Annotated in this window: 48 protein-coding genes and 2 tRNA genes (1 of these 50 running past the window's edge); 26 read left to right on the forward strand and 24 right to left on the reverse strand. The window is 60.8% G+C overall.

The window, feature by feature from the left end; all coding sequences use genetic code 11:
• Positions 1-85: 85 nt before the first annotated feature.
• The 9 genes from JMV54_RS04710 to dnaA form a co-directional block, all read right to left on the reverse strand.
• Positions 86-158 (reverse strand) — tRNA-Ala (locus tag JMV54_RS04710).
• A 7-nt stretch (positions 159-165) separates the two neighbouring features.
• Positions 166-242 (reverse strand) — tRNA-Ile (locus JMV54_RS04715).
• Between the two features lie 101 nt (positions 243-343).
• Entirely contained in the window at positions 344-751 is a 408-nt protein-coding gene (locus JMV54_RS04720; RefSeq protein ID WP_201517797.1) for a DUF3566 domain-containing protein, read from the reverse strand.
• 17 nt (positions 752-768) lie between these two features.
• Positions 769-3,351: a DNA gyrase subunit A gene (gene gyrA / locus JMV54_RS04725; RefSeq protein WP_201517798.1), complete on the reverse strand. Its 2,583-nt coding sequence runs from the start codon at positions 3,349-3,351 to the stop codon at positions 769-771.
• A gap of 52 nt (positions 3,352-3,403) precedes the next feature.
• Positions 3,404-5,578, reverse strand: a complete 2,175-nt coding sequence (gyrB, locus tag JMV54_RS04730) for a DNA topoisomerase (ATP-hydrolyzing) subunit B (protein WP_230972819.1) — start codon at positions 5,576-5,578, stop codon at positions 3,404-3,406.
• 146 nt (positions 5,579-5,724) lie between these two features.
• On the reverse strand, positions 5,725-6,231 hold the full coding sequence (locus tag JMV54_RS04735; RefSeq protein WP_201517799.1) for a DciA family protein: 507 nt from the start codon (positions 6,229-6,231) through the stop codon (positions 5,725-5,727).
• Positions 6,224-7,462: a DNA replication/repair protein RecF gene (gene recF, locus JMV54_RS04740; protein WP_201517800.1), complete on the reverse strand. Its 1,239-nt coding sequence runs from the start codon at positions 7,460-7,462 to the stop codon at positions 6,224-6,226. The genes JMV54_RS04735 and recF overlap by 8 nt, the downstream gene beginning before the upstream one ends.
• A gap of 3 nt (positions 7,463-7,465) precedes the next feature.
• Positions 7,466-8,608 (reverse strand): DNA polymerase III subunit beta, encoded by a 1,143-nt coding sequence (dnaN, locus tag JMV54_RS04745; protein WP_201517801.1) that lies wholly within the window; start codon positions 8,606-8,608, stop codon positions 7,466-7,468.
• A 502-nt stretch (positions 8,609-9,110) separates the two neighbouring features.
• Positions 9,111-10,613: a chromosomal replication initiator protein DnaA gene (dnaA, locus tag JMV54_RS04750; protein WP_201517802.1), complete on the reverse strand. Its 1,503-nt coding sequence runs from the start codon at positions 10,611-10,613 to the stop codon at positions 9,111-9,113.
• Between the two features lie 394 nt (positions 10,614-11,007).
• Between dnaA and rpmH the strand changes: the two genes are divergently transcribed.
• The 8 genes from rpmH (at position 11,008) to JMV54_RS04790 (ending at position 20,197) form a co-directional block, all read left to right on the forward strand.
• Positions 11,008-11,145: a 50S ribosomal protein L34 gene (gene rpmH / locus JMV54_RS04755; protein WP_201517803.1), complete on the forward strand. Its 138-nt coding sequence runs from the start codon at positions 11,008-11,010 to the stop codon at positions 11,143-11,145.
• A 23-nt stretch (positions 11,146-11,168) separates the two neighbouring features.
• Positions 11,169-11,561 carry a ribonuclease P protein component gene (gene rnpA / locus JMV54_RS04760; protein WP_201517804.1) on the forward strand — a complete coding sequence of 131 codons (393 nt, stop codon included), beginning with the start codon at positions 11,169-11,171 and terminating at the stop codon, positions 11,559-11,561.
• The gene (gene yidD, locus JMV54_RS04765) at positions 11,554-11,889 is read left to right on the forward strand and encodes a membrane protein insertion efficiency factor YidD (RefSeq protein ID WP_230972564.1); all 336 of its coding nucleotides are present in this window, start codon (positions 11,554-11,556) and stop codon (positions 11,887-11,889) included. Before rnpA ends, yidD begins: the two co-directional genes overlap by 8 nt.
• A 9-nt stretch (positions 11,890-11,898) precedes the next feature.
• The gene (yidC, locus tag JMV54_RS04770) at positions 11,899-12,870 is read left to right on the forward strand and encodes a membrane protein insertase YidC (protein WP_201517805.1); all 972 of its coding nucleotides are present in this window, start codon (positions 11,899-11,901) and stop codon (positions 12,868-12,870) included.
• A 56-nt stretch (positions 12,871-12,926) separates the two neighbouring features.
• The gene (locus tag JMV54_RS04775; RefSeq protein ID WP_414146381.1) at positions 12,927-13,505 is read left to right on the forward strand and encodes a Jag family protein; all 579 of its coding nucleotides are present in this window, start codon (positions 12,927-12,929) and stop codon (positions 13,503-13,505) included.
• A gap of 3,914 nt (positions 13,506-17,419) precedes the next feature.
• On the forward strand, positions 17,420-18,055 hold the full coding sequence (gene rsmG / locus JMV54_RS04780) for a 16S rRNA (guanine(527)-N(7))-methyltransferase RsmG (protein WP_420842079.1): 636 nt from the start codon (positions 17,420-17,422) through the stop codon (positions 18,053-18,055).
• Positions 18,056-18,080: 25 nt separating this feature from the next.
• Positions 18,081-18,971 (forward strand): ParA family protein, encoded by an 891-nt coding sequence (locus JMV54_RS04785; RefSeq protein ID WP_201517807.1) that lies wholly within the window; start codon positions 18,081-18,083, stop codon positions 18,969-18,971.
• Positions 18,971-20,197, forward strand: a complete 1,227-nt coding sequence (locus JMV54_RS04790; protein WP_201517808.1) for a ParB/RepB/Spo0J family partition protein — start codon at positions 18,971-18,973, stop codon at positions 20,195-20,197. The genes JMV54_RS04785 and JMV54_RS04790 overlap by 1 nt, the downstream gene beginning before the upstream one ends.
• A gap of 241 nt (positions 20,198-20,438) precedes the next feature.
• Here JMV54_RS04790 and JMV54_RS04795 read toward each other — a convergent pair whose 3' ends face one another.
• From JMV54_RS04795 to JMV54_RS04820, 6 genes are all read right to left on the reverse strand, one after another.
• Complete coding sequence (locus JMV54_RS04795) at positions 20,439-21,404, reverse strand: D-alanine--D-alanine ligase family protein (RefSeq protein ID WP_201517809.1); 966 nt, start codon at positions 21,402-21,404, stop codon at positions 20,439-20,441.
• A 65-nt stretch (positions 21,405-21,469) separates the two neighbouring features.
• Positions 21,470-22,789: an aminotransferase-like domain-containing protein gene (locus JMV54_RS04800; protein WP_201517810.1), complete on the reverse strand. Its 1,320-nt coding sequence runs from the start codon at positions 22,787-22,789 to the stop codon at positions 21,470-21,472.
• A gap of 95 nt (positions 22,790-22,884) precedes the next feature.
• Positions 22,885-23,214 carry a thioredoxin gene (gene trxA / locus JMV54_RS04805; protein WP_201517811.1) on the reverse strand — a complete coding sequence of 110 codons (330 nt, stop codon included), beginning with the start codon at positions 23,212-23,214 and terminating at the stop codon, positions 22,885-22,887.
• Positions 23,214-24,263, reverse strand: a complete 1,050-nt coding sequence (gene trxB / locus JMV54_RS04810; protein ID WP_201517812.1) for a thioredoxin-disulfide reductase — start codon at positions 24,261-24,263, stop codon at positions 23,214-23,216. The genes trxA and trxB overlap by 1 nt, the downstream gene beginning before the upstream one ends.
• A gap of 171 nt (positions 24,264-24,434) precedes the next feature.
• Positions 24,435-26,342 carry a murein biosynthesis integral membrane protein MurJ gene (gene murJ, locus JMV54_RS04815; RefSeq protein ID WP_201517813.1) on the reverse strand — a complete coding sequence of 636 codons (1,908 nt, stop codon included), beginning with the start codon at positions 26,340-26,342 and terminating at the stop codon, positions 24,435-24,437.
• A gap of 54 nt (positions 26,343-26,396) precedes the next feature.
• Positions 26,397-28,622: a DUF6049 family protein gene (locus JMV54_RS04820; protein WP_201517814.1), complete on the reverse strand. Its 2,226-nt coding sequence runs from the start codon at positions 28,620-28,622 to the stop codon at positions 26,397-26,399.
• A gap of 96 nt (positions 28,623-28,718) precedes the next feature.
• Between JMV54_RS04820 and JMV54_RS04825 the strand changes: the two genes are divergently transcribed.
• The 3 genes from JMV54_RS04825 to JMV54_RS04835 are packed head-to-tail and all read left to right on the forward strand — an operon-like array spanning position 28,719 to position 31,891.
• Positions 28,719-30,146 (forward strand): CCA tRNA nucleotidyltransferase, encoded by a 1,428-nt coding sequence (locus JMV54_RS04825; protein WP_201517815.1) that lies wholly within the window; start codon positions 28,719-28,721, stop codon positions 30,144-30,146.
• Complete coding sequence (locus JMV54_RS04830) at positions 30,127-31,047, forward strand: carbohydrate ABC transporter permease (protein WP_201517816.1); 921 nt, start codon at positions 30,127-30,129, stop codon at positions 31,045-31,047. The genes JMV54_RS04825 and JMV54_RS04830 overlap by 20 nt, the downstream gene beginning before the upstream one ends.
• The gene (locus JMV54_RS04835) at positions 31,037-31,891 is read left to right on the forward strand and encodes a carbohydrate ABC transporter permease (RefSeq protein ID WP_201517817.1); all 855 of its coding nucleotides are present in this window, start codon (positions 31,037-31,039) and stop codon (positions 31,889-31,891) included. The genes JMV54_RS04830 and JMV54_RS04835 overlap by 11 nt, the downstream gene beginning before the upstream one ends.
• Positions 31,892-32,010: 119 nt before the next feature.
• On the opposite strand, the gene JMV54_RS04840 is transcribed toward JMV54_RS04835, so the two are convergent.
• Both JMV54_RS04840 and JMV54_RS04845 read right to left on the reverse strand, forming a co-directional pair.
• Positions 32,011-32,214 (reverse strand): glycine zipper domain-containing protein, encoded by a 204-nt coding sequence (locus JMV54_RS04840; protein ID WP_201517818.1) that lies wholly within the window; start codon positions 32,212-32,214, stop codon positions 32,011-32,013.
• Between the two features lie 138 nt (positions 32,215-32,352).
• Positions 32,353-34,824, reverse strand: a complete 2,472-nt coding sequence (locus tag JMV54_RS04845) for an LPXTG cell wall anchor domain-containing protein (protein WP_201517819.1) — start codon at positions 34,822-34,824, stop codon at positions 32,353-32,355.
• A 422-nt stretch (positions 34,825-35,246) separates the two neighbouring features.
• Here JMV54_RS04845 and JMV54_RS04850 point away from each other — a divergent pair, with 422 nt between their 5' ends.
• The gene (locus JMV54_RS04850; RefSeq protein ID WP_230972820.1) at positions 35,247-36,692 is read left to right on the forward strand and encodes an ATP-binding protein; all 1,446 of its coding nucleotides are present in this window, start codon (positions 35,247-35,249) and stop codon (positions 36,690-36,692) included.
• 449 nt (positions 36,693-37,141) lie between these two features.
• On the opposite strand, the gene JMV54_RS04855 is transcribed toward JMV54_RS04850, so the two are convergent.
• From JMV54_RS04855 to JMV54_RS04865, 3 genes are all read right to left on the reverse strand, one after another.
• A complete protein-coding gene (locus tag JMV54_RS04855) occupies positions 37,142-38,161 on the reverse strand; it encodes a 3'-5' exonuclease (protein WP_201517820.1) in 1,020 nt (339 codons plus the stop codon).
• Positions 38,162-38,386: 225 nt separating this feature from the next.
• Positions 38,387-38,638, reverse strand: coding sequence for a type IIL restriction-modification enzyme MmeI (locus tag JMV54_RS04860; RefSeq protein ID WP_201517821.1), 252 nt, complete (start codon positions 38,636-38,638; stop codon positions 38,387-38,389).
• Between the two features lie 137 nt (positions 38,639-38,775).
• On the reverse strand, positions 38,776-39,537 hold the full coding sequence (locus JMV54_RS04865) for an SDR family NAD(P)-dependent oxidoreductase (protein WP_201517822.1): 762 nt from the start codon (positions 39,535-39,537) through the stop codon (positions 38,776-38,778).
• Positions 39,538-39,824: 287 nt separating this feature from the next.
• On the opposite strand from JMV54_RS04865, the gene JMV54_RS04870 reads away from it, so the two are divergent.
• The 10 genes from JMV54_RS04870 (at position 39,825) to JMV54_RS04915 (ending at position 49,169) form a co-directional block, all read left to right on the forward strand.
• Positions 39,825-41,141 (forward strand): ABC transporter substrate-binding protein, encoded by a 1,317-nt coding sequence (locus JMV54_RS04870; protein WP_201517823.1) that lies wholly within the window; start codon positions 39,825-39,827, stop codon positions 41,139-41,141.
• A gap of 168 nt (positions 41,142-41,309) precedes the next feature.
• Positions 41,310-41,654, forward strand: coding sequence for a 30S ribosomal protein S6 (rpsF, locus tag JMV54_RS04875; protein WP_269141177.1), 345 nt, complete (start codon positions 41,310-41,312; stop codon positions 41,652-41,654).
• A gap of 48 nt (positions 41,655-41,702) precedes the next feature.
• The gene (locus JMV54_RS04880) at positions 41,703-42,242 is read left to right on the forward strand and encodes a single-stranded DNA-binding protein (protein ID WP_201517824.1); all 540 of its coding nucleotides are present in this window, start codon (positions 41,703-41,705) and stop codon (positions 42,240-42,242) included.
• Between the two features lie 90 nt (positions 42,243-42,332).
• Positions 42,333-42,590 (forward strand): 30S ribosomal protein S18, encoded by a 258-nt coding sequence (gene rpsR / locus JMV54_RS04885; RefSeq protein WP_201517825.1) that lies wholly within the window; start codon positions 42,333-42,335, stop codon positions 42,588-42,590.
• An 18-nt stretch (positions 42,591-42,608) separates the two neighbouring features.
• Positions 42,609-43,061, forward strand: coding sequence for a 50S ribosomal protein L9 (rplI, locus tag JMV54_RS04890; RefSeq protein ID WP_201517826.1), 453 nt, complete (start codon positions 42,609-42,611; stop codon positions 43,059-43,061).
• Between the two features lie 383 nt (positions 43,062-43,444).
• Complete coding sequence (gene dnaB, locus JMV54_RS04895; RefSeq protein WP_201517827.1) at positions 43,445-44,863, forward strand: replicative DNA helicase; 1,419 nt, start codon at positions 43,445-43,447, stop codon at positions 44,861-44,863.
• A 67-nt stretch (positions 44,864-44,930) separates the two neighbouring features.
• On the forward strand, positions 44,931-46,112 hold the full coding sequence (locus JMV54_RS04900) for an AI-2E family transporter (protein ID WP_201517828.1): 1,182 nt from the start codon (positions 44,931-44,933) through the stop codon (positions 46,110-46,112).
• Positions 46,109-46,753: a hypothetical protein gene (locus JMV54_RS04905; RefSeq protein ID WP_201517829.1), complete on the forward strand. Its 645-nt coding sequence runs from the start codon at positions 46,109-46,111 to the stop codon at positions 46,751-46,753. The genes JMV54_RS04900 and JMV54_RS04905 overlap by 4 nt, the downstream gene beginning before the upstream one ends.
• 199 nt (positions 46,754-46,952) lie before the next feature.
• Positions 46,953-48,167 (forward strand): hypothetical protein, encoded by a 1,215-nt coding sequence (locus JMV54_RS04910; RefSeq protein ID WP_201517830.1) that lies wholly within the window; start codon positions 46,953-46,955, stop codon positions 48,165-48,167.
• Positions 48,168-48,335: 168 nt separating this feature from the next.
• Positions 48,336-49,169, forward strand: a complete 834-nt coding sequence (locus tag JMV54_RS04915; protein ID WP_201517831.1) for a hypothetical protein — start codon at positions 48,336-48,338, stop codon at positions 49,167-49,169.
• 63 nt (positions 49,170-49,232) lie between these two features.
• Here the strand turns inward: JMV54_RS04915 and JMV54_RS04920 are convergent, their stop codons facing one another.
• The gene (locus JMV54_RS04920; RefSeq protein WP_201517832.1) at positions 49,233-50,474 is read right to left on the reverse strand and encodes a glycosyltransferase family 4 protein; all 1,242 of its coding nucleotides are present in this window, start codon (positions 50,472-50,474) and stop codon (positions 49,233-49,235) included.
• A 6-nt stretch (positions 50,475-50,480) separates the two neighbouring features.
• A complete protein-coding gene (locus JMV54_RS04925; RefSeq protein WP_201517833.1) occupies positions 50,481-51,719 on the reverse strand; it encodes an NAD-dependent epimerase/dehydratase family protein in 1,239 nt (412 codons plus the stop codon).
• Between the two features lie 140 nt (positions 51,720-51,859).
• Here JMV54_RS04925 and JMV54_RS04930 point away from each other — a divergent pair, with 140 nt between their 5' ends.
• Both JMV54_RS04930 and JMV54_RS04935 read left to right on the forward strand, forming a co-directional pair.
• Positions 51,860-52,276, forward strand: a complete 417-nt coding sequence (locus tag JMV54_RS04930; RefSeq protein WP_201517912.1) for a pyridoxamine 5'-phosphate oxidase family protein — start codon at positions 51,860-51,862, stop codon at positions 52,274-52,276.
• A gap of 39 nt (positions 52,277-52,315) precedes the next feature.
• Entirely contained in the window at positions 52,316-53,428 is a 1,113-nt protein-coding gene (locus tag JMV54_RS04935) for a class I SAM-dependent methyltransferase (protein ID WP_201517834.1), read from the forward strand.
• Between the two features lie 16 nt (positions 53,429-53,444).
• Here the strand turns inward: JMV54_RS04935 and JMV54_RS04940 are convergent, their stop codons facing one another.
• Positions 53,445-53,969, reverse strand: coding sequence for an NUDIX domain-containing protein (locus tag JMV54_RS04940; protein ID WP_201517835.1), 525 nt, complete (start codon positions 53,967-53,969; stop codon positions 53,445-53,447).
• A gap of 88 nt (positions 53,970-54,057) precedes the next feature.
• Between JMV54_RS04940 and JMV54_RS04945 the strand changes: the two genes are divergently transcribed.
• The gene (locus tag JMV54_RS04945) at positions 54,058-55,458 is read left to right on the forward strand and encodes a maltokinase N-terminal cap-like domain-containing protein (protein ID WP_201517836.1); all 1,401 of its coding nucleotides are present in this window, start codon (positions 54,058-54,060) and stop codon (positions 55,456-55,458) included.
• Positions 55,459-55,598: 140 nt separating this feature from the next.
• Here the strand turns inward: JMV54_RS04945 and JMV54_RS04950 are convergent, their stop codons facing one another.
• Positions 55,599-56,117, reverse strand: a complete 519-nt coding sequence (locus JMV54_RS04950) for an SRPBCC domain-containing protein (protein ID WP_269144451.1) — start codon at positions 56,115-56,117, stop codon at positions 55,599-55,601.
• Positions 56,118-56,565: 448 nt separating this feature from the next.
• On the opposite strand from JMV54_RS04950, the gene JMV54_RS04955 reads away from it, so the two are divergent.
• Positions 56,566-57,671 carry the 5' portion of an ATP-dependent Clp protease ATP-binding subunit gene (locus tag JMV54_RS04955; protein WP_201517838.1) on the forward strand. 1,042 nt of this gene lie beyond the right edge of the window, so 1,106 of the gene's 2,148 nt are visible here — the first part of the coding sequence; the start codon lies at positions 56,566-56,568; its stop codon lies off the right edge, out of view.

A 57,671-nucleotide genomic window follows, 5' to 3' on the forward strand; every position in this document is an offset into this window, starting at 1 on the left:
GCACGGGCCGGCGGGCGGCGAGCACTCAGCGCCGCCCGCACGCGCGCAATAAAAAAGACCCCCGCGAGGGGGGTCTTTTTGTTTGTGGAGCCTGGGGGAATCGAACCCCCGACCTTCTGCTTGCAAAACAGACGCTCTACCAATTGAGCTAAGGCCCCTCGAGAGTGGTGGGGCTACGAGGACTTGAACCTCGGACCTCTTCGTTATCAGCGAAGCGCTCTAACCGCCTGAGCTATAGCCCCAGATCTCGATTGTTGTGCTCGAATCACTTCGGCACGATGAACGACTCTACCACAGATTTAGCAGCTGTGTCACCTTGTGTCGCTACCGCAATGCATCCCAACTACTGATTGGTGAAGCCGAACACCAAACCGCCAGTGATCTTTGCAATGAGGTTGTAAACCGCCGCACCAATGGCCGACAGGGCCGTGGTCACAATGAACTGCAACACGGCGGTGATCACCGAAAAAATCAGCACACCAGGGAAGCTCACGAATGTCTCAACCGTGACACCCTTCGAGCCGGTCACATCGTTGAGTAGATTATCAACCGACTGCATCACACCGGTCTGCTGCAGCACGAACCACAACAGAATCGCTGCAACAACCATGACCACCGCAATGCACAGGGCCAAGATCGCGGCGATCTTCACCACCGACCACACATCCACCTTCACAAGGCGAAGACGAACCTGTTTCGTGGCGGTGCGCCGTTCAGATTTACGGGCGAGTTTATCGGCGACAGAAGTCATGGCATCCGATCCTAGCGCTACTCGTTGTCAGTCTCGGCCGATTCCGCATCGGCGGCGGTCGTATTTGCTTCGTCGGCATCCTCGGCAATGGCATCCTCACCGAGGTCACGCTCGGAGTTACGTGCCAGACCCAGGACAATATCCCCTTGGTCAGGGCGGGCAAAGACCACGCCCATAGTGTCGCGACCCTTCGCGGGCACCTCGCTCACATCCGAGCGCACAACCTTGCCCGAGGTCATGATGACCAGCACTTCGTCATCCTCGTGCACCAGCAGCGCACCGGCCACCGCGCCACGGTCATCGGTGGTCTTCATCACCTTGATACCCAAGCCACCTCGACCCTGCACCCGGTAGTCGACAACCGGGGTGCGCTTGGCGAAGCCCTGCTCGGTGACCGTGAACACATACAGATCGTCTTCGGCGTCGCCCACGGCAGCCTTAATCAGGTAGTCGTCATCACGGAACGACATGCCCTTCACACCCGAAGTGTCACGGCCCATCGGCCGCAGCTGCTCGTCATCGGCGATGAAGTGCAGCGACTGACCCGCCTTCGAGAACATGAAAATATCGTCATCCTCGTTGACGCACATCGCCGAAACAAGTTCGTCACCGTCGCGCAGCTTGATGGCGATGATGCCGGCCTGGCGCGGCGAGTCGTAGAGCGACAGCGCGGTCTTTTTCACAAGTCCGCTGCGGGTGGCGAGCACCAGATAGTCGTGCGCCTCGTAGTTTTCGAGGTCGAGAATCTGCGCCACCTGCTCGTCCGGCTGCAGCGGCAGCAGGTTCGCAATGTGCTGCCCCTTCGAGTCGCGCCCAGCTTCGAGCAGTTCGTAGCACTTCGCGCGATACACGCGGCCGAAGTTCGTGAAGAACAGCAGCCAGTGGTGCGTCGTGGTCACGAAGAAGTGCTCCACCACATCGTCGGCACGCAGCTGCGCACCCTTGATGCCCTTACCGCCGCGGTGCTGCGAACGGTAGTTGTCGCTGCGGGTGCGCTTGATGTAGCCGCCGCGCGTGACGGTGACGACCATCTCTTCAACCGGGATGAGATCTTCATCCGATACCCCACCCTCATAGCCGCGGATGATTTCAGTGCGGCGATCGTCACCGTATTTGCGCACAATTTCGGTGAGTTCATCCGCAACGATTTCGCGCTGCTGTTCGGGCGAGGCAAGAATTCCCTTGTATTCGAGAATCAGCGCTTCGAGGCGGGCAGCCTCATCCATGATTTTTTGGCGTTCGAGCGCGGCCAGGCGGCGCAGCTGCAGGTTGAGGATGGCCGAGGCCTGAATTTCATCAACGCCCAGCAACTCCATCAGGCCGGCACGCGCAATTTCGACGGTCTCAGAGGCGCGGATCAGCGCAATCACTTCGTCGAGCGCATCCAGCGCCTTGAGGTAGCCGCGCAGGATGTGCACCTCTTCTTCGGCCTTGCGCAGGCGGTAGCGGGTGCGTCGAACAATCACTTCCACCTGGTGCGCGGTCCATGCCGAAATGAACCCGTCGAGGGTGAGGGTGCGCGGCGCGCCGTCAACAATGGCGAGCATATTGGCACCAAAAGTGTCCTGCAGCTGCGTGTGCTTGTACAGGTTGTTCAAGACCACCTTGGCAACCGCATCCCGTTTGAGCACGAGCACGAGTCGCTGCCCGGTGTGGCCGCTGGTTTCGTCGCGAATGTCGGCGATGCCCTGCAGCTTGCCTTCTTTTACGAGCTCGGCGATGCGGTTGGCGAGGTTGTCGGGGTTCACCTGGTAGGGCAGCTCAGTGACCACCAGGCAGGTGCGTGAACCGATTTCTTCGACATTGACGACGGCGCGCATGGTGATTGAACCGCGGCCGGTGCGATAGGCCTCGTGGATGCCCTTGGTGCCGAGAATCTGCGCACCGGTTGGGAAATCGGGTCCGGGGATGCGTTCAATAAGCGCGTCGAGCAGTTCTTCGCGGCTGGCATCGGGATGCTTGAGCGCCCACAGTGCGCCTTCTGCCACCTCGCGCAGGTTGTGCGGCGGGATTTTGGTGGCCATACCCACGGCAATACCTTCGGAGCCGTTCACCAGCAGGTTTGGGAACCGTGCCGGCAGCACGGTGGGCTCCATGGTTTGACCGTCGTAGTTCTCCATGAAGTCGACGGTTTCTTCTTCGATGTCGCGCACCATTTCCATAGCCAGCGGCGCCATCTTGGTTTCGGTGTAACGCGGGGCTGCGGCGCCGTCGTTACCTGCCGAACCGAAGTTCCCCTGGCCGAGGGCAAGCGGGTAGCGCATCGACCACGGCTGCACGAGGCGCACGAGGGTGTCGTAGATGGCCGAGTCACCGTGCGGGTGGTATTGCCCCATCACGTCACCGACCACGCGGGCACACTTCGAGAATGACTTTTCGGGGCGGTAGCCGCCGTCGTACATGCCGTAAATTACGCGGCGGTGCACGGGTTTGAGTCCGTCGCGCACCTCGGGAAGGGCGCGGCCCACGATCACGCTCATGGCGTAGTCGAGGTACGAGCGCTGCATCTCGAGCTGCAGATCGACCTGCGTTACGCGGCCGGCAACGATTCCACCTTCGGTGTCGTTGGTCTCTGGGGTTTCTTCGTGCTGGTCAGCCATTTATTGCTTCGCCTCAGTCAATTCGGTGATAAAAATCTGCGTTGGATGCGCGCTAGATGTCAAGGAAGCGCACGTCATGCGCGTTGTGCTGGATGAACGTGCGGCGGGCTTCGACGTCTTCGCCCATGAGGGTGGCGAACACTTCGTCGGCAGCTTCGGCGTCGGCCATCTGCACCTGGCGGAGGGTGCGAGTTTCGGGGTTCATGGTGGTGTCCCACAGCTCGTTGTAGTTCATTTCGCCCAGACCCTTGTAGCGCTGGATACCGTTGTCTTTCGGGATGCGCTTGCCGGCGGTTTGGCCGGCGGTGAGCAGCGCGTCACGTTCGGCGTCGCTGTAGGCATATTCGTGGTCGGCGTTTGACCATTTGAGTCGGTACAGCGGCGGTTGTGCGAGGTAGACGTAGCCGGCTTCGATCAGCGGTCGCATGAATCGGAACAGCACCGTCAGCAGCAGTGTGGTGATGTGCTGGCCGTCGATATCGGCGTCGGCCATCAGGATCACCTTGTGGTAGCGGGCCTTGTCGACGTCGAATTCGTCGCCGATACCGGTGCCAAAAGCGGTGATCATCGATTGAATTTCGTTGTTCTGCAGCGCCCGGTCGAGGCGCGCTTTTTCAACGTTGAGCACCTTGCCGCGCAGCGGCAGGATGGCCTGGGTGCGCGGGTTGCGTCCCTGCACGGCCGAGCCACCTGCCGAGTCACCCTCCACCATGAAAATTTCGGATTCGGACGGGTTGCGTGAGGTGCAGTCGCGCAGCTTGCCGGGCATCCCGCTTGATTCGAGCAGCCCCTTACGGCGGGTCTGTTCGCGGGCGCGGCGAGCGGCAAGTCGCGCCGCCGATGCCTGCGTTGCCTTGCGAATGATTTCGCGCGCCAGCTGCGGGTTGCGGTCGAGCCAGTCGTTGAGGCCGTTGGTGACCACCCGCTGCACATAGGTTTTTGCCTCGGTGTTACCGAGCTTGGTTTTGGTCTGACCCTCGAACTGGGGTTCGCCGAGCTTCACTGAAATCACTGCCGCGAGGCCCTCACGCACGTCATCACCGGTGAGGTTTTCGTCTTTTTCTTTGAGCAGGTTTTTTTCGCGCGCGTAGCGGTTCATCACCGAGGTGAGTGCGGTGCGGAAACCCTCGAGGTGGGTACCGCCCTCTTTGGTGTTGATGGTGTTGGCGAACGAGTGCACCGACTCGGAGTACGAGGTGGTCCACTGCATTGCGAGCTCGACCGAGACGGTCTGTTCGGTGTCTTCTTCAACGAACTCGATGATTTCATCGTGCAGCGGCTCAACCTTGCGACGTTTCACCAGGTGCTGCACGTAGTCGACCAGTCCGCGTTCGTAGTAGAACGACACTTTGCGGGGGCCGGTTTGTACCGCATCGGATTCGACGGTGTCGGCGGTTACCGGTTCGTCAACATCGGTTTCGGATGCGGGGGCGTCGTCGGTTGCGAGCACCTCGCTGACCGTGGTGAGCGACTGTTCTTGCTCGTGCAGGGGGCGCTCATCAATCAGGTTGATGCGCAAGCCACGGTTCAAAAACGCCATCTGCTGGAAGCGCAGACGCAGCGTCTCAAAGTCGTAGTGCGTGGTTTCGAAGATGTCGCCGTTGGCGTAGAAGGTGATTTTGGTGCCGGTTTCTTCGGTGGCTTCGCCGCGCTCAATCGGTGCCAGCGGCACACCGTCGCGGAACTCCATCCGCCACACGTAGCCGTCACGCTTCACTTCGGCGATAAAGCGGTGCGAGAGCGCGTTGACCACCGATGAACCGACACCGTGCAGACCACCCGACACCGCGTATCCGCCGCCGCCGAATTTACCGCCGGCGTGCAGTTTGGTGAGCACCACTTCGAGAGTCGAGATGCCCTCAACCGGGTGGGTTGAGACGGGAATACCGCGACCGTTGTCGATCACGGTGACGCCACCGTCGTCTTGCAGGGTGATGGTGATGTTGTCGCAGTAGCCGGCGAGCGATTCATCCACCGAGTTGTCGACGATTTCGTAGACCAGGTGGTGCAGACCCTCGGGACCGGTAGAACCGATGTACATACCGGGGCGCTTGCGCACCGCTTCGAGGCCCTCGAGCACCTGAATTTGGTTGGCGCCGTAGTCGTGTTCGACGCGGTGACGTTCGTGCGCCGATTGCGATGAGGCTTCCGGGTGCTCGCTTGCCTCGGCAGCCGCGTCGCGGTTCGACGTCGACTCGGGCTCGTGAGACATGGGGGTATCGCTCATCGGATTGCGCTCCTTGAATAAACACACACGAAAATTGACACACGTGTTTCGTGCAACGATTCATTTTAGCAAGCACTTGACGTGTCCGGCCTGAAACTGGCCGCTGCGACGATTTACCCCCGTTTGCGTGGATCCCTACGTGCGAACTATCCGTAAGTGTCTCGCGGCCCGCGACCTGGTGTGGACCATTTTCCGTGCCGCCACGAGGGTGCGCCCGGGTTGAGGAGTTTCAAATCGGTCACGTCTGCGGCCGGTATTTCCTCGGCAAGTTTTGCAACCAGGGTCGATCGCAATGAGCGCAGCTGTGTGGCCCAGGCGGTCGAATCGCACTGCACCACCAGCACCTGCTTGTCGATATACAGCGCGCGGGCGTGCTTTGCCACTCGCTCGCCAACGATTTCGGGCCAGCGTTCGAGCACCTCGGCTTGGGCGAGGGATGCATCCCAGCCATTGTTGCGAAACAGGGATGCGAGTACGTCACCACTTGAAAGCGGGTCACGTCCCGGCCCGAACGGAAGTTCTTCGGCGGTGACGGGCTTATTTGCGGCAGCAGCGAGCTCGCGGCGGCGCCGGAAGCTTGTGGTTTGGCCACCAAACACTTCTTTGTAGCGCAGCCACACAAGGGCTGATTCTGAAAGCGGCTGGTCAGTCATCGCTGCGCTCTGCCTGTTGTTCAGATGCGGCAAGTTCGGATGCTGCCAGTTCGGCCGGCGCGGATGCATCCTCGCGATCAATGATCTTGCCGGCACGAATGTGAATCGTGTGTTTACGAAGCGGTTCGGGGATGTCGGTGAGCACCGCGCAGGTGATGAGCACCTGCTCGAATCCGGCAATCGCTGCGGCAAGTCGCTGGCGACGCGCGGCATCGAGCTCGGCAAACACATCATCAAGAATCAACACCGGATCTCCGGTGCGCGACTCGCTGCGCACCAATTGCGCAGCCGCCAACTTCAACGACAGCGCGAACGACCACGATTCACCATGACTTGCGGTGATGCGAGCCGGCAACTGGTTGAGCCAGAACGTCACATCATCCCGGTGCGGACCAACGAGCGTCACGCCCCGTTCGAGTTCTTTATCACGGGCAGCACGCAGGCGCTCAGCAAAGCGCGACTCGATTTCGGCGAGCGTGACCGTGCCGCGCTGCTCACCGGTTTGGTCGTCATCCATCAATCGTCCACCGTCGGCAAGCGCGGTCACCCGCATGCTGAGCCCGGGATGGTGATTGTCGTCTACCAGCGACTCATACGCATCCTGCAGGTGCGGTACAAGCCGTTCAACAAGCGCGAGCCGCTCGGCAATAATGACCGACCCATGGGCGATGAGCTGTTCATCCCAAATTTCGAGGGTGGTGAGGGCACTCGCATCCAGGCGCTGCGATTTGGCGCTGCGCAGCAGCGAATTTCGCTGCCGCAGCACGCGGTCATATTGCTGCAGCACATCACCCAGGCGGGATGAGTGGGTCACCAGCAGGCTGTCGAAAAAGTCGCGTCGCTGCTGCGGTTCGCCGCGAACCAGTGCGAGATCTTCGGGAGCGAACAGCACGGTTGTGAAATATCGCGAAAGTTCGCGCGCCCGCACGGGTTGACCGCCAACCCGCGCCCGATTGGCTCCGGATTTTTGCAATTCCACATCGATGGCCAGAGTGCGGTTCCGGTGCGCGAGCTCGGCGCGCACAATGGCTGATTTTTCGCCGAACCGCACCAGTGCCGCATCCGATGACACCCGGTGTGACGAGAGTGTGGCGAGATAACCGATGGCTTCAACCAGGTTGGTTTTTCCCTGCCCGTTCGCCCCCTCAAACACCTGAACGCCGACGTCGAGACTCAGCTCGGCATCGGCGTAATTGCGGAAATTCCGCAGGGTCAGGTGACGGACGTACACCGATCACCGCATGAGCAGGTTCGGCTGCAGCAGGTAGCGATAGGTGTCGTTTTGCGCAGCTTCGTCGAGCGAAGTCTGACCGGTGAGCAGCACCGGACCGGGTTTGTTGGGGTTATCGGTGGGCGTAAACGCGATGCGCACGAACGCCGAGTGAATTTGGCTGAGTGCATCGAGCAAAAACGACGGCTTCAGCGAAACCACAATGTCGTCACCGGTGAGCTGTACCCCGAGTTCTTCCGAACCGGCCGCGTGTTCGGCGCCAACCGCATCCAGGGTGAGTCCGTCCTGCGTGAACGAGAAGCGCAACGCCTGTTCACGCTCGAGCACAAGCTGCATACGACGGACGGCATCCATCACATCGCTTTTTTGAATCACCGCGAAGTGCGGAGTCTCAGCGGGGAACAGTCGACCCACGGCGGGGAACTTGCCCTTGAGCAGGGTTGAGGTGACGGTGCGGCCACCGGCACTGAACGCGATGAGCTTGCGGTCGCCCTCGCTGATGAGGGTGGTAACCACCTGGTCGGCCTGCGCAAACGACTTGGCAATATCGCTGAGGGTGCGAGCCACAACCAGGGCATCTTCGCCATCGGTAAAATTTGACTGCCAGTTCAGCTCGCGCACCGCGACACGGTAGCGGTCGGTTGCAACCAGGCTGAGGTTGTCGGGGCCGAAGGTCAGGTGCACACCGGTGATCATCGGTGCCACATCGTCGCGCGAGGCTGCCACCGAAACCTGTGCCACTGCATCCGCGAAGTCGCTACCGGCAACAACACCCTGTACGCCCTCGACGCTTGGCAGCGACGGGAACTCTTCGGTGGGCATTGTTGGCAGCGAGAAGGATGACCGGCCACAGGTCACCTTGATGGTGCGGTCATCGGATTCAATCGTCACCGGTGCGTCGGGAAGTCGGCTGGCAATTTCTGAGAGCAGACGACCCTGCACCAGTACCGCTCCCTCAGCGTCAACGGCGGCTTCGATGGCGGTGCGACTCGACACGTCGTAGTCGAATGACGAAAGTGCCAGCTCGCCATCGCGGGCCTCAAGTAGAACACCCGTGAGGATCGGCTGTGTGGGATGCGGTGATAGCAGCTTCACAACAAACGACACAGCGTCGCTGAAGACATCGCGGTTGACCTCGAACTTCACGGTGAGTCCTCTCGTATCGGTGGACCTCCCATGCTAGCCGGGCGAAATGATGTCACTGAACCGCTTCTTTTAAGTTTTTGTCTTTAACAGCAGTCATAAGGGCTGTGGAAACTGTGGATAACTCTGTAGAAAGCGATGATCCGTAGGGAACTACATCGTTGGAAGTTGTGATTCGGTCGTGAGGGGAAAGTGATCGGTCGACCCGGAAAATGTGAGCGAATTACGTGATTTCACAGTGGCTGGGCGGTTATGCACATTTCATGCGCCGAGATGCTGCGGTTTTGCACAAGTTATCCACAGATGAGCCCCGATTCGAACAATCACATCCTGTCCTCATGTTGTCCCCCGACCACTCACAGGGTCATCCACAGGCGTTGTGGATAACTTGCAGAGTGCCGCTGGAAAATGGATCGAAAAAACCCGCCTCACACGGTTGCGAGGCGGGAAGAAACACATCGGGTGCCGAGGCGTTTTTGCGAGCGGTTTTGCCGAAAGGATGTGCCTAGCGAGTCTGGCGGATGCGTGAGGTGAGCTCGGTCACCTGGTTGTACAACTGCCGGTCGTCGCTGATGCGCTTGCTGATCTTGCGGTGCGCATACATGACCGTGGTGTGGTCACGGCCACCGAATAGCTGCCCGATCTTTGGTAGCGACAGACTCGTCATTTCACGGCAGAGGTACATCGCCACCTGGCGAACATTCGCGATCGCGTGTGAGCGACTCGAACCAAAAATTTCGTCGGTTGAGACTCGGAAGTAATCGGCAGTGATGTTGATGATGTCGTCCGGCGTGACGATCTGCGGCTCGACGTCAATAATCAGGTCTTTAAGTACCGTCGTGACCAGGCTGAGGTCGATGGGCTGTCGGTTGAGGTTTGCAAACGCGGTCACTCGGATGAGTGTGCCCTCGAGCTCACGAATCGACCCGGTCACATGTGCCGCGATGAACTCAATTGCCTCATCGGGAATCGGCACATTGTCGGCCTCGGCTTTTTTGCGCAGAATTGCGATCCGTGTTTCGAGGTCGGGTGATTGCACATCGGTGATCAGACCCCACTCGAAGCGCGACACCATGCGTTCTTCAAACCCGGTGAGCTTCTTGGGTGGCTCATCCGAGGTGATCACCACCTGCTTTTTATGCTGGTGGAGCGTGTTGAAGGTGTAAAAAAACGCCTCGACGGTTGAGTCTTTGCCCTGCAAGAACTGGATGTCGTCAATCAGCAGGATGTCGTTGCTGCGGTAGCGTGCGTGGAACTGCTGGCCCTTGTTATTGGCGATTGAGTTGATGAAATCGTTGGTGAACTCTTCGCTCGATACATAGCGCACCCGGATGCCGGGGTACATACTTTCGGCATAGTTACCGATGGCATGCAGCAGGTGTGTTTTTCCGAGCCCGGAGCCGCCATAGATGAACAGTGGGTTGTAGCTGCGGGCCGGGGCTTCGGCAACGGCAACCGCGGCAGCGTGGGCGAATCTATTTGAGCTACCAATAACGTAGTTGTCGAAGGTGTAGCGTTCGTTCAGCCGCGAATCGTGAGGAATGGCCTGGTCGGTGTCGTCAAGATGTAGCAGCTGGCTCGACCGGGATGGTGTGAGATCAGCCGGCGGCTCGGTGGCAGCGGGCTGTGGATAACTTGTGGAGATATCTGTGAAAGACGTCTGGTGTAGTGCGGTCTCGGCCGCGTCGGTGGCACCCTGAGACGGCTCGGCTTCGTAGCTTGGCGGGGTGCTTGCCGGCACCGGGTCAACTTCGGGGTTCACGATGACCGCGAAGTTCACCACCTCGGGATTGTCGAGCTTGCCGATGGCGTCAAGAAGTGGATTGCGCGCTCGCTGCTCAATGGTTGAGCGGGTGTAGTCGTTCGCGACTTCGAGGTAAATTGTGCCTCCCATCACGCCTTTTGGGATGACGAGCGACAAAAATCCGCGCACCGAGGCGGGCACATCCTCGTTGTTGCGCAGGGTGTCAAAAAGAGCCCGCCAAATCGCTTCAACGTCGTTTGACAACCGGGCTCCTTTCGTTTGCGGGCAGGAAAATATGGCCCGCCTATGAGGTCTCGAGGGTTGTCGAGGACGGGTGCTGACCGTGCGCGCTATACATTCTGCGTTGTGTGGAAGTTATCCACAAGTGCTGTGTATAACTGACTCATTCGCCAACGGTTTCATCGGCGTTCGAGGGGTTAGGTGCTCAAGCATACGACCATCGGGCAGGGAAAGAACAATCGGTTTTTGAAATCTCGGCGCGTCGCCCCAGAAATCATCCGGATCGGTGTTAGCAATCGACGGATTGTGTTCTGGGCTCTTGACCAGAGACGTGCTTGGGCGTAATCTGGCTTGGTTGCCCGCTACCCGGGCTTGATTCGTAGTGCGCCCATAGGGGCCTCGAACCGGAGAAATTCTCATGTCGAAGCGTACTTTCCAGCCTAATAACCGTCGCCGTCACAAGAAGCACGGCTTCCGCGCCCGCATGCGCACCCGCGCCGGTCGCGCAATTCTTGCGAACCGTCGCTCGCGCGGCCGCAAGAGCCTGTCGGCTTAAGCAACCCGGCTGCGCGGTCGGCGGTGCTTGCACCACAGCATCGAGTTACCCGAGGCGTTGACTATCGACGAATCTCACGGGGTACTCGAGTTGGTGGTCGCTATCTCGCCGTCCACGGATGCCTGCGTACCGATGCAAGTGCACCCACCCGATTTGGTTTCATCATCACCAAGCGGGTGGGTGTTGCTGTTACCAGGAACCGGTTGCGACGCCAGTTGAAGGCGATCTGTTTTGAAGCTCTTCCGGTATTACCGACCGGGATGGAGTTCGTAATCCGATTGCATCCCGAGGGTGCTCAGATCGACTATCAGACATTACGTACCCACTGTCGCCGGCAGCTACTGGCGCTGGCCCGCAAACTGCAGCCGGAGCGTGATGAGTGTGGTTCCTGCAGTGATGAGGTAGGGCATGAGTGATTTCGGTGGACATGTGCGGCGCGGGCTGCACAATGTTTCGCTGATTCCTCGGAATGCCGGTGTGGTGCTGCTGTTGTTGTATCGCCGCTTCGTCTCGCCGATCTACGGTGATGTTTGCCGGTATTACCCCACCTGTTCCGCGTATGGTTTAGGTGCAGTGCAGCGGTTCGGACTGCTTCGCGGCAGCTGCATGGCTGCGTGGCGGATTCTTCGCTGTAACCCGTGGGCGAAGCCCGATTTTGATTACGTGCCCGAGCTCAAACGGCCCGAGCGCATCAGACTTACAAAACACGGCTTTGTCGTGTCAAACCTCCAAAGGAAAGGTTGATCCGAGCGAATGGATATCTTCGGCATTATCTTGTGGCCGCTGCGGTGGGTCATTGAGCTCATCCTGGTGGGTGCGCACTCGGGGCTCACTGCGCTCGGGCTCGACTTCAACAGCGGGTGGACGTGGATCCTGTCGATTCTCGTGCTCGTGTTGGTGGTGCGCACCGCGATGATTCCGCTTATGCTGCGGCAGATTAAGTCGATGCGCGGCATGATGGAACTGCAGCCCGAGCTGAAAAAGATTCAGACCAAGTACAAGGGCAAGCGCGACCAGTTTTCGCAGCAGGCGATGCAGCAGGAGATGATGGCGCTCTACAAGCGTCATGGCTCGAGCCCGCTTGCCAGCTGCTGGCCGATGCTGATTCAGATGCCGATCTTCTTTGCACTGTTCCAGGTGCTGAACGCGGCCAACCGCCACGAGGCCGGCGTGGGTCTGATGAATGCCGAGCTGGCAATGTCGTTCTCGAACGGCGACATTTTTGGTGCCCGTCTGAGTGACACGCTGAGCACCAACGGTGACAATCCTGCTGTTGTGGCGGTTGCGATCACGATCATCGTGTTGATGGTGGTGAGCCAGTTCTTTACGCAGTTCCAGATCACCGCGCAAAACGTTTCGCAGGCGGCGAAGGAATCGCCGATGTACCGCCAGCAAAAGATGATGATGTACGTGCTGCCGTTGATCATGGCAGTTACGGGCGTCATGTTCCCCATCGGTGTGATGAGTTACTGGATGATGTCGAACCTGTGGACCATGGGTCAGCAGTGGTGGACTATCCGCAATATGCCCACCCCTGGTTCGGAAGCTGCGAAGAAGCGTGAAGAGCGCCTGCGCGCGAGCGGTAAATGGGACACGCATCCCGACAACCCAGCCAACCGGAAGGATGCAGATGGCAACCCGATTGCCCAAAAGCCGACCGGTCAGCGAGAGCAGCCGATGTCGAAGGCGCGCGCGAAAAAGAAGAAGAAAAAGGGCGGCAAGTAAGTCTGCGGATCTCGCAGTATCGTCGAATATGCCGATCATCACGGTGGATGGAGTGAATGAGTATGACCGAGATTCGTGACGAGCAGCAGCCGGACGAGGCTGTCGTCGACGACGTGGATGAGTCGCAGGTCGACTCGACTACCGATGACGAGGTGGTCGAGGACGACGACATTCGTGACGAGGGCGATATCGCTGCCGACTATATCGAGGAGCTGCTCGACATCGCCGATCTCGATGGTGACCTCGAGATTGATGTTCGTGATGGTCGCACCTATGTGTCGGTGGTGACTGAGGGTGAGTCGAATTTGCAGCGACTGCGCACCGGCGAAGCGGTGGATGCATTGCAGCAGCTTTCGCGGCTCGCGGTGCAGGCTGAGACCGGTGAGTTTTCACGTTTGATTCTGGATGTGGACGGTTCGCGTGAGGCACGCAAGCGCGAGTTGGATGAGCTTGTTGATAAGGCGATTTCGCGGATTGAGGCTGGTGCGGCATCTGCCGCGCTGCCGCCGATGTCGTCGTATGAGCGAAAGCTTGTGCACGACCTTGCGGCTGAGCGCGGATACAGTTCTGACAGCGAGGGCGAGGGCCGCGAACGTCACACTGTGATCCGTCCGATTGCAGAAACTTCTGCTTAGAATCGCTCCTGTAAAAAATCCCTGATCAGAGCGGGAAAAATTTTGGCGCCACTAAAGGCTTGATTTTGGAATAAAATGCCTGATCAGAGCATGATTATTGAGAGTTAGGTAGAGGATTTTACTGTTGGTGGGGTGCCGGATGCGGTGCCCCACCACTTTTGTTTCCGGCGCTACTGGCCGTTGTGGCCGGTTTTTAGTTTGAGACTGATCTTTCGCCTGATGGGTGGCGTGTTTCACGTGAAACGCACTGTGAGTGGGCGGAGCTCTAATCGGTGTAGATGGTCTTGGTCGGCTTGTTCTGCGTTGCTGATGCTTCGAGTCGAGCGGAACGCAGGTTGATGCCATCCCCCACTTCAGATGCGGTTGGACGGGTCTACTGGTGAGGTGCTCCGAGCCCGGTCGCCATCGGCGGGTGCTGGTGGCTGCGAGCAAGCGAATGTCTGTAGCGGCTGGCAGTCGTGTTCCTGCAGCTGTAAAGAGGCGGATGCTGGCACGGCCGCCCGCAGTATCAGCGACAGCGTCGAGCATCAGCGGACCTAAGCGACGTCGTTGACTTCGATGACGCGAGCATGCTGGATGAATGTGACACCGGAGGGCTCAACCGGCACAGCCACAGTAGCCAGGCAGATGACGCAGCCGATGCAGGACAGGGCTTTTCAGTAGTGCAGCTGTACTCTCCTGCGTCGACAGGAGTCGGAACATAAGGTGCGCCGATTCAGATTAAGTGCGGCAAGCGTGGGATGTGCGGGATGCACAGCAACGCGACTCATGTTTCACGTGAAACACGACTTGCTGTGAACTACAGATACAAGTGGCTACAAATCGCATGAGTACGGCTGACTGGTACCAAAAGAGCGTCGTGAAATTCATGCGGCAATGGCAGCGGTCAAGTGAGCTGCGACGTCACCTGGCTGATTAGCACTACGAGGAGTGCGGCCACCTAAATGTTCGCTGCGGTGCCGGAGGCAACGGCTGAGACCAAGAGAAACACTGTCTCGCAGTGGAAGTGCTGTGCAGCCGAACTGCTGTTGTGTAGTGGATTTCGCTGCCACGCGCTGAAGCGCGTTGCTGCCCAGTAAGGCGCGTTGCCTCCCGGTAAAGCGCGTGGCCACCGGTGAAGGCTAATATCCACCGGAAAATGCACGGCTCCGGGCTGAACCACCGATGCCCGAGTGATCGTCCTGCCCAGTGGGATTGCCGCCGTCAGAACAAACCTACTCCCCACGTGAATCCCTGCCGGCCGCAAAATTGCCGTCGCCTATCGGACCGCTGTGGCCAAAGGAGTGTCTTGTCCAGTCGTATCGGCGTGTTGGTGTCAGATGGTTTGGCTCATGTTTCATGTGAAACAAAGTTGAGCAGTTCGTTGAGCATTCATGCGCGGCGCAAGGAGTATCTGGACGTGCGCCGGCGAAACACCTGCGGAGCAGCGTGCTTCTTGGAGACTGTTCGCACTATGTTTCACGTGAAACGAAGTCAAGCGGTTAATTGTTCGATCATTAGCAGCGCAGTGAGGACCCAGGACGGACCGAAACGGTAGGTGTGGGTCAGCGTGATGGTTGGAGGTAGTCCAGCTCATGTTTCACGTGAAACAAAGTTGAGCCGCTCGTTGAGTGTCCATGTCCAATGCGAAAACTATCTGGAAACTGGCCCGAGGTGCCTGCGGGTTGTAGTGCTGCTCGGAGATTGTTGCGCTCGTGTTTCACGTGAAACGGAGTCGAACCGCCCGCTGTCGAGCAAGTGCAACGCAATTGGATTCGAAAGTAGGCCGCTCGGCATGTGCTGGCAAGCGCGCCGCTCGGAAGCTATTGGGGTCATGTTTCACGTGAAACGTGAGCCGAGTGACGCGTTGATCATCATGTGCAATGCAATGTGAATCTGGAATGAGCGCGGCGAGGTACATACTGCTGCCGTACCGTATGAGTCGATACGGCCCACGAGTCTGCACGACCCTGGGACTCGGTGCGACCTGGCACTCTGCGTGGCTTCAAAACCTGTGCAGATTGGAGCCTTGTGCGGTCCGGGAATTAGCACGAGCTGGGGTGCTGCTTTGTTGGGACTCTGCACACCAAGACGGGGCAGGCGTGGGAGTCGAGCAATGAATCTTGTGGATGTCACTTCGCCGATTGTGTTCATCGGGTTGCACGTTGCGAGCGAAAGCGAATCGCAGACCCGGTTCCAACCATCGGCCCCGCCATGCGTTACAAGGATCGGTTGCCATATGCTGTGATCGCAGGCGGTATCGCACTGGTCGTTACAAGCGGCGCCAAGACAATATGAAAAGGGCGTGCTGAAAGATGCGTTGGCGGCCAACTACTAGTCAGTGTCATCCGGACTGCCCTGAGTGGACGGGCGTGTTTGCTGCACACGGGTGTCCTCAGCGCCGACGAGGTGCTGGCGACTTTGATTGAGCGACCCCTATCGCTGAGATGTCGAGGTCACGACATATCGAGAGTCGACATGTCGATGCGTAAGAGCGGTGTTTCACGTGAAACACAAGTAGTAAATAGTGCCGGTAATCATGCAATCGAACGCGCAGCTTCTCAACAGCACACGCGCCATCTCAACGTGCATGAAGTGCCTGTCGCGCTGGCAGCAGAGGCGGATGGGATGAACAGCAGAAGACAGCGAGGCGTGTGAGCTTGGTAGCCATGCGCAAGACAGGCGGCTAAACGCATTGGGTGGCAACAGATCTAATACCAGTGGTACGGCGGCAGAGGTAACACCCTTGATGTGGCAGTCGTGGCGACACCGGTGATGTCACAGCAGTGATACAACCAGTGATGTCACAAAAGTGCTGACAGTACTGAAAATAACGGCAATGCCTTCCACGTTAGCGGCACCAGTAACACTCAGGACGTGACACCAGCGCGATGGGCCTGTGCCCACAACGCGAGCAAGCCAAAACCTGATGGAAAGAACGCTTAAGTTAGACCGGGCTTTGATCGGGTTCGCACGGGAATCAGCATTCGCGGCGCCGTTTCACGTGAAACACAATCCTTCAGGCGGGTTCGGCTCAAGCGACGTTGACATCTATTTTTCGTGGGTGATCGGTGAATACTGACGTGGCCGCGCGGTGGTTGGGACGCCATTGCGCTCTCACGCTCTATCAGCTGAGTGAACGTTTCACGTGAAACACAGCCCTCTGGTTAGCCCGGTTCAAACGAAGTTGATGTTTACTTTTCGTGGTAGTCGGTGAATACTGCTCCGACGGTGCGGTCGTTGCGACAGCACTACGCTCTCAGCTCTGTCTGCGGCAGAGATGTTTCACGTGAAACATAACCCCCTGACCGAGTCGGCTCAAACGATGTTGATTTGTGGCTTTGCGTAGGCAGTCAGCGAAGACTGTAGCGGGGTGGGGTCGTAGTCCCTATAGATGAGAACAGTTGGGGTGTGCTGCACACGGGTCAGTCTGAGCAGCGGGATACGTAATGAGGTCCGGTGCGCGTTATTGAGGAACCGGGCGAGCGTAAAAAGGAGTGTGACCACTCTAAAAATTGGAGCCGCTCTGAAGACGGGGGGCTCAATCTGAGGTGTGGGGTGCGGGTTGAGGAGTGGCGTGGGGCCGCAACGCAATAGGACATCCCAGCCCCACAAGCCATAAAAAGCCGCACGCACAAACATCATTCGCCGAACTGCTCAGAATTCGGAGATGATTTCAGCGAGTCGGCTGGCACCAAACTACTCACCGTCTGTCAACATCGGATCCACAAGTTGTCCATAGAAAGCAACAAACAATCCACAACGCCTGTGGATAACTCGAGTCATCCGCGTGCAGATAGAGGACGATAGTGCCTGCAAGCCCGTTAATCCCGGGCGAACACCAGGATGCATGAAAGAATGAACCATCAATCCCAGTGATCGCGAGTTAGAAGGAGTGCACCGCGTTGTCCACAACCGAACACTCAAATGAGGCAATTCAAAACGAAGCGTTTCACGTGGAACATCGCCCCGCGGTAGCAGCCGAGCTCTTCGGCGATCGTGTTGAAATCGCTGATCAGTACGCAAATTTGCTCGTGCGCGATGGTGAAAAACTCGGGCTTATCGGTCCCCAGGAATACCCCCGTCTCTGGACCCGGCACATCATCAACTCTGCCCTCATCGCACCGCTACTCAACGGCACCGTCGGTGATGTTGGCTCGGGAGCCGGCCTCCCCGGCATTCCACTCGCCATCGCTCGTCCTGACCTCCAATTCACGCTCATCGAGCCAATGGAGCGGCGCTCTGAGTGGCTCACCCAAACTATCGCCGAACTCCAGCTCGATAACGTCACCGTAATCCGCGCGCGAGCAGAAGAAATCGCAGATCAGCACGCTTTTCACATGGTCACAGCCCGTGCCGTCGCGGCGTTCTCAAAACTCATCCCATGGACCGTTCCACTCGTCGAATACGGCGGCGAACTCGTGCTACTCAAGGGCCAGAATGCCGAAGCCGAGATCACTAAGGCTGTGAAGCTCATCCGCAAATACCACCTCGAAAATGTCCACGTCGAAATGGTCGGCGAAGATTTCGACACCGAGCCCACCCGAGTCATTCGAGCAACGGTTGCCTAGCGCAAACGTAAAGGACTGCCTCCTAATGAACGACACATTCGACTCTCCAATCGCGCGCCAGCTCTCCGAGCTCAACAAGCGTCGCCGTAAACTCAGCGATAGCAAAGCCAAAAAACCCGCATCCACCAGGATTTTTACCGTCTCAAACCAAAAAGGTGGCGTCGGTAAAACCACCTCCACCGTCAACCTTGCTGCGGCTCTCGGCGTGCTCGGGATGAAGGTCCTGGTGATCGACCTCGACCCGCAGGGCAACGCATCCACCGCGCTCGGTGTCGAGCACGGTCTTGATATCGCCGGCACCTACGAGGCACTCATTGACGGCACTCCGCTATCAGAACTCATCCAGCAGTGCCCCGAAATCCCTAACCTCCGCTGCCTCCCGGCGACGATCGATCTCGCCGGCGCCGAAATTGAACTCGTTGAGCTCAACGACCGCCACCTGCGGCTGCGCAACGTGCTCTACGCACACCTCGAAGAAACCGAACAGGCCGGCGAACGCTACGACTACGTCTTCATCGACTGCCCGCCATCCCTGGGCCTGCTCACGATGAACGCTTTCAGCGCCGCAAAAGAGGTCCTCATCCCCATCCAATGCGAGTACTACGCGCTCGAGGGCCTCAGCCAGCTGCTCGAAACCATCACGCGACTCACCACCAGCGTCAACCCGAGCCTGCACCTGAGCACCATCCTGCTCACCATGTATGACAAACGCACCAATCTTTCACAGGAGGTGCGCGACGAGGTTCGAAATCACTTCCCCGAGCAAACCCTCAACGCCATCATTCCGCGTTCGGTGCGCATCTCAGAAGCTCCGAGCTACGGCCAGACCGTGCTCACCTACGACCCCAATGGCATCGGTGCCGTTGCCTATAAAGAGGCGGCACTCGAAATCACGCAGCAAGGACACTCGAAATAATGGCAACGAAGAAGCGGGCAGGCCTCGGTCGCGGACTCAGCGCACTCATCCCCACCAATGCCCCCGACGACGAGCGCGCAGTCGACGTATTTTTTGACGGCGGCGCTCCCAGCGGTCGCACTCCGGCCGAGCCGCAGGTCACCGAAGAAAAAACCGCAAAGCCGGCCGCCAAGAAGACCACTTCGACGCCTGCTAAGGGCACGCAAAAAGGCTCGGGAACCAAAACCCGAGAGGCAAAAACCCAAACAACCAAGACCCAAGCGAGCAAGACTCAGGCAGCAAAGACCCAAGCAGCCAAGGCAACGGCAACCAAGAGCAGCACCAGCGACGTCCAAAACGCCGAGAGCAACACACCGCAGCAGCCAGCCGAAACCGAGCTGCTGCCGGTGCCGGGCGCCTCACTGCGAGTGCTTGATCCGGCGACCATCGTTCCCAACCTGCGCCAGCCGCGTCACGAGTTCGATCAGGATGCGCTCGACGAACTGATTGTTTCGGTGCGCGAGTTTGGTGTGCTCCAGCCCATCGTGGTGCGTCTCATCCAGGCGGACGATCCGCGCGCCGGCGAGGCCGAATACGAGCTCATCATGGGTGAGCGACGCTTGCGTGCCACCAAGGCGGCCGGTCGCACCGAAATCCCCGCGATCATCCGCGAAACCGACGACGAAGACATGCTTCGCGATGCGCTCCTCGAAAACCTGCACCGCGCCGACCTCAACCCGCTCGAAGAGGCATCCGCATACCGGCAGCTGCTTGACGACTTCGGATGCACGCAAGACGAGTTGGCCGAGCGCATTGGCCGTTCGCGCCCGGTGATTTCAAACACCCTGCGACTGCTGCGACTTCCGGTTGAGGTGCAGCAGCGGGTGGCTGCCGGGGTGCTCAGTGCCGGGCACGCCCGCGCCATTCTTTCGATGGGTGAGCCGGCGGCGATGCAGCAGCTTGCCGACAAGATCGTGAACGAAAATCTTTCGGTTCGGGATGCAGAACAGGCGGCCGCGCGCGGATCGATGCGTGCATCCACCCGCCCCGGCAAGCCAAAGTCGGAGTTCGAAAACGACTCGGTCACAGGCTATCTCAACGAGGTTGGCGAGCGACTCGGCGACCGGCTGAACACTCGCGTGAAAGTGACCCTGCGCAAAACTAAGGGGCAGATCACGATCGACTATGCGTCGCTGGCCGATCTGCGTCGCATCCTGGCCGAGCTGGGTGAAAATACCGAACAGTAGTACCGCGGCACTCAACCCGGCACCGAGTCCACCAATATAGGCGGCACTGGCCAGCGCAAACACGGCCAGTGCCGTTATAAATCCCGGGTCAGAAAGACATTTTGTTGGTGCTGGTGCTGGTGCTGGTGGGTGCGGTTGCGCTAAGACCGCGGTGCGCGCACCACAGCCGCGCGCACCGCGCCGGCACCACCGCGCAAAGTTACAGCGCCGCGCAAAGCTACCGCACCGGCCGCGAACCGCGCTACTGCCCGCGCGGCCCGCGATCGGCGGCGTGCTCCGCAATATCGGCGTACACATCCGAAATTTGCAGGCCGGCCGCTTCGATACCCAGTGGCACGAGCGACATTTCGGTCATCCCCGGGATCGGGTCGGCCTCAATGAACCAGGGCTCGCCCTGCTCGTCGATCATGAAGTCGATGCGCGCAATATCAGCCAGGCCGATCGCCTCGTACGAGTCGAGCGCCACCTGCTTGATGCGCTCAAGCGTTTCGTCGCTCAGCCGAGCCGGCGCGAAATAGGTGGTTTCGCCGGCGTTGTAGCGGGCCGCGTAGTCGTACACGCCGTTGTTAGGCACAATTTCGACCGGCGGCATGACCTCGGGCCCGTTGCCGCGATCAAAAATGCCGACGGTCACTTCGGTGCCAACGATCTGCTTTTCGATGATGACGGTTTCGCCATAGGTGAAGGCGGTCACCAGCGCGCGCGAAAACTCGGCGAGGGTCTTAACGAAGCTCACACCCTGAGATGAGCCGCCCTCGGCGGGTTTCACCACCGCCGGGTAGTCGATGCCCTGGGCAATCGCGCGGATGACGGTGGCGGCACCGAGTTCGCGGAAGGTTTCGTTGGGCAGCACGATTGACTGCGGCGTCAAAAATCCGGCGCGTTTGACGAGCGCTTTTGCGGTGGCCTTATTCCAGGCGAGTTTTGCCGCGGTGGGACGCGAACCGACGTAGGGCACGCCGAGTGCGCGCAGCAGCGAGTAGAGCGCCCCGTTTTCACCCGATGCGCCGTGCAGCACCGGCCACACGACGTCGTATTCGGCTTCTTGCAGCCACGGCAGCAGGGTTTCGTCGGGTTCGCGCACGGTGACGCGGGCACCGGCCTGCGTGAGGGCATCGGCGACGCGGCGGCCCGAACGCAGCGATACTTCGCGTTCGTGTGAAATACCGCCCGACAGGATGACTACGTGACGACCTTCGATGCTCATTCGGATTCCTTCTGACTCGTTCGGGTTCACAGTTTCGACGGCTAACCGGGCGGCTAACCGGGCGGCTAGCGCAGGTCGGGCGGGGCCTGGTCGAAGCGGGCGGCTTCGGCGGCGGGGCTGCCGAGGTCGCCGAACGTTTCGAGCAGCTCGAGTTCGTCGTTGATGACGGTGGCGAGTCGGCGAACACCCTGGCGGATGCGATCGGGGGTTGGCAGCGAGAATGACAGTCGCAGCTGGGTGTGGCCGCGGCCGTCGGCGTAGAAGCCGGTGCCGGGCGTGTAGGCGACGAGTTCTTTTACTGCGCGCGGCAGCATTTGTTTCGAGTCGAGCTGTGGTGGCAGGTCGACCCACGAGAAGAATCCGCCCATGGGCGTGGTCCAGCTCAGCTGCGGCAGGTGTTCTTCCATTGCGCCCAGCAGGGCGTCGCGGCGTTCGCGGTAGATGCCGCGGAAGGTGTCGATCTGTGCCTGCCAGTCGGTGCCCTCGAGGTATTCGGTCACGAGGTACTGGTTGAGCATCGACGGCGACAGAATCGACGATTCAACGGCGAGGATGAGTTTTTCGCGCACCGCGTGCGGGGCGATAACGAACCCCACGCGCACACCAGGCGAGAGAATTTTTGAGAACGATCCGAGGTAGATGACGTGCGACTCATTGAGCGCGCGGATCGAGTTGGGTGCTGGTTCGTCGAAGTAGAGCAGCCCGTACGGGTTGTCTTCGAGGATGAGCACGTTTTCGCGCAGACAGATGTCGAGGATTTCTTGGCGGCGCTGGGCCGACATGGTCACGCCGGTGGGGTTGTTGTAGTTCGGCACCGTGTAGAGAAACTTGATCTGTTTCCCTTCGGCCCGGAGCGCGTGGATGGTGTTGGTGAGTTGCTCGGGGTCGAGACCATCTGCATCCATTTCAAGGTGCCGGATTTCGGCCTCATACGATTTGAAGGTGCCGAGCGCACCCACGTAGCTGGGCGATTCGGCCAGCACGACGTCACCCGGGTCGAGGAAGAGTTTCGATACCAGGTCGAGCGCCTGCTGCGAACCGGTGGTGGTGACGACATCGTCGGGTGAAACGCCGGTGATGCCTTCGAGGGCAACGAGGTCGAGGATGCGTTCGCGCAGCTGCGGCAGCCCCTGGCCGCCACCGTATTGCAGCGCGTTCGGGCCGCTTTCGGCCATCATGCGGTCGAAGGCGGCGCGAACGAGCTCATCGGGTAGTGCCTCGACGAACGGTGAACCACCGGCGAGCGAGACAACTTCGGGGCGCGATGCCACTGCGAACAGGGCTCGAACCTCGCTTACGGTGAGACCTCGCGTGCGCGAGGCGTAGCTGGAGTACCACGGGTCAAAATTCTGGCCCGCACTGTTCGACTGGGGTGCCGACGTCACGATGAGCCCTTCTTAGTAGCGGATGCTCCAGTCTACGTCCGCGGCGAGGTTTGTGTGGTGTGGGATGCGCGGTGCGGGCCGAAATTGGCCGGCGGCTATTCGGCACCGAGGTAGTCGGCGAATTCAGCTTCGATTGCCTTGCGGGGGCGGGCGCCCACGATTTCGGCTTTCACTTCACCCTCGCTGAAAAGTTTGATGGCGGGGATGTTGGTGACGCGGTACTGGGTGGCGAGGTCGAATTCGTCGTCGACGTTGACCTTGACCACCTTCACTGCGGGGTTGTCGGCTGCGATCTGGTCGAGCACGGGGCCGACCTGGCGGCAGGGGCCGCACCAAGGTGCCCAGAAGTCGACGATGACGGGTCCTTCAGCTTGCAGTACTTCCTGGTCGAAGTTGGCGCTGGTGGCGTCGATTGGCTGGTTCATTACTGGTCCTTTCCGAGTGCCTGAACGTTGAGCGCAACGGGGTTCAGGGTGATGCCCCCGCTTGGTTCGGCGTCGCTAGCAGTGGTGGTTTCGGATGCTTCGGTGCCGACGCGCTCGAGCAGTTCGGCCGGGAGCGCGGCGAGGTAGTGTTCGGCGTCGAGGGCTGCGGTGCATCCCGATCCGGCGGCGGTGATGGCTTGCCGGTAGTGGTCGTCTACCACGTCGCCGCAGGCGAATACGCCGGCGAGTGAGGTGCGTGAGCTGCGGCCGTCGACCTCAATGACACCGTTTTGGGTGAGTTTGAGCTGGTCGGCGACGAGTTCGGTGCGCGGGATCGACCCGATGGCAACGAACAGCCCGGTGATGTCGAGTTCGCTTTCGTCGCCGGTTACGGTGTCGCGCAGTTTGACGCCGCTGACCTGGTCGTCACCGAGGATTTCGACGACCTCGGCGTTGGTGCGCCACTGGATTTTGGGGTCGTTTTTGGCGCGGTCGAGCATGATTTCGCTGGCGCGGAAGTTTTCGGAGCGGTGGATGATGGTGACGCTGTCGGCGAAGCGGGTGAGGAAGGTTGCTTCCTCCATTGCCGAGTCGCCGCCGCCGATGACGGCGATGTGTTGTGCTTTGAAGAACGCGCCGTCGCAGGTGGCGCACCACGACACGCCGCGGCCGGCGAGTCGGTCTTCGGATTCGAGGCCGAGGCGACGGTAGGCCGAGCCGGTGGCGATGATGACGCTGAGGGCTTCGAACTCACCCTCGTAGGCGGTGCGGATGCGTTTGATGTCGCCGTCGAGTTCGACCGATTCGACGTCGTCGTAGATGAGTTCGGCGCCGAAGCGTTCGGCCTGTTCCTGCATTTTTTGCATCAGGTCGGGTCCGAGCACGCCTTCGGGGAAGCCGGGGAAGTTTTCGACGTCGGTGGTGTTCATGAGTTCGCCGCCGACGGCTACGGATGAGGTGAATAGCACCGGCTTGAGTCCGGCTCGGGCGGTGTAGATGGCGGCGGTGTAGCCGGCCGGGCCCGAACCAATGATTGCGACGTTGTGCATGGGTGCTCCTTCGGGTTCACGGGGTGCGCGGGTGTGGGCGCGCCGTTTGCTTCCATCTTTGCTGACGCATCCGTGTGCTTTCTTATTCCCACCGTAAAGTTGGCGATTGCGTTACGGGATGCACGGCAGCGGTCGCGGGATGCGCCGCGCAATTTTGCGGGGATGCGGGCGCTAGATCAGGGTTTCGTCGTCGTCGACAATTTGCTTGAGGTAGGCCTCGCGTTCGCGCTGGCGCGCGTATTCGCGCAGTTCGCGGCGGGTGGGGATGCGCGAGGTGGTGTGCATGGCGTCGGCGGCGAGTTCGGTGTCGGGGTTGCTTGGCGCCACGGGGGTGGTGCTGGCATACGCGGCGGCGGCCGATTCGAGGGTGAACAGGGTGCCGTGTTCGGCGGCGAAGCGGTCGGCTTCGGCAGTGTGCGCGGCGTGCCGGTGTGCCTTGGTCGAGTGGCGGCCGGGGGCGCCGAAGATGCGCCGCATCATGGGCGCGAAAAAGGCGTCAAACTCGGGCGATTTGAGCATCACCATCGCTGCCGCGTAGGCGGCGATCATGGCGACACCCGATAGCGCACAGGTGATGAATGCGTTGAGCAGGCTGCTGCGGCCCCAGCCGTCGAGGCTGTAGCCGCCCATGCCCCAGACGATCAGGATGCCGATGGCTGCGGTGGGGATGGTGCCGATGGCGAAGCGGATGGTTGCACGCAACAGGCGGTAGCCGTCAATGCGGCCGAGTACGCGATTGCGCAGCACCTGCAGTTGGATGAGCAGTCGCAGTGTGGTGAGGAAGGCGTTGAGCAGGGCGATGCCGACGGCGATGAACTCCACCGGCAGGAACATGGCCGCGGCCACGACGCCGGCGATGTGGATTGGTGCGGTTGCCGCGTAGATGATGAAGACGGTGCGGGTGTCTTCATAGGCGAAGTTGACGCGGTTCGAAAAATAGAACAGCGAGAATCCGACGAGCCCGAGCAATTGCGCCATCAGCACGACCGCCAGCTGGTTTGCCTGCTCGGGTGATGACGAGAATATCCGCGCGAACGGTGGCGCCATCACCATGAGCGCCACCGTTGAAAACACCATGAACATCGTGATGGTGCGGGCGCCGCGCGAAAATTCGCTGATGACGGTTTCGGTTTTGCGTTCGGCCGCGTATTCGCTGAGCGAGGTGAACATCATCGTGGTCAGTGACACGGCGATGATGGCGTGCGGGAGCAGGAATATCATTTCGGCGTTGCGGCTGGCTGCGAGTGACACGGTTTGACCGAATGCGACGTTGATGGCGAGGGTTTCGACCCAGGCGACCACCTGAATCACGACGACCATGCCCAGCGACCAGCTTGCGATCGAGCCGATGCGTCCGAGCCCGGTGCCGCGGAAGTGGAAGTCGGGACGGTAGCGGAACCCGGCGCGTGGCAAGAACAGGAAAAGCACCATCGCCTGCACGATCACGCCGAGGGTGGCTGACCCGGCGAGGGTTGCGGTCATCATGGGTGACCAATCGCTGACAGCGCGCCCCTCGCCGGAAGGGTCGGCGCCGAATAGCTGCGCGAACATGATGAGCCCGGCGATGCTGATGATGTTGTTGAGCACGGGCGCCCAGGCGAAGGGCATGAAGATGCTGCGGGCGTTCAGCACTTCGCTGATAACCGCGTAGAGGCTGTAAAAAAACACCTGCGGCAGGCACCAGTAGGCGAAGGCGATGACCAGGCTGAGTTGCTCGTCGTCGAGGGTGAGACCGTACAACTTGGCAATGATGGGTGCGCCGAGGGTGACCAGCAGGGTGAGCGAGCCGAGGACAACGATGGCGAGGGTGATGAGCCGGTTGACGTACTGTTTGCCGCCGTCAACGTTTTTGGTTGCCCGCACGATTTGCGGCACGAGCACGGCGTTGAGTAGGCCGCCGGCGATGAGGCTGTAGATGTTGGTGGGCAGCGAGCTGGCGTTGGCGAAGGCGTCGGCTGATACCGATCCCACCAGGCCGATGGTTTGTGCGAGCACGATGGCTTTTACGAAGCCGAGTACGCGCGAGATCATCGTGCCTGAGGCGAGGATGAGGCTGGTACGTCCGAGGGATTTTGCCATTAGTTAGGTTCCGGATGCGGGGTGGTCGGGGGTTTCTGGGATGCTGTCACCGGGTTAGGTGTCGGTTGCACTGGGTTTGCCACGCCGCCGTTCTTGCACTTTTGCGCGCAGTTGCGCGCGGCCGGCGCGGCGGCTGCGGCGGCGCACCATGCGGAACGTGCCGAGGATTACCAGGGCGGTGGCGCCACCGATGAGCAGCCATTGCACCACAGTTTCGACTTCGGCGTGGATGTTTACCTGCAGCACGGCGGAGCTCGGCAGTTGCGTCCCGTCGGGCGTGGTGAGGTGGAGCTCTACTTTGGTGGTGCCGTTGGTGATGGCGGTAACGGGCAGTTGGGCACGGGCGTTACTGCGGGGTTCGATGGTGACGGTGGCCGGTGATTCGGCGCGCAGGTGCCCGGTTTGAGCGCGCAGTGACACGCTTACGGTGACTCGGCGCGAGGTGGTGTTTTCGATGAATACGGGCAGGGTGAGTTCGTGGCCGATGAGCTGCGCTTCGGCTCCCGACACGATGCGCGCGCCGTCGCGGGCGCCGATGGCGAACGTCGTGTAGTTGCGCGCTGCGGTGTTGAGCCCGTCGGGGTCGTCGTGCCAGGATGCGGAGGTGAGCCGGATGAGTTCGGTGCGCAGCTGCTGTTTGGTGCCGGTGGGGTTGTCGTAGAGGCTGACATAGTTCAGCCCGGCCTGTTCGTTGTCGATGGCGGTGCGCAGTTTGGCGATGGTGTCGTCGGCGAGGGGCTGCGGGTCGATCTCGGCGTCAGTCAGTTCCCCTGCGTTTGCCGACTCGGGAAGCGGTGCCGGGGTGATCGCGCCGATTGTTTCGGCGTCGCCGAGCAGTTCGCTCAAGCCGTTATGCAGTTTGAGGTGCGCTCGCGGCAGTGCGGCGACCAGCTGGCAGGGCTGTTCGCTGCCCGCGGTGAGGGCGAGCTGCGCGAGGGCGTCGTTGCGGGCTGCGGCCGCGCGGGTGGTGTCGGCGCTGGCGCTTGTTGCGAGCTGTTCGGATACGGCGCTATTGGCAACGATCGTTTCGCGGCCGCCGAGGCTGACCTGTGTGGTGCAGCGGTCGGTGCCGCTGAGTCGGTCGCTGTCGATCATGAACCGTCCGGTTCGCCACTCGAGCAGGGTGGGGAGGGTTTTGTTGTCGAGCCCTGGGCCGGGTAGGTAGTGCAGGTCGCTGCTGTACGAAAACTGGGTGAGGACGGCGACATCGTCGGGCTCGGGTACCGGCTTCGCGGTGTCGGGATGTTCAGTGTCGGGCTGTTCAGCGTTGGGCTGCTCGGTTTCGGTTGCTTCGGATGCGTCGGTGTTGCCGGGCGCGGTGCCGGTTGGCTGCGGTGCGGGGTCGGCTTCGACTTCTGGCAGCTCATGTTTGTCGCTCACGAACTGAAAGCCGTTGGGTGCCAGTGGTGCATCCAGCCCGGCGTGCGCCTGGAGCGCGAGGTTTGCATCCGCAAATTCAAGTGGGAAGGCCGGCAGGCTACGCGATTCGAGTTCCGCTAACCAGTTGAGTGCGCTTTCGGGAGCGTCGGTGCCGAGCGCGCGAATGGATGCGATCAGGCGCGGGTCGATCGCGAGGGTTACCTGGTGGTTGCCGATGGCGTCGAGCAGCTGGGTGAGTTCGCCGTCGGGACCGGTGAGTTTGCCGAGCTGCGAGGCGCTGAGCAGTGCCGAGTCACCCATCGGCGCCACAACCGGCACCACGGTGGTGAGTTTGATGGCCGACCCGGTGAGTTTGCCGTAGATGAGCGCGGCGCGGCCCTGGCCCTGTTCGTTGCCGGCGCGCCAGTCGGCCGTGATGCCGTACACCCCGAAGGTGTCGGATTCAGCATCCCAGGGGAGTTCTGCGGTTTCGAGGTCGATGCTGAACGGCACGGTCGCTGTTTCGCCGGCGGCAATTTCGGGGGATTTGGCGCTTTGCAGGGAAATGAGCTCCTGTGCCGAGTCGCCACCGCTTGCCCAGGTTTCGTAGTCAGCGATCCCGCCGAGTGGTTGGGGACGCAGCTGGTAGTGGATGGTGCCGGCGCGCAGGGGCTGTTCGGTGCTGTTGCGCAGCACCACCGAGCCGGTGAGCTTGCCACTGGCGGGGTCGATACGGCCGTTGTGGTCAAGCAGCAGCGCCGCCTCGAGGGGCGGCGTCTCGGTTTGGTCGGCGTCGGCCGTGTCGTCAGCGGTTGCGCTCGCGGCGGTGGCGGCGGAGCTGAGCGCATTCGCGGTGGCGGCGCCGAGCTGCCAGGGAAGGCCCGCAACCAGCAACACAAAAAGGGTGAGAATTACGGCCACTCGAGGGCGCGCCCGACCGCACTTGGTTCGTGGCGCGCGCAGTAGCGGCGCGTCATACATGGCGTTTAGTTTAGGCGTCCCTCGTAGAATGACCGGATGCAACACGTCCAGACAGCCATGACTCGGCTTCGCGACCTGGCCGCATCCGAGCCCGTGGCAACGCTCGCCGCGGCGTTTGCCGACGCCGGGCACGATCTGGCGCTGGTTGGTGGGCCGGTGCGGGATGCGTTTCTCGGGAAGCCGGTCACCGATCTTGATTTCACCACCGATGCGCTACCTGACCAGATCATTGAAATAGTCCGCCCGATCGCCAGCGCCCACTGGGATATTGGCCGTGAATTCGGCACGATTGGTGCGCGCATCCACGGTGAACAGGTTGAGGTGACCACCTATCGCGCCGATGTGTATGACGGGAAGTCGCGCAAGCCGGTGGTGTCGTTTGGTGATTCGCTTGCGGGGGATCTACATCGGCGTGATTTCACCGTCAATGCGCTCGCCTTGGCGTTGCCGCAGCTCGAGCTGGTGGATCCCACTGGCGGGTTTGATGACCTGTTGAACGGTGTGCTGCGCACCCCCATTGATGCGGAGGTGTCGTTTGGGGATGATCCGCTGCGGATGATGCGCGCGCTGCGGTTTACTTCGCAGCTTGGTTTTCATCTCGACGGGGATGCGTTTTCAGCGGTGGTTGATCTGGCGCCGCGCATCCACAATATTTCGCTCGAGCGGGTGCGGGATGAGCTGGTCAAACTCTTGCTGACCGATTCGCCACGCGCCGGTATTGAGCTGTTTGTTGAGACCGGGCTTGCCGAGCTGGTGCTGCCGGAGTTGCCGGCGCTGCAGCTGGAGCGTGACGATGCGCACCAGCACAAGGATGTGTACGAGCATTCGATCAAGGTGCTCGAAAACGCCATTGCGCTTGAGGGCGAACGCGGCCGGCCCGCTGATTTGCAGCTGCGGCTGGCAGCGCTGCTGCACGATATCGGGAAGCCTGCCACCCGGCAATTTGTTGCCGGGGGTCGGGTCACTTTCCACGGTCACGATTGGAAGGGTGCGCGGATGGCGCGCAAGCGCCTCGACAAGCTGCGCTTCGACAACGACACCATCAAGGCGGTGTCGCGGCTGGTTGAGCTGCACATGCGGCTCTACAACTATGAGCAGGCTGGGTGGACTGATTCGGCGGTGCGCCGTTTCGCGCGTGATGCCGGCCCGCAGCTTGAGCAGCTGCTGTTGCTGATCCGCGCCGATATCACCACTCGTAACCGTCGCAAGATGGATCGCTTGCAGTTCGCGATTGATGATCTTGAAAATCGGCTCGCGCAGCTGCGCGAGCAGGAAGAGCTCGACGCGATTCGTCCCGATTTGGATGGTGACGAAATTATGCGCATCCTCAATTTGAAGCCGTCGCGTGCGGTTGGTGAGGCGCGCAACTATTTGCTGGAATTGCGGCTGGATGAGGGCCCGCTGGGTCCAGAAGAAGCCGAACGTCGATTGCGGGCCTGGTGGCATGAGCGCGGCGAAGCCTAAGCAGCTGTCACAGCCGCGGTCTCGTCCGCAGTCGCGTCGCCTTCGGCGGCGCGAGTCGGCGACCGCGTACGCGTTTGTGGCGCCGACCCTGTTTGGGGTGGCGGCGTTCATGCTGGTGCCGGTGCTGGTGCTGGTGGTGCTGTCGTTCAGCAGCTGGGATGTGCTTTCAGAACCGAAGCTTGTTGGTTTTGATAATTGGACCACCGCGTTTACCGACCCGGCGGTGTGGCGATCGCTGGGCGTGACGGCACTGTTCGTGCTACTGGTGGTGCCGGCGCAGATTGCGATCGGGCTGTGGCTTGCCACGCTGCTGGTGCGAGAACTACCGGGGTCGGCGTTTATTCGCACGGTGCTGGTGCTGCCGTGGGTGTGTGCGCCGGTGGTGCTCGGTATCGTGTGGCGCTGGATTTTTCAGTACGACGGTGTGGTCAACAACCTGTTCGATATTCATGTGCCGTGGCTGCAATCTGAGGCGACGGCGCTGCCGATCGTGGCATTTGTGCAGGCGTGGAGCCAGATCGGCTACGTGTCGCTGTTTTTTATGGCGGGGCTCGGGTCGATTCCCAACGAGGTGATTGAGGCGGCGCGCATCGATGGCGCGAATGCGCGGCAAATTTTTTGGCGCATCAAACTGCCGCTGCTGAAACCGACCATGTTTTTTGTGCTGGTCACCGGCATGATCGCCGCGTTCCAGTCGTTTGATCTGGTGTATTCGCTCTCGCCCGATGGTGGGCCGGGCGGCACCACCGATCTGATTGCGGCGCGGGTGTATTCGCAGGCGGTTCCGCAGTCGAATATTGGCCAGGCCGCGGTGCTGGCGATCATCCTGTTTGTGGCGCTGATCATCATCACGCTGATTCAAAACGCCTATTTTTCACGGAAGACGACCTATGAGCGTTAAGGGCACAAAACTGGCTCCGGGCACCCGCCGCAATCCGCTGTCGATCTTCGGCACGTACGCGGTGCTGTTGACCGCGGCCGCGCTGACGCTGTTTCCGTTTGTGTTGGCGGTGTTGACCGCGTTCACCGATAAGCGCGAATTCAACCGGCAGGGCGTGGGGGTGCCGGATGCACCCACCTTCGCGAACTTTTTGGCGCTGGGTGATACCCGGGTTGATTTTGTGGCCGCGTTTTGGACCACGGTCGCGGTGGTGGTCGTGGTGGCTGCCGGGCAGCTGTTTTTTTCGGTGCTCGCGGCCTACGCGTTTGCGCGACTGCGTTTCCCCGGGCGTGAGCTGCTGTTTTGGGTGCTGCTGGCGACGCTGATGGTGCCGCAGGTGGTGACCGTCATCCCGCTATATTTCATGTTCGCGAGGGTGGAGCTCGTGGGCACGTTCGCGGGGCTGGTGCTGCCGTTTGTGTTCGCGTCGCCGTATGCGGTGTTTTTGTTGCGCGAGCAGTTTCGGCAGATTCCGCAGGAGCTGATAGATGCGATGCGTATTGATGGAGCGGGCACGTGGAGCATCCTCGGCCGGCTGGTGGTGCCGCTATCGCGGCCGACGCTGGTGACGCTGCTGCTAATCACGGTGGTGACGCACTGGAACAACTTCATGTGGCCGCTAATGGTGGGCCGTAACCGCATCCACGTGTTGACCACGGCGGCGGCGTCGCTGCAGGGTCAGTATGAAAACAACACGACGCTGGTGATGGCGGCATCGGTGGCGGCGATGCTGCCGCTGATCGTGATGTTTGTGATTTTCCAGCGGCAGATCGTGCGGTCGATTCGGATCACGAGCTTTCGGTAGCGATCTTGATGCCGACGGAGATGGTCACCCCGGCTACACGGGTGCGGCTCCAGGTGATGAGGGTATGGCGTAGCTGTTGAAATCGCGGTTCACAGGGAGCGGTTCAGATCTCGCCTGGTTTATTTGGAGCGTTTTGTTGCGCCATAAGCTGCCCCGAGGGCGGTTCCCATGCAGGTGTCGATGGGTAGCCATAAGCCAATATTGTGCGTGAGAACACCGACGAGTGTGCCGAGCAGCATTCCCGCGATCATTCCGTAGATCATGGCATCGCCAGTGCCGTCAGAGGGCTTTCGCGAATCGGTACCGGCAGTTTCATCATCCATGATTTCCAGTCTCGCATAGGGCCATCTTTGGGCGGGCTGTCTTCGAGCGCGGCCACTGGATGCCAGCGGACCCGGCGGCGATGCGGGCGGAAAATGATGGCGGGCAGTCGGTGACTGCCCGCCATTGTGGTTTGTGGACTAGCCGTTCTGCCGTCGCACACGCACGAGCACGGTGCCCGCGGCAGCGAGACCTAGGCCGGCGAGCATTAGCGGAACGATGCCGTCGGCACCGGTTGCCGGCAGTGCCGGTGCGTCGCCCTGCGGGGCCTTGCCTGCCGAGCCACCCTGCTTGCCCTTGGGGGTTTCGCCAGGGGCGTTCTCTTCGGGAGCGTTGTCTTCGGGGTCGGTCGGTGCGTTGGCGTCATCGAGCGCTTCCTGCGCCTTGGCGACCGCCGCTTCAGCCTGCTTCACCTTGGCGAGCGCGTCTTCGTATGCCTGCGCGGGCGCGGTGAGGTCGTCGCGCACCGATTCTGCGGCAGCAAGTGCGTCTTGCGCTTCGGTCAATGCCTGCTGTGCCATCTCGACTGCCTGCACCGCCGCCGCGGTAACGCCCTCGGCTTCAGCGAGCGCCGTCTTGGCAGCGGCTACGGCGGCGTCGGCCTCGTCAGCCTTCTGCTTGACGTCTTCGGCAGCCTGGCGCAGATTTTCAAGGTCGGGTGTGGCCTCGGCGAGCGCCTGCTCTGCGGCATCGAGCTCCGACTGTGCCTCATTCACCGTCTGGTCGGCGGCATCAGCTTCGCTCTGGGCTGCTGCCACAGCCTCGTCTGCCGCAGCCTTGGCGTTCTGGGCCTCGGTGAGTGCGTTCTGGGCTTCGTCACGCTGCGCGGCTGCGGCTTCGTCAGCTTGCTTCGCGGCTTCGGCGTTCTGGTTCTGCTTGTCGAGGTTCTGCTGCGCGGCAGTCAGGTCGTCCTGAGCTTTTTTGAGATCTGCCTCGGCGGCGTCGCAGGCTTCGGATGCTGCAGCCTTGGCATCCGCGAGGGCCTTTTCGGCGGCGACGACATCGGCTTCGGCCGCGGTCAGTTCCTGCTGTGCCTGGTCGACCTCTTTTTTGCCGTTCTCGAGGTACTGCTCGTACTCGGAGATCAGGGCGCGGTACTCCGCGGTGGTGTACGACGGAGCGCTGCTGTCGACGTACAAGAGGTCCCCGCCGTCAAACACTTGACCGTGGGCGATGCCATACTCAGTGCGCGTATTAACAACGGAAAAACCCGTCAGCTTCAAGCCGCTCATCATCAGCGTCTGATAGTGCCCGGTTCCCTTCTTAGGGCCTTTGGGATCCTGATTGTAACGGCTCTTTTCGGTGTAGTACCAGCCGTTGTAAGGGTCGGAGTACCCCCACGCGAGGTTTTCGATGCCGATTACATGGGCGCGGTGTTCGCGAACCACGCTGGATGAGTTGGTTTGCAGCTGTGACCCCGCCATGAGCAGCGAGTTGATTTTGAGATCGCTGCGGCCGGTGAAGTTTTCATCGCCACGGCGCAGCTCATTGCCGCGGTCGATGTGGGGGAGAGCTGCCTTGAGGTTTTTCAGAGTGGTGGCATCGCCATCTTTGTTGAGCTTGGTCTCGGCGAAAAAGTCACCGTGCTCATCCTTTGTGGTGCTGATGTCGACCTGCTTGCCCTGAGCGCTGGTGTACTTGCCGGTGGTCAGGAGGCTGTGGGCGCGCTTGGCGTCGGCGTCGTTCTTTTCGTCACCGAGCCACCGGAAAAACCCTGCGGTGCCCTGCTGCTCGTCGGAAACAATCTGCTGTGCGTTTTGCTTCGCCGTGTCGAGGGCGCCTTGTTTTTGCTGCTGCGAGGCGCGGGCTTCGTTGAGTTTTTTCTGCGCGGCCTGCACCTTGGGGTTGTTTTCAGCCTCGGCGCAGGCGGCATCGCGTTCGCTGGTTGCTACCGCGACGGCCTCGCGCGCCTTCTCTACGGCCTGCTGCGCCTCGTCGCGTTGCTGTTCGGCCTGTTCCTGTGCGGCTGCGGCTTTAGTGGCAGCATCGTTGGCGGCATCGAGTTTTTGCTGCGCGGTGTCAGCGGTTGCCGCGGCCGCCGCCGCGTCTTTCTTTGCGGCATCGAGCTTGTCTGCGGCGTTTTGTGCGGTTGATTTTGCCGCGTCGAGAGCTTCTTGTTTCTGCTTGACGTCTTCGGCGAGCTGAGCGATTTCTTCATCGCTGGCCGCATTGGCGACCGCATCGTCGTAGGCTTTTTGGGCTGCGTCGCGGTCGGCTGCTGCCTGCTCGGCCGCGGACTCTTTGTCGGCGAGGTCTTGCTGCGCGGCTTGCTGAGCAGCTTCTGCTTCGTCGCGCTTATTGTTGGCGTCTTCGAGGGCCGCGGTTGCGGCGTCGACGTTGGCCTGTGCCGCGTCGACATCAGCCTGAGCGGCGGCAAGTTTTGCCGGAGCCTCTGCATCCTCTGCAGCCAATGCTTCTTCTGCCTGCTTCAGGGCCTCTTTGGCCTGGGCGAGCTGTTCTTCGAGCCGCTCGATTTCAGATTGCTGCGTGCCTTCGGTGGGCGTGTTCGGGGCCGGTGCGGCAATTGCGAGGGTGCCGAATCCGCCGAGGGTCATCCAACCGATGAGTGCGCCGGAGGCTACGGTGGCGGCGAAGCGTTTGGAAATGGTCACAGCTGTTCCCTTCGGAAATGTTTGCAACGTCAGCACGCTGCAGGGCAGATGTCGGGGTGTCACAAATGACGATCTTCTGAAAGCCGGAAATCAAGGCATTCTGAAGAACCACTTTTGAAATTATCAGATTTTTATAAATCTGAGTACTGGTATTTTACCGCGGGATGCGGCGGGTCGGGGCTGGGTCGGAGACCGGGCGGTGGTGCAGGGTCCCCTCCCGTCCAATATCCCGCTGATGACCGACAGTTTTTCACGAGCGGCATCGCACATCTGGTTCCGCGACAACATCAACGGCAATATCTTCTCGGACGGGTATCGAGTCTGACGCCGCACTTCCTCGCGAACTTCCCACAAGCTTCCCACTCAACTTCCCAAAGTGTTATGTTGAGTGGGAAGTTAAGTGGGAAGTTAGTGAGCATCCGATGGACACCGAACGCTTAGAGTCAATCGTCCACACGCTGCGCCTGGTGGGAACAGATAGCCAACCGATTGAAGTCAAGAGCAATGTGGGCAAATCAATTCGCGAAACCCTCAGCGCATTCGCGAATGCCAACGGCGGCACCATCATCGTGGGGCTTGACGAGTCAAACGGCTTCTTGCCCGTGGATGGCTTCGATGCCGCAAAAGGTCAGGATGCGCTAGAAACTCGATGCGCCCAGACCACGCCCCCGGTGCGCCCACGTATCGACACGGTTTCCTTTGAAGACTCCTTAGTTGTTGTAGCGGAAGTCACTGAGATGACCTCCGAAGACAAGCCTTGCTACGTAACTGACCAGGGGAAATATGGCGGTAGCTATATCCGGGTTGGCGATGGTGACATCCGGCTTGCGCAATACGAGGTTGACCGGCTCGTTGAGGAGCGCTCCCAACCCAAATGGGACGAGCAGTCGGTGGCAGAAGCACGACTTGAAGACCTGCATTCAGACACTCTGGATGCTTACCTGGCTGTGCAGCGCAAACGTCGTCCTAAAACTTTCAATGACGGCGCCGAAACAGCAATGAAGCGTCTGCGCATCCTTAAGGATGGACACCCAACTCTGGCGTCGTTGCTTGTCATGGGAGAGTATCCGCAGGAGTTTTTCCCGCGCCTCGCGGTGACATTTGCCAACTTCCCGGGTACGACGAAGGGATCGGTTACTGAGGGAATTCGACTTCTCGACAGCAAAACCCTCACCGGCACCATCCCGGAGCTCGTTGATGAAGGAATCGAAGTCGTCAAAAACAACATGCGCACTGCCACCCTCATCGGCGAAAAGTACCGCTCGGATTTGCCGGACTATCCGCCTGTGGCAGTGCGCGAAGCGCTCGTGAATGCCCTCATGCACCGCGATTATTCACCGCACGCGCAGGGTAGCCAGGTGCAAATCAACATGTTCGTTGATCGCCTCGAAATCACCAGCCCGGGTGGGCTGTATGGCGGTGTCACTGTAAGAAACCTCGGCAAGCCCGGAGTGAGTTCAACCAGAAACCAGCGCCTGTCTTCGTTTCTCGAAGATGTGAAGTTTCACGCCGATGGGGGCGCAGAGGGTGTTGTGGCTGAGAACAGGGGCACGGGCATCGCAGTCATTCAACGTTCGCTCGCGGATGCGCTCATGCCGCCACCCGAGTACATCAACCGGCTAGACAGCTTCACCATAATTTTTCACCGGCGAAGAGTGGCAGAAAAAGAACGCTATGCAAGTGCCTTTGACCAGGTGCTCACCGCGTTGAAAGCGCAGGCGTCTGCCTCGACAACTGAGCTCGTCAAGAGCACAAAGCTGAGCCGCACAGCTGTGCAAAAAGCGGTGAATGAACTTATAGCCGAGGGTGTCGCCGAGCGCACTGAGCCGCTGCGAAGCCCTCGGCAGCGCTATCGCATCAAACCCTAGCCACTCAGCAGAACAATCCCAGCGCTGATGAGCTTCCCACGAGCTTCCCACTCAACTTCCCACAGTGTTATGTTGAGTGGGAAGTTAAGTGGGAAGTTAAAAAACCACTGCCCGATAAAGTGTTGTGGAAGCCGCCGACTTCGTCACACAGATCGGGCAAGTAGCCAAACAATTCGACGACCTGATCGCGCGCAACGATCGTCTACGACTAAGACGGCGCGAGGCTACCTCAATGTCGCCCACGCCAGCACCAGTCACTTTTTGCCTAGGGAGTCGAGATGCTTCCGAAGATCCAAGACGATTAAAACCGGCTCGCGGCATACTGCTACTACCAGCAAGCGACCGCCGGACTGGAAATCGACCGGTTCATCCTCAGTCCTTACTTAAACGTTTCCAGCGGCAGGCGCGCTACCGCCACAGCTGCATTGCCTTCCTCGAGGGCATTTGTGTCACCGTAGATTTTGAAGTGCTGCAACCACCAGGGCACAGGCTTCAGCGTCAGAATCCGCTCGGTGGTGATTGAGCTTGAACTCTGGCACCAGAGCGCTTGTTACGGTGGGCAATTTGTAGTTTTCCAGGCCTGGGACAATTCGCTGCGCTGTCCGATACGAGCAGAAGAAGATTTCGGGGAACGTCTGGGTGCCGAAGTAGGAATCCAGGTCACTCCATACCCCAGCATCGAATGGAGCGTTATGCGCGTATACGGGAAGACCGCCGTGGAATGCGGCAACCCAAGCAGCGATTTCCGGCCAAAGCGGAGCATTTGCAACGTCACGCGCTGAGATTCCATGCTTGGAGGTGAATTCAAATTTGTCGAAGCCCGGTGGCGGCTTGATGTACGTGCAAGCTCTGTCGACAACTTGCCCGCTATCAATCCGCACGAGCGCGATCTGACAGGCTGAAACCCCTCCTCGCCTATTCGCGGTCTCAAAATCGACGGCCACGAAGGAGGGGCTGGAGAGAATTTCGTCCGGTGCCGCCCATGGTGTAACCCTGCGGGATCGAGCGTAGGCAGTCTCACCCGCAGCGGCCGACTTGCCAGTCGAAGATGCCAGAGAAGCTCCTTGCCGCTCAGCCTTCATGGCTTTCTCAAGCTCAACAAAGTGTTTCCACAGCGTGTGATAGTTGCCCGGGTCTTCTCCACGCTGCTTCGCGAGAAGCTCGTGTGCCTTCGCCAGGCGCTTCTGCAAGTTCAAACGGTAGTCGTCGCGGGGAGGAGTCAGCTCCAACCCCAGCCAGCGCTCAATCGTCTCGACCTCGCCAGAGTAGTCCTTCTGCTTGTGTTGAATGATCACAAGCTGTACGACGTAAAACTCCATGACGTTCGCCGGGTTCTGGAGTGCAGCAGCAATCATCGCTTCCATACACCCACGAGCGATCTCTCGCGCTCGCGGCAGGTCGTCAGATTTCTTAAGCGCTGTGACATCAGTCACCCAGTCGCAGATGTCGCGACCGTTGTACTGTGGCATGAACCTGCCATCTGGGTTCACGTTCGATGCGTAGTTTGAGGTGAGGAAATCGGACCTCGACGAAAAGGATGCTCCGACGGGCCGCTGCCCGCATCGCTTGGGAGCGCCCTGCTTCGATAAAAGCACATCACGAAGCCAATTAAGCAGACCCATGCGTACGGTACCTCCCAGATGATAGTTGCCAAACTGAACCAATTACGCTGCCAAACCCAGATTGGAGTGTGTTTATATCCAGCGTGGCATGAAAGTTTCGAAAAACATCAGCGACGCGATCTTGACGTGGAAGCGGCGTAGCGCCTTGGCCTGGTTACCCGCGCTCTGCGCGGTGTTGCCCACAATCGACTCAAGCTCGGCGGTGAGCTCGTGAAGAAAAAGCGGATCGATAACCTTGTGAATGTTCTCGGGCGAGGTGTAGTGCATCCCACCCGAGCGGCGAGTTTCAGGGTTCAGCGTCGACTCAAACACACCACCAAACACCGTCGGTGAAACCTCCGACCAGTCGGTGTCGTCAAGTAAGCGGCAGCCACCGCCGCCATGCGTGAGGCATGGCCAGGGCGGTGGCTGCCGCTTATGTTCAGCCCGTGCAGACGCTCAGCTGCACGTCGCGCATCCGCTTAAACCGTGGTGTAACCACCGTCGACCAGGTGGTAGCTACCCGTGATGAACGACGCGTAGTCCGACAGCAAAAACACCACGAGTGTCGCAACCTCATCGGGTTGGCCGAGACGACCCAGCGGGTGCTTGGCCTTCAGCACATCAAAAGCCTCGGGCGGCAGGTTCTGCAGCAGCGGGGTCTCGATATAGGCGGGGCCCACCGCGTTGATGCGCAGACCCTCGGGGCCATACTCGGCTGCGGCATTTTTCGTAATCCCAACAACGCCGTGCTTAGCGGCGGTGTACGCACCATTGCCGAGGGCTGCCACCGTGCCGTGGATCGAAGCCATGTTGACGATCGCCGACTTGTCGGCGCCCGCCTTCAGCATCTCTGGAATCTGGTAGCGCATGCCGTACAGCACACCGTTGAGGTTGATGCCGATGACCTTGTCCCACGCCTCGAGGTCGGTCTCACCGGCGGGTGCCTGCGGACCACCGATACCCGCGTTGTTCACGGCATAGTTGAGCTGCCCGAAGGTCTCAACCGCCGCCTGCACCATGCGCTCGTTGTCTTCCTTCGACGAGGTGTCGCCCGCAACAGCAATTGCGGTACCGCCGGCCGCCTCAATTTCACCGGCAACGCGCTCGGCACCCTCCTTGTTGATATCCGACACCACCACCTTCACGCCGTACTCGGCGAGCAGCTTGCACGTTGCCTCGCCGATACCCGAGCCACCGCCGGTGACGAGTGCGACGCGGTCTTTGAGCTCTTGTCCAAACATCTTCGTTCCCCCTTGAGTTGTATGGCCTGTCGCCCCGAACCCTAGTTTTGGCACCCGAAAAGTGGCTGGGATTTATGCCCGCGAGCGCGGGCTGCATCCGAGAAATATGACGCCGAACTACATGCGAACGGATGCATCTGCGCGCTCGGTACCGAAAGGTGCCACAATGGACGAAAATCCATGCGCCATCATAAGTTGTAGGCGCAACATGATTATTCATGCTCCGCGTTTCGCGGCCAAGACGGCGTCACAAACAGCGGTGTACCACCCACTTGGAGGCAGTTGCCATGAACATTCGAAAAATCACCGCAGCCCTGGTTGCCGGCGCCGCAGCGCTGGCTCTCGCCGGCTGCACGAGCGCGGGTGGCGATGAAGCCAAAATCACCCTGCGCCTGTGGGACGAAAAAGTCGCCGACGTCTACGAAGAGTCGATCGCCGCATTCGAAGATGCCAACCCCGGCATCGACGTCGAACTCAACGTCGTGCCGTGGAGCGACTACTTCACCACCCTCCGCAGCGAAGTCGGCTCGGGCGGCGGCGACGACCTGTTCTGGCTCAACGGCGCCTACTTCGAAGACTATGCCGCGGTCGGATCGCTCGTGAACATCGACGACGCCCTCGGCAAAGACGCCCGCGAAGGCTGGGCCGAATCGGCCGTGCAGCAGTACCTCTACGAGGATGCGCTCTACGGCGTGCCGCAGCTCACCGACGGCGGCACCGGCCTCTACCTCAACAGCGAACTGCTCGCCGAAGCAGGCGTCACCGCCGAAGAACTCTCGGATGCGGCCTGGAGCCCCGTCCCCGAAAAAGACACCCTGCTGCCGCTGCTGCAAAAACTCACCATCGACGAAAACGGCAACAACGCCGCCTCGCCCGACTTCGACCCGAAGCGAGTCAAAACCTACGGCTACAGCGCCGCACTCGAGCTGCAAAACATCCAGCTCAACTACATCGCCTCAAACGGCGGCACCTACCAGAACGAAGATGGCAGCAAGCTCACCTTCACCGACCCTAAAACCGTCGAGGCCTACCAGTACATCGTTGACCTCATCAACAAGTACCACGTAGCCCCGCCCGCCGAATCGACCAACGACGACGGCGACTACACCCGCGAACTGTTCCTGCAGGGCAAGCTCGCCGTATTCCAGTCGGGCACCTACAACCTCGCGCAGGTCAACGACAACGCCGACTTCGAGTGGCAGACCGCCGAAATCCCCGCTGGCCCCGCTGGTAAGGGAACCACCGCACCCGCGGTGATCGTGGCCGGAAACACCAACACCAAATACCCCGAAGCGCAGCAAAAACTGCTCGAATGGCTCGGCTCGGCCGAAGGTGCCAAATACATCGCCGATTCGGGCGCCGCGATCCCCGCAGTGACCGACGCTCGCGCCGACTACGACGCCTACTGGCAAGAACAGGGCATCGACACCAGCCCCTTCTTCACCGTGCTCGAAGGCCGCGAACCCTTCCCGCCGGTAATCGGTAAAAACTACGGCGCCCAGGCTGAAGCCTTCACCCCGCCGCTCAAGGAAGTTTTCCTTGGCAAGACTCCCGTGAAAGAAGGGCTACAAAAAGCACAGGATGCGGCCGACAAGGTCGCGTAGACCGCATCCCGTTTCGCAATAACAACCAATAAATAGGTGGCGTGTCGGGCGTAGCAACTGTTACGCTCGACAGGTTGCCCCGTCACATCCGTGCCGTGGCAGCGATGCAACAACCCTCCTGCTGCAGACCGTCTGCAGCCGTTCAAGACCAAAGGAGGTGGGTTACTCGTGCATCAGTATGAGCTCATGGTGATCCTCGATCCCGACATCGACGAGCGCACCGTCGCACCGAGCCTCGACAAGTTCCTCAATGTGATCCGCACTAGCGGTGGGTCGATTGAGAACACCGACATCTGGGGCCGCCGCAAGCTGGCCTACGAAATCAACAAGAAGAGCGAGGGCATCTACGCCGTCGTCAACTTCACCTCGACCCCCGACGCAGCTCTCGAGCTCGACCGTCAGCTCAAGCTCTCGGAAGCCGTCATGCGCACCAAGGTGCTGCGTGCCGAAGAGGCTGTCGCTCGGCTCAAGGCCGCCAAGGCTGAAGCCGACGCAGCTGCCACCGAGGCGTAGCCGCTACCGTCAGCTGTAGCAGCATCCAGACGACATCAGGGAGTCAACATGGCAGGCGACACGATCATCACCGTGGTGGGAAACCTCACCGCCGACCCCGAACTGCGCTACACACCCAATGGCGTGGCAGTGGCCAACTTCACCATTGCCTCAACACCGCGGGTGTACGACCGCCAGTCGGGTGAATGGAAAGACGGCGAAGCACTGTTCCTCCGCGCATCCGTATGGCGCGAGTTCGCTGAACACGTCGCTTCGTCGATGACTCGCGGTATGCGAGTGATCGCACAGGGTCGACTCAAGCAGCGTTCGTACGAAACCCGCGAGGGTGAAAAGCGCACGACCTTCGAGCTTGATATCGACGAGATCGGCCCCTCGCTGCGTTACGCCACCGCACAGGTCACCAAATCGACCAGCGGCGGCGGCAACTACGGCGGCGGACAGCAGCGTCAGATGCAGTCGCCCCCTCAGCAGCAGGCTCCGCAGGCGGAAGAACCGTGGGGCAACTCACGGCCGCAGCAGGGTGGCCAGTCGCAGGGCGGCTGGGCCGCGCCAATGTCGGATGGATTCACCGACGAGCCACCGTTCTAGGTCGAGCTCGTTCACCTATGCAGCGCATCACGCGCATCCACGAACGGATGCGGTGAGCGTGAGAGAAACTCAGTAAAGGAATTCGCAACCATGGCTGGAAAGTCAAGCGGCGACCGCCGCAAGGGTCGCGGCGCCAAGGCTAAGCCCGTCGCACCCGCAAAGCACATCAAGGTTGGCGTCATTGACTACAAGGACGTCGCAACCCTCCGTAAGTTCATCTCGGAACGTGGCAAGATCCGCGCACGCCGCATCACCGGCGTCTCGGTTCAGGAGCAGCGTCTCATTGCTCGCGCAGTGAAGAACGCTCGCGAAATGGCACTGCTTCCCTACGCCGGCTCGGGCCGCTAAGCGAAAGGGGATACAAAAATGGCAAAGGTTATCCTCACTCACGAAGTGAACGGTCTCGGCGAGGCCGGCGACGTTGTCGAGGTCAAGAACGGCTACGCCCGCAACTACCTGGTTCCGCAGGGCTACGCCGTGCACTGGACCAGCGGCGGCGAGCTGCAGGTTGCCGCGCTGCGCAAGGCACGCGAGGCCCGCGAGCTCAAGACCGTTGAAGAGGCCAAGGCACTCAAGGCTTCGCTCGAAGCCGCGATCGTCAAGGTCTACGTCAAGGCTGGCGCCGACGGCCGTCTGTTCGGCTCGGTTCGTCCCGCCGACGTCGCTGACGCCGTTGCCGAGCAGGGCATCGGTACCATCGACAAGCGCAAGGTGATCTTCCCGGCTCCGGTGAAGACCCTCGGCGACCACTTCATCATCGTGAAGCTCGGTAACGACATCGAGGCCAAGACGAAACTGCAGGTGATCCAGGCTCGCTAGCCTGATCGCCGCGCGCATCAAAAACGGTGCGGGCCGCATCCTGATATGGGGGATGCGACCCGCACCGTTTGTGTTGCAGATCTGTGGATAACTGTCAATACGGCTGTGGGAAAAATCCCCAAAAAATTTTTTGCGCGGTCGCAAAGGCCAACCTTCAAGCTCAACTTCAGGTAGTTTAGGTTGGCTCATAAGTTAAAATAATCCCAGGTCAAGCGGGATATTTTGATGAGTATTCAGGATGCATCCACAGGCCCGCGAAGGTTATCCACATTGATGCCGCAAGTTGTTGGCATTTCCTCCACAAGTTATCCACAGGCTGACTCGTGGAATCGCGGAAATCATCGTAAGGTTCGCTCAGTGCACAAGAACGGTTCAACCCCAAAATGACGCTCACAGACTTCAACACCCACACCGGCGACAATGGCTCGCGCGACGACCACGACAGTGTCCGCACTCCGCCGCACGACCTGCTCGCCGAACAATCGGCACTGGGCGGAATGCTGCTGTCAAAGGATGCGGTCGCCGATGTGGTCGAAAGCGTCCGCGGCGTCGACTTCTATGTGCCCAAGCACGAAATCATCTTCGACGCCGTCCAAACCCTCTACGCGGCCGGCGAACCCACCGACGTCATCGCCGTAACCGACCAGCTCACCAAAACCGGCGACCTGCAGCGCGCCGGCGGCGCCGAATACCTACACACCCTCGCCGGCATCGTGCCCACCGCCGCCAACGCCGGCTACTACGCCAGCATCGTCGCCGAACGCGCCGTGCTGCGACGCCTCGTCGAAGCCGGCACCCGCATCGTGCAAATGGGCTACGGCGCCGAAGGCGAAGTGGTTGAACTCGTCAACCAGGCCCAGGCCGAAATCTACGGCGTCACCGGCGGCGTCGAAACCGAAGACTATGTGCCGCTGAGCATCGCCCTCGGCGACGCCCAACACGAAATCGAAGCCGCCCAAAACCGCGGCGGCGAACTCACCGGCGTGCCCACCGGATTCCGCGACCTCGACGCGCTCACCAACGGGTTGCACGCCGGCCAGCTGATCATCATCGCCGCCCGGCCCGGTCTGGGTAAATCGACCTTCGCGCTCGACCTCGCCCGCTCAGCCGCAGTGCACAACCAGCTGCCAACGATCTTCTTCTCGCTCGAAATGAGCCGCGCCGAAATCGCCATGCGTCTGCTGTCGGCCGAAGCCAGCGTGAAACTGCAATCGCTGCGCACCGGCAAAGTCACCGACGAAGACTGGCAAAACATCGCCCGCACTCAGGGACAAATCGTGGATGCACCGCTGTACATCGACGACTCACCCAATATGACGCTCGTCGAAATCCGCGCCAAATGCCGCCGACTCAAGCAAAAGGTCGGCCTCAAACTCGTGGTGATCGACTACCTGCAGCTGATGACCTCGGGTAAGCGCGTTGAATCGCGACAGCAAGAGGTTTCCGAGTTTTCGCGCGCCCTCAAACTGCTCGCCAAAGAACTCGAAGTGCCGGTTATCGCGCTGTCGCAGCTCAACCGAAACTCCGAACAGCGCGCCGACAAAAAACCCGCCGTCAGCGACCTGCGCGAGTCGGGTTCGCTTGAGCAGGATGCCGACATGGTCGTCCTACTGCACCGCGAAGGCGCCTACGACAAAGATCACCCGCGCGCCTACGAGGCCGACATCATCGTCGCCAAACACCGTAACGGCCCCACCGATACGGTCACCGTGCTCTTCCAGGGCCACCTCTCACGATTCGTCGACTACGCACCCGGCCAGCAGCCACCCGCCAGCGGTGGATTCGCACCACCGCCCGCGTAGAATTCGCAGGGTGAGCATCCGGCATGACCACAACCACCCGGATGCAGTGACGCGCGGAAGGGTAAACATGAGTGCAGCGACGAGCGAAACCGTAACCCAGCGGCATCCTCGCGCGTTCTACATCCTCGCCGCTTTCGTACTCGCAGTCATCGGACTGGTGGCGCTGCAGCAGGTGGCGTCATTTGTCACCCCGGTGTTTTTGGGCCTCAACCTCGTGCTCGCCGTAGCCCCACTGATGCACTGGCTGATTCGCCGCGGATTGCCGCGCATCCTGGCCGGCATCATCGGTGCGCTAACGGTGTATGTGCTGCTGATCGCGTTCGTGGCACTGATGATCTGGTCGGTGGCGGTGCTTATCCAAGAGCTGCCGAAATACTCCGCCCAATTCGGTGCCCTCTACAGCTCGCTCATCGAGTGGCTGGGCACCTTCGGCATCACCCAGGATGAAATTTTGCGGCAGGCCCAGCAGGCGTTCTCACCGAGCGCGATTGTGGGGATGCTGCAGGGGCTGGCATCGAATATTGGCGGGGTCGCGGCGCTACTCACCACGCTGCTGGTGGTCATCTTTTTCATCTTCTTCGACGCCATCAGCTTTGAACCACGGATGCGTGCCATTCGTCGGGTGCGCCCCAACGCCGGTAGTGCCCTCGACACCTTCTCGCGCGGAGTGAGCCGGTACTGGGTGGTGACAACGCTCTTCGGTGTGATCGTGGCGGTGCTGGATGTGATCGCACTCGAATTCATGCAGGTGCCACTGGCGCTCGTGTGGGGCGTGTTCTCGTTTTTGACCAACTACATCCCCAATATCGGGTTCGTAATCGGTCTGGTTCCGCCGGCGCTGATGGCGCTGCTCGCGAACGGCCCGATGAGTGCGCTGCTGGTGATCGTGGTCTGGTCGCTCATCAACTTCGTGCTGCAATCGCTCATTCAACCGAAGGTTGCCGGGGATGCGGTGGGTGTGACCCCGACGGTGTCGTTCATTTCGCTGCTCGTGTGGGCGTTTGCGCTGGGGCCGGTGGGCGCGCTGCTGGCGCTGCCGGCGACGCTATTTGTGAAGGCCGTGCTCATCGACGCCGACCCCGATAAGCAGTGGATCGGGCTGCTGCTCGACTCAAAACCAAAGCTCGATGACGATGACGACAGCGCCGATAACGGCGCCGATTCGGCGGATGCGGTCGCCGCGGCCGGCCCGGCAACCGATGCGAGTAAATCGCATCCCGAAACCCCCGAACGAGACGAAACCGCGTGATCGGCGACCTGTTCGCGCGCATCCCGCGACCCAAAGAAAATCCGCACAACGTGCCGGTCATCACCGTGATCGGCACGGTGGTGTTCTTATTGACCGTGGCGCTGGCGTTCTGGCTCGGATTTCAACGACTCGAACCCGATCTGCGGATCGAACAGCGCATCGCGCTCAGTTCGAGCCCGCGGGTGCGGTTTGATCCCAGCTCTGACACCTGGCAGCACGTCGTGGCGGCAGATCCCGAAACCGGGCAGGGGCCGCAATACGCGAGCCTCGCCGCCAATGGCGAGGATGTGTGCGCCTTCACCTGGCAGGTAGGTGCGGTAGCCGGCAGCAGTATCGACCTCGACCGATTCGATAGCGATGCGGATGCGACCGCCGAGGTGATGCGGGTGGGCGGCCTGAAATCGCAGGCCGAAGGCAGCACGCAGGTGGTTATCGACGCCGATCACACCACCGCCGAGCTGCTCTATTTCCCGCAGGGATATCAGGACGGGGTGTACACGGCCACTGCCGCACGGGTGTTTGCTGGTTCGGGCGACTATGTGCTGCTCACCCTGCTGTGTGCCGATGAAGAGGATGCCTCGCTCGAGGGGATGAGCGAGCTGCTCACCGATGTGCTCGTGCGCATCTACCCGACTCCCTAGCTGGGCGGCCGAGAAATACGGCAAGCGAGGGATATTTCCAAAAAATTGCCGCGATACACCCGCTAGTCACGCAGATGACACATTTGTCGGGTAACGTCACACCAGTTAAGGCGACACTTGACGCAGTCAGCAATGACGGCACCGTTCACGACGACGCCGTTCATGTCAGCGAAAAGCGGCTCGACGCAGAGGAGAAGGAATGTCGAACCAGTTCCCGCCCACCGGCGACGGACAGCAGAACCAGAACCAGCCCTACGGCGGCGACCAGTCGAACAGCGGATACGGCGCTTCGACTCCGGGCTACCAGGGCTACCAGTCGCAGTCGAACTACAACCAGCAGGGTTATGGCTCGTACGGACAGCAGGGCCAGGATGCGCAGCCCGGTTATGGTTCGTACGGTGACCAGGGTGGCCAGCAGGGCCAGAGCGGCTACGGCTCGTACGGCCAGCAGGGTGGCCAGGATGCGCAGCCCGGTTATGGCTCGTACGGTGACCAGGGTGGTCAGCAGGGCCAGCAGAGCAGCCAGAGCTACGGTGGCTACGGTGACCAGAGCGGCCAGCAGGCCCAGCAGGGCTACGGCGGGTCGTACGGCCAGCAGAACAACCAGGGTCAGCAGGGCCAGAGCGGCTATGGCTCGTATGGCCAGCAGGGCCAGCAGAGCCAGCAGGGTTATGGCTCGTACGGTCAGCAGGGTCAGGATGCGCAGGCCGGCTACGGTGCCTACGCGCAGCAGCAAAACTACGGCGGCTACGGCCAGCAGGGCGGCTACGGGCAGCAGCCCCAGCAGGGCGGCAAGAAGAAGACCAACCCGGTGGTGTGGATCGTCGTCGCAGTTGTTGCGGTTGCCCTCATCGTCGGCGGTGTGTTCGGTGCCATGGCCCTGTTCGGCGGCGGTGGCGGCAAGTACGGTGTCGATTCCAAGACCGGTATTGCCGATGTGACAATCAAGTACAACGGCGACTATGACGACGGTGGCTACAGCACTGACTCGAGCTTCAGCGCCTCGAATAGCGACATGTCGTGCTACGTAGGGGGCAAGTTCTCGACCATTGACGTGAGCGCACTCGACGACAAGTCGATGGACGAGGCGATCCAGGATCAGCTCAAAGGCGAGGGTATGCCCGATGGCATGGAAATCTCGACCGAGGGCACCATCACCCTGAAAGACACCGAGGGTATCGATGTCGAATTCCAGCTCGCTAACATCAAGGGCGACTCTGCCCAGTTCAAGGGCGAGATGTGGGTTGCCATGCACGTGTTCCAAGACTCGGAAGACGGGCTGATGTTCATGGCTGGTTGCGCTGACATGAGCGCCTACGGCGGTGGCAGCAGCTCGTCAGACGCCTCGTTCTCGAAGGGTGAGTTCGAAGACTTCATCAAGAACGACGTTGAGTTCACCCTCACCGAGGAGTAGATCTTCGCTCGACAAAAACGTCGAGGGCCCACGGTTTCAAGCCGTGGGCCCTTTCGTTCTTGCGAATGACATTTGCCGCCGACTGGGGAGATTTCACCCTCGCGGTAAGGCGGGGCCGGTAGGGTCGCCGCAGCGTTTGATGTGAATCAGCAACGTGAAGGAGATCCCGTGTCGAACCAGTTCCCACCCGCCGGTGACGGTCAGCCGCCCCAGCAAAACCCCTATGGTGGTGCGCCGCAGCAGTCAGCACAGGGTGGCTATGGCCAGCAGCCTGCCCAGGCCGGCTATGGCCAGCCGGGCGGTTATGGCCAGCAGCCACCCCAGGCCGGTTACGGCCAGCAGCCACCCCAGGCCAGCTACGGCCAACAACCAACACCGAGCGGTAAGAAGAAGACCAGCCCGTGGGTGTGGGTTGGTGTGGCGGTTGCCGCCGTTGCCCTGATTGTGGGCGGTATTTTCGGCGGTATGGCGCTGTTCGGTGGCGGCGCAGGCAAATACAGCCTCGACGCCGACACCGGTATCGCCGATATGTCGATCGAATACACCGGTGACTACACCCTCTCGGGATACGAAACCCCCGGATCGTTCACCGCGATGAACGACGACAACACCTGCTTCGCGTTCGGAAACCTGCAGTCATTTGATGCGAGCGACTTCGAGGGCAAATCGCGCGAAGAAGCATTTGAAGACCTGGTGAACAGCGGATCGATGCCCGAGGGGATGGAGAAAAAGATCGAGGGCACCATCACGCTCGAAGACACCAACGGCATCCCGGTTGAATTCCAGCTGGCCACCGCCAAGGGCGAAAGCGACGAGGTATCGGGCGAGTTCTGGCTGGCGATGCGGGTATTCCCCGAGTCGGAAGACTCGGTGGTGTTCATCGCCGGTTGCGGAGATATGAGCGGCACCGGTGCCAGCTCGGGTGACTGGCCGTCGTATTCGAAGAGCGACTTTGAAAACCACCTCAAAAACGACGTCGAGTTCACCCTCGTCGAAGAGTAGCTTTTCACCCGACAAAAGCATCAAGGGCCCACGGTTATAAGCCGTGGGCCCTTGCGTTTGAGGTTAGTGATCGGATGCGCGATCGCCGGTGAGTGACGAATCGAGATCGGTGGGGCGGGGGAGCGGCCGACCAAAAAAGCGCATCGGAATCGAATAGGTGTCGAGCAGGTGCGCGCGCTGCCAGTGGCGCGAAATCGCCAGCTCATAAAACTCCACGAGCTTTTCGGTGGCGCTACGCCACGAGTGCTGCTGCGCCTCAGCGCGACTGGCCACACCCATCTCGTGACGCAGCTTGTCGTCAAACAACAACCGCTCGAGCTTCTCGGTGAAATCGTCAGTGTCACCCGGCTCAAACAGCAGCCCCGAATGGTTGTCGGTCACCGCAAACGGAATACCACCCGCGCGGGCGCCCACCACCGGCACACCCGAAGCCATCGACTCGAGCGCCACAAAACCGAGCGTTTCAGTGGTCGACGGGAACGCAAACACATCCGCCGAAGCGAACGCCGAAGCCAGATCTTCACCCGACATATAGCCGGTAAACACCGTGTTGGTGCCGGCGAACTCGGCCTGCAGCTCGTCACGATCGGGGCCCGAACCCACCATCGCCAGCCGCACCCCGCGCGATTGCAACCGCTTGATCGGCTCCAAGAGTTCGCGCAGATCCTTTTCTTTTGACATCCGGCCCACATAAATCATGAGCTTGTCGTCGGGATGTCCGTCGGTGAGCCGCTCGCGCATCCCCGCCGAAGCCGCCTCGGGGCGATAGTTCACCGTGTCAATTGCCTTCGGCCACAGATCAACCCGCTCAAAACCGATTTCTTCAGCGCGAGCCACCATCTGCGGCGACGTACACAGGTTCACCTCGGCCAAATTATGAATCCACTTGAGATAGGCCGTGCCGGCCTTACGAATCCGGCCCAGCCCCAGTGCATCCGCATACTGCGGCGTATCGGTGTGAAACGAAGCGAGCATCGGCAGATCGCGCCGCGTCGACGAGAGCGCCCCGTATGCGGCCAACACCACCGGGTTCACCAGGTGCACCACATGCGGAGCGAACTCTTCAACCTCGCGCGCAATATTCGGCGTGGGCAACCCGAGCTTCAACTCGGGATACCAGGGCCGCATCGGCACCGAGTTCACCGGCACCACCCGCGCACCGGCATAGTTCGACGGCGGGTGGCCCGGTGCGAACACCAGCACCTCGTGGCCGAGGGCCGTGAGCTGCTCGATCGTGCGCAGCACGCGGGTCACCACACCGTCGATCTTCGGCAGAAAGACCTCGGTGAACAGCGCGATCCGCATGGGCGACTACTTGTTTTCTGCCGCCTGCGCCACCGACTCGGGCACACCGGCGTGCTGGTTTTTGGTCCACAGCGAGCGAGCCGGGATTTTCGACAGATCGGCGCGGTCGGCGTACTTGCGAGCAATATCGGTGACCTCGAGCAGCAGGCCCTCGGCAAGCTTCGTGGGGTTGAGGCCCAGGTCGATGAACGTTTCGTTTACCACGTGCAGCTCGTTCTCGGCCGCCTCATTACGCGGGTTCGGCACGTTCTCAACCTTCGCATCCGCGATCTTGGCGATCAGTGCCGCCAGGTCGCGCACCCGGTGAGTTTCGGTCATCTGGTTAAAAATCATCACCCGATCGCCAGCTGCCGGCGGGTTTTCGAGCGCGATCTGGATGCAGCGCACCGTGTCTTGAATGTGGATGAACGCGCGCGTCTGGCCACCGGTGCCGTGCACGGTGAGCGGATAGCCAACGGCCGCCTGCATCAAGAACCGGTTGAGCACGGTGCCATAGTCGCCGTCGTAGTCAAAACGGTTGATGAGCCGTTCATCCATCGCGGTTTCTTTGGTGTTGGTGCCCCACACGATGCCCTGGTGCAGGTCCGTGATGCGCAGCCGGTCGTTTTTCGCGTAGTAGGCGAACAGGTTTTGGTCGAGCACCTTGGTGAGGTGATACACCGAACCCGGGTTGGTGGGGTAGAGGATCTCCTGGCTCACCAGGTGCTGTTCGGTCGGGTTGCCGTCCGCATCCTCATCACTCATGACCTGAATGGTGAGGTAGCCCTCGGGAATTTTCATCCCCGCGGTGCCGTAGCCGTACACGCCCATAGTGCCGAGGTGTACGAGGTGAATGTCACGACCCGACTCGACAATGGCGGTGAGCACATTGTTGGTCGCGTTGATGTTGTTATCGACCGTGTAGCGCTTGGTGGTCGAGTTTTTCATCGAGTAGGGGGCGGCGCGCTGCTCGGCAAAGTGCACCACCGCGTCAATCGACTGGTCAACAAAAAATGCGAGCAGCGCGTCGTAGTCTTGCGCCACATCGATATTGACAAACTCGAGCGACTTGCCGGTGAGCTCGCGCCAGGTGGCAACACGCTCTTCGATGCTGGCAATCGGGGTGAGCGAAGATGCGCCAAGTTCGTCATCGATGCGGCGACGCGACAGATTATCGACAATCACGACATCGTGGCCGAGGTTCGACAGGTGGAGCGAGGTGGGCCAGCCGCAGAAGCCGTCGCCACCGAGAATTGCGATCTTCAAGTGAATCTCCCGTAGTGCCGTATCAACAGGTGTGCCGTCACGGATGCGGCGCACATTTCATCCATGCTAAGCGGCCCGGGTAACGTAAAGTTTTCAGCCTGCAGTGCCAAGCTAAAGTCATGGCCGACAACCAATAACCACTGCAGGTACTTTCAGAAGCACGCGCCAAAGAACTGCTGAAAACGCGGCGTCTGGGTCGAGTGATTGAACGAGTTGGCGACATCATCGAAGTCTTCCCGGTCAACTACGACACCGACGGCGAACGCATCGTGTTCCGCACGGCGCCCGGAACAAAACTCGCCGGATTTATTGCAGCCCAAGAGGTGCTGTTCGAGGTCGACGAACTCATCGATGCACACGCCTGGAGCGTTGTGGCGCGCGGGCAAGCGTGGCTGATCGAAACGGATGTAGAACTCGCCGAGCTCGGCAGCATCAAGCCGCAACCGCTGCTGCCCACCGTGAAAGAACACATCGCCGTGCTCGAAATCGATTCGATCAGCGGCCGCGAGTTCACGATTGGCCCCGAGCCCGAGGCCGAGCCCGAAACAATCGCCTAGTTCGTCGCATCCAGCGGTGCTGCCGGTACCTTGTCATCTGTGACAACTCAGCAGACTGTGCCCGGCCCGATTGACGTGGTGCTGCGCGAAGCCGCGGCAACCGGTGGGATCGCCGGCACGGTTGTGGTGCTTGACGAACCCGACGCCCAGCTCGTGCGAGCCACCCTCGCCGCCGGTGCCGAACGGGTGATCGCCTGCTGCGATACCGGGTTCACCGTGCCGCTGCCCGAGGGCGCTATCGAGCGGGAGCTGACCGAGCTTGGCGGCGCTGACCTGGTTGGCGATGCGGATGCTGGCATGCCGGTCGCGCTCGCGGTGGGGTTGCTGCCAAAATCGCTCGCCGAACTTGCCGAACAGGCACAGGAGCTCGCCCGCCAGCTGCCCGCAGCGCGCGTGATCCTCGGCGCCCGCGAAAAACACCTCACCCGCTCGATGAACGAGGTGCTCGAGCGGCACTACGAGCGGGTGCGCGCATCCCTCGGCCATCGAAAATCGCGGGCACTGGTGGCGAGCGACGCTCTCACAAACCAGCCGCCGCGCATCCCCGCAACCGCGCACATTGGCGAACTCGACCTCACGGTGTGCGCGTTCGGGAGCGCTTTTGCCGGCGCCAAACTCGATATCGGCACCAGGCTGCTGCTCGAAACCCTCGAAGTCGCACCACCCGCCACCGAAACACTCGCAGCCGAACCGAGCACCGTTATCGACCTTGGCTGCGGCACCGGCATCCTCGCCAGCTGGGCGGCCCGCAATTGGCCCGCAGCCCGCATCATCGCCACCGATCGCTCATCGGCCGCGGTGCGCTCGGCCACCGCCACCGCCGCCGCAAACGGGGTGACCGTAACCGCCCACCGCGCCGACGCCGGCGCCGGACTACCGGATGCGTGCGCCGACCTGGTGCTGCTCAACCCGCCATTTCACGAGGGTCGCGAAGTCGACCGCACCATGGCCAACCACCTGTTCGCCGCCGCGGCCCGACTGCTCAAACCCGGCGGTGAGCTCTACACCGTGTTCAACTCGCATCTGCGGCACCGACCGCAGCTCGAGCGGCTTGTCGGGCCAACCGAACAGCTGGCGGCAAACGCAAAATTCATCGTCACGCGCAGCATTCGGCAGGGTCCCAGCACGCGGCAGACTGCCAGCGCCAGTTAGCCGGAGCTCGTAACGTTCACTCGCCGCTGAGCGAACCGGGCGGCGGCACCGCCGGCAGCCCAAAATCGGGATTGTCGCAGGCCACCGCCGTCGACAAATCCGCACCAAACACAAAACTCGTGCGCGTGAACGTGCCGCGCAACGCCGCCGGCAACCAATACTGTGCATCCGACCACATCTCGCCAAGCGGCAATTTCGCCACCGAATACCAACTCAGCGAAAGTTCATCCGAATCAACCGGCTCGCCAATCCAATCGCGACACAAATACACCCACGATTCCTGCGACCAGGCCGGCTTTGTGGGAAACAAATAGGTGAGCATCCCCACCGGTTGCAGCGACTCTTTTGCCACAAACAGGCCCGACTCCTCATCGATCTCACGCACCGCAGCGCTGCGCGGATGCTCACCGGGATGCAGCTTGCCACCCAACCCCACGAGCTTGCCCACTCCCAGCCCGCGTCGCTTTCGGCCGAGCAACACCTCGGGCACACCCTCCGACTCACGCAGCAAATACGTGACACACACCTGTGGCAGAACCATGTCAAAAAGCGTACGCCACCGCCCCTCCGGCACACGCTGCTGCCAGCAAGTGAGCGATAACCTGAAACCCCCCCGACCAAGGAGACATATGTCACAGGTGCTCGACCTACTGGCCGAATGGATGCCCAAGCAGCGCTGGTACGCGGCATCAACGACACCCGCAAAACTGCGGCTACTGGGGAGTTTTGAATTCACCACATCCGGTCTCGACCAGGTGCGGCTAATCACCGTGGCACTTGTTTATGACGCCGCCACCGACGCCACCTACCAGGTGCCGCTCGTAGTGCGCGATGTCGACGCCGAAGTAGAAGCGCTCGGCTTTATCGGGCCGGTGCGCGAACACGGCGGTCGAGCCGCGCTGGTCGACGGCTGCCACGACCCCGCCTTCGTGGGCGCGCTCATCAAAGCCATCGCCGACGAACAAGAACTCGCCGGCGAAAACGAATCGGTGCGCGCCTACGGGCAGCCAATGCCGGGAGCCACGGTCGGGCAATTTGTGAGCTCGCGAGTGCTGCAGGGCGAACAATCCAACACCTCAATCATCTGCGAATTCCGCGCGGGTGACGGTAGCGCCGCATCCCCGCTCATCATCAAAATTTTCCGACGCCTGCACCCCGGAGAAAATCCCGATGTGGTGCTGCAAACCGCGATCGCCGCATCCGGTTCGTATCGCGTGCCGCCGGCATTCGGTGCGCTCGCGGGAGTGTGGCCCGACCCGAGCGGGCAACAGGTTTCGGGACACCTCGCCTTTGCGGCCGAATATTTTTTTGGTGTTGAGGATGCGTGGCGCGTCGCGCTGCGTGCCGCCGAACGCGGCGACGATTTTTCGCAGCTGGCGCACTCACTGGGCGAAGCAACCGCCGAGGTGCACGATGTGCTGCAGCGGGTCATGCCAACCGTGCAGCCCGGCCGCGCCATCGTGCGGGATGCGATCAACCAGATGCGCGACCGCTACCGGATGGCAGCCGAAGCGGTACCCGAACTGCGCCAATATGCCGACCAGATTAACGCCGTATACGACGAAGCCGCCGGGGTCGAATGGCCGCAGCTGCAGCGCATCCACGGCGACTACCACCTCGGGCAGGTGCTCGCCGTGCCCGAGCGCGGCTGGGTGCTGCTCGACTTCGAGGGAGAACCACTGCGCCCGCTCGCCGACCGCTGCGCACCCGATGTGCCGCAGCGCGATGTGGCCGGGATGCTGCGCTCATTCGACTATGTTGCGGGTGCGCTCGCGGTGGGGTCGGGGCAGTCGCAATATGCGCGCGAGTGGGCGCAGGTGGCGCGAAAGGCGTTTTTGGAGGGATATCGCGCCGGATGCAGCGCTGCCGCAGATGCCGGTTCGCTCACCGGGGCACAGGCTCGCGGCCGCGAAGTTCTGCTGCGCGCCTATGAGCTCGACAAGGCCGTGTATGAGGCGCTGTATGAAAAGCAGCACCGCCTAGACTGGCTGCCGATTCCGGTGGGCGCTATCGCTGAGTTGCTGAAGTAGGCGGGGCGCTGGCTTGGCGCCGGCTGGCTGCCGTGCTGCTGGTTGCTGCGCCGCTGTGGTACCAGCCACGAACGCAAACAGCGCATGTGCTCGGACGTTGAGCACATGCGCTGCGTGCATCGGGTAATACCCGTAGGAGTTTAGACGCGCTCGCAGAGGGCGTTCGCAACCTCGGCCTCGTACTGGCCGATGAGTTCGTTGCGGCGCTCACGCAGGGCGGCACCCAGGGCAATGCGGTCGTGCAGCCAGAACGACAGGAAGTCGATCTGGGCGTGCCAGCTGGCTGCGTCAGCGGCGGCCTGGTCGATCTCCACACCCGTGCGGGTGAGAGTGAACTTGGTGCCCGAGTTGGTTTCTTCGAGGTCGACGCGGACCTGCGACTCGGAACCGCCATTGAAGCGCCAGGTGAATTCAAGGGTGCTCGGTTCTTCGGCACGAGTAACCATGCCGACGACCCGGTGGTCGCTGCCGTTGAGGTAGCTCAGCACAAATTCGGTGCCTTCGGTCAGTGGTTCGGCAACGTGGCCGAGCCAGTGACGGAGCTGTTCGGGCATAACGAGGGCGCGCCAGAGGACCTCGCGACTCAACCGCGATTCGGCGGAGAGTAATGTTGTAACGGTGTCGTTGTGGACACTTATCTTGCTGTGGACTTCAGGCATTTTCGCCTCCTAACTTTGTCTGTCGGAACGACCGATTGAGTTTCGGAATAACCGACTGGCCGAGTTCGCGGCCACCGAGACGGACTCCCGGTTAACTCTAGGTTAACAAAAGGTTAACAAAAAGTCTAGAGTTGCCCTGTTTCGTGCGCGCAAACGTGAGTGATTGCGTGTCGATTTGTGAGAAAATGGATGCGGTCACACGTGGATGCTTCACGCATCGCGTGTCAGTGGATTGCGTAACAAAACCCTGCTCAGCAGGGTTTTGTTGCTTTCTGGGCGAGTTTCGGTGTGACTGTTGCGGTGAACCTGAGTGTTGACTGTGATTACTGGCGGAAAGTTTCCACAGGCTGTGGATAGATCTAAACTTGAGTCAGATCGACTCAGGGTTTGGATGCAGGCGCTGGTCGACAGATCAATTTGTACGGACGGTCAGCGAAAGGAGACCAGCATGGCCAATATGCAGGGGGTGCAGGCTCCTGACGAACAGAGCAAGAGCGCACTCGAACAATTCGGTATCGACCTCACCGAGGTCGCTCGATCGGGCAAACTCGACCCGGTTATCGGCCGCGACGCCGAAATCCGTCGAGTGAGCCAGGTACTCACCCGGCGCACCAAAAACAACCCGGTGCTCATCGGTGAACCCGGCGTCGGTAAAACCGCCGTCGTTGAAGGCCTCGCCCAGCGAATCGTCGCCGGTGACGTGCCCGAATCACTCAAAAACAAACGACTCATCTCACTCGACCTCTCCGCCATCCTCGCCGGCGCAAAATACCGCGGCGAATTTGAAGAGCGGATGAAGGCCGTGCTGAAAGAAATCACCGACGCCGAAGGCGAAATCATCACCTTCATCGATGAGCTGCACACGCTCATGGGTGCCGGCGGCGGCGAATCGAGCGTCAGCGCATCCAATATGCTCAAACCGATGCTCGCCCGAGGTGAACTGCGGCTCATCGGCGCCACCACGCTCAACGAATACCGCGAGTTCATCGAAACCGACTCGGCGCTCGAACGCCGCTTCCAGCAGGTGTTCGTCGGCGAACCGAGCGTTGAAGACACCATCGCCATCCTGCGCGGACTCAAAGAACGCTACGAGGCGCACCACAAGGTCGCGATTAGCGATAGCGCCCTGGTGGCCGCCGCATCCATGTCAAACCGGTACATTCCATCCCGTCAACTGCCCGACAAAGCGATCGACCTGATCGACGAGGCCGCCTCGCGACTGCGCATGGAAATCGACTCGTCGCCGGTGGAGCTCGACACCGAGCGTCGCCAACTCGACCGCATGAAGCTCGAAGAACTCGCGCTCAAGAAGGAACACGACGACGCATCCAAAGAGCGCCTCGCCCAGCTGAGAGAAGACATGGCCGAGCTTAAGGCACACGTCGACGAACTGCAGGCGCGGTGGGATAGCGAACGAGCCGAGCTCAACGAGGTGGGTGAACTCAAAACCAAACTCGACGACGCCCGCCGCCGTGCCGAACTGGCACAGCGAGAAGGCAAACTCGAGCAGGCCAGCCGCATCCTCTACGGCGAAATTCCCCAGCTGCAAACGCG

This window comes from Gulosibacter hominis (genome assembly GCF_904842695.1).
In the GTDB taxonomy this organism is placed as follows: Bacteria; Actinomycetota; Actinomycetes; order Actinomycetales; family Microbacteriaceae; genus Gulosibacter; species Gulosibacter hominis.

Excerpts from the sequence above, each read along its gene's own strand:
- JMV54_RS04720 (WP_201517797.1), bottom strand. The coding sequence starts at position 751 with ATGACTTCTGTCGCCGATAAACTCGCCCGTAAATCTGAACGGCGCACC.
- gyrA (WP_201517798.1), bottom strand. The coding sequence starts at position 3,351 with ATGGCTGACCAGCACGAAGAAACCCCAGAGACCAACGACACCGAAGGT.
- gyrB (WP_230972819.1), bottom strand. The coding sequence starts at position 5,578 with ATGAGCGATACCCCCATGTCTCACGAGCCCGAGTCGACGTCGAACCGC.
- JMV54_RS04735 (WP_201517799.1), bottom strand. The coding sequence starts at position 6,231 with ATGACTGACCAGCCGCTTTCAGAATCAGCCCTTGTGTGGCTGCGCTAC.
- rpmH (WP_201517803.1), top strand. The coding sequence starts at position 11,008 with ATGTCGAAGCGTACTTTCCAGCCTAATAACCGTCGCCGTCACAAGAAG.
- yidD (WP_230972564.1), top strand. The coding sequence starts at position 11,554 with ATGAGTGATTTCGGTGGACATGTGCGGCGCGGGCTGCACAATGTTTCG.
- yidC (WP_201517805.1), top strand. The coding sequence starts at position 11,899 with ATGGATATCTTCGGCATTATCTTGTGGCCGCTGCGGTGGGTCATTGAG.
- JMV54_RS04775 (WP_414146381.1), top strand. The coding sequence starts at position 12,927 with ATGAGTATGACCGAGATTCGTGACGAGCAGCAGCCGGACGAGGCTGTC.
- JMV54_RS04785 (WP_201517807.1), top strand. The coding sequence starts at position 18,081 with ATGAACGACACATTCGACTCTCCAATCGCGCGCCAGCTCTCCGAGCTC.
- JMV54_RS04790 (WP_201517808.1), top strand. The coding sequence starts at position 18,971 with ATGGCAACGAAGAAGCGGGCAGGCCTCGGTCGCGGACTCAGCGCACTC.
- JMV54_RS04795 (WP_201517809.1), bottom strand. The coding sequence starts at position 21,404 with ATGAGCATCGAAGGTCGTCACGTAGTCATCCTGTCGGGCGGTATTTCA.
- trxA (WP_201517811.1), bottom strand. The coding sequence starts at position 23,214 with ATGAACCAGCCAATCGACGCCACCAGCGCCAACTTCGACCAGGAAGTA.
- trxB (WP_201517812.1), bottom strand. The coding sequence starts at position 24,263 with ATGCACAACGTCGCAATCATTGGTTCGGGCCCGGCCGGCTACACCGCC.
- murJ (WP_201517813.1), bottom strand. The coding sequence starts at position 26,342 with ATGGCAAAATCCCTCGGACGTACCAGCCTCATCCTCGCCTCAGGCACG.
- JMV54_RS04825 (WP_201517815.1), top strand. The coding sequence starts at position 28,719 with ATGCAACACGTCCAGACAGCCATGACTCGGCTTCGCGACCTGGCCGCA.
- JMV54_RS04830 (WP_201517816.1), top strand. The coding sequence starts at position 30,127 with ATGAGCGCGGCGAAGCCTAAGCAGCTGTCACAGCCGCGGTCTCGTCCG.
- JMV54_RS04835 (WP_201517817.1), top strand. The coding sequence starts at position 31,037 with ATGAGCGTTAAGGGCACAAAACTGGCTCCGGGCACCCGCCGCAATCCG.
- JMV54_RS04840 (WP_201517818.1), bottom strand. The coding sequence starts at position 32,214 with ATGGATGATGAAACTGCCGGTACCGATTCGCGAAAGCCCTCTGACGGC.
- JMV54_RS04850 (WP_230972820.1), top strand. The coding sequence starts at position 35,247 with ATGGACACCGAACGCTTAGAGTCAATCGTCCACACGCTGCGCCTGGTG.
- JMV54_RS04855 (WP_201517820.1), bottom strand. The coding sequence starts at position 38,161 with ATGCCACAGTACAACGGTCGCGACATCTGCGACTGGGTGACTGATGTC.
- JMV54_RS04865 (WP_201517822.1), bottom strand. The coding sequence starts at position 39,537 with ATGTTTGGACAAGAGCTCAAAGACCGCGTCGCACTCGTCACCGGCGGT.
- JMV54_RS04870 (WP_201517823.1), top strand. The coding sequence starts at position 39,825 with ATGAACATTCGAAAAATCACCGCAGCCCTGGTTGCCGGCGCCGCAGCG.
- JMV54_RS04880 (WP_201517824.1), top strand. The coding sequence starts at position 41,703 with ATGGCAGGCGACACGATCATCACCGTGGTGGGAAACCTCACCGCCGAC.
- rpsR (WP_201517825.1), top strand. The coding sequence starts at position 42,333 with ATGGCTGGAAAGTCAAGCGGCGACCGCCGCAAGGGTCGCGGCGCCAAG.
- rplI (WP_201517826.1), top strand. The coding sequence starts at position 42,609 with ATGGCAAAGGTTATCCTCACTCACGAAGTGAACGGTCTCGGCGAGGCC.
- dnaB (WP_201517827.1), top strand. The coding sequence starts at position 43,445 with ATGACGCTCACAGACTTCAACACCCACACCGGCGACAATGGCTCGCGC.
- JMV54_RS04900 (WP_201517828.1), top strand. The coding sequence starts at position 44,931 with ATGAGTGCAGCGACGAGCGAAACCGTAACCCAGCGGCATCCTCGCGCG.
- JMV54_RS04910 (WP_201517830.1), top strand. The coding sequence starts at position 46,953 with ATGTCGAACCAGTTCCCGCCCACCGGCGACGGACAGCAGAACCAGAAC.
- JMV54_RS04920 (WP_201517832.1), bottom strand. The coding sequence starts at position 50,474 with ATGCGGATCGCGCTGTTCACCGAGGTCTTTCTGCCGAAGATCGACGGT.
- JMV54_RS04940 (WP_201517835.1), bottom strand. The coding sequence starts at position 53,969 with ATGGTTCTGCCACAGGTGTGTGTCACGTATTTGCTGCGTGAGTCGGAG.
- JMV54_RS04945 (WP_201517836.1), top strand. The coding sequence starts at position 54,058 with ATGTCACAGGTGCTCGACCTACTGGCCGAATGGATGCCCAAGCAGCGC.
- JMV54_RS04950 (WP_269144451.1), bottom strand. The coding sequence starts at position 56,117 with ATGCCTGAAGTCCACAGCAAGATAAGTGTCCACAACGACACCGTTACA.